The sequence below is a fragment of the Alloacidobacterium sp. genome (assembly GCF_035631355.1).
Taxonomy (GTDB): domain Bacteria; phylum Acidobacteriota; class Terriglobia; order Terriglobales; family Acidobacteriaceae; genus Alloacidobacterium.
Window position 1 is genome coordinate 1 of sequence record NZ_DASQIX010000008.1, and the last position, 57,671, is coordinate 57,671.

52 protein-coding genes (1 of these 52 running past the window's edge) are annotated in these 57,671 nt (G+C 57.3%); 26 read left to right on the forward strand and 26 right to left on the reverse strand.

From position 1 onward, the window contains the following. Positions 1-1,182, reverse strand: a 1,182-nt coding sequence (locus VEV40_RS02595; RefSeq protein ID WP_349255849.1) for an IscS subfamily cysteine desulfurase, incomplete at its 3' end; no start/stop codon positions are given. Between the two features lie 69 nt (positions 1,183-1,251). Continuing rightward, the gene (locus tag VEV40_RS02600; protein WP_324829942.1) at positions 1,252-1,728 is read right to left on the reverse strand and encodes an Rrf2 family transcriptional regulator; all 477 of its coding nucleotides are present in this window, start codon (positions 1,726-1,728) and stop codon (positions 1,252-1,254) included. 230 nt (positions 1,729-1,958) lie between these two features. On the opposite strand from VEV40_RS02600, the gene VEV40_RS02605 reads away from it, so the two are divergent. Beyond that, complete coding sequence (locus VEV40_RS02605) at positions 1,959-2,114, forward strand: hypothetical protein (RefSeq protein WP_324829944.1); 156 nt, start codon at positions 1,959-1,961, stop codon at positions 2,112-2,114. Positions 2,115-2,413: 299 nt separating this feature from the next. Then, entirely contained in the window at positions 2,414-3,247 is an 834-nt protein-coding gene (gene lepB, locus VEV40_RS02610) for a signal peptidase I (protein ID WP_324829946.1), read from the forward strand. Positions 3,248-3,641: 394 nt separating this feature from the next. Here the strand turns inward: lepB and VEV40_RS02615 are convergent, their stop codons facing one another. Further along, a complete protein-coding gene (locus tag VEV40_RS02615) occupies positions 3,642-4,211 on the reverse strand; it encodes a CDP-alcohol phosphatidyltransferase family protein (protein ID WP_324829948.1) in 570 nt (189 codons plus the stop codon). 150 nt (positions 4,212-4,361) lie between these two features. Here VEV40_RS02615 and VEV40_RS02620 point away from each other — a divergent pair, with 150 nt between their 5' ends. The 3 genes from VEV40_RS02620 to VEV40_RS02630 are packed head-to-tail and all read left to right on the forward strand — an operon-like array spanning position 4,362 to position 6,750. Further along, the gene (locus VEV40_RS02620; protein ID WP_324829949.1) at positions 4,362-5,321 is read left to right on the forward strand and encodes a VOC family protein; all 960 of its coding nucleotides are present in this window, start codon (positions 4,362-4,364) and stop codon (positions 5,319-5,321) included. 11 nt (positions 5,322-5,332) lie between these two features. After that, positions 5,333-5,773 carry a YdeI/OmpD-associated family protein gene (locus VEV40_RS02625; protein WP_324829950.1) on the forward strand — a complete coding sequence of 147 codons (441 nt, stop codon included), beginning with the start codon at positions 5,333-5,335 and terminating at the stop codon, positions 5,771-5,773. Between the two features lie 59 nt (positions 5,774-5,832). After that, positions 5,833-6,750 carry a TIM barrel protein gene (locus tag VEV40_RS02630; RefSeq protein WP_324829951.1) on the forward strand — a complete coding sequence of 306 codons (918 nt, stop codon included), beginning with the start codon at positions 5,833-5,835 and terminating at the stop codon, positions 6,748-6,750. A 17-nt stretch (positions 6,751-6,767) separates the two neighbouring features. Here VEV40_RS02630 and VEV40_RS02635 read toward each other — a convergent pair whose 3' ends face one another. The 3 genes from VEV40_RS02635 to VEV40_RS02645 are packed head-to-tail and all read right to left on the reverse strand — an operon-like array spanning position 6,768 to position 10,569. Continuing rightward, positions 6,768-8,495, reverse strand: a complete 1,728-nt coding sequence (locus VEV40_RS02635; protein WP_324829952.1) for a hypothetical protein — start codon at positions 8,493-8,495, stop codon at positions 6,768-6,770. 44 nt (positions 8,496-8,539) lie between these two features. Next, complete coding sequence (locus VEV40_RS02640; protein WP_324829953.1) at positions 8,540-9,964, reverse strand: hypothetical protein; 1,425 nt, start codon at positions 9,962-9,964, stop codon at positions 8,540-8,542. After that, positions 9,961-10,569, reverse strand: coding sequence for a polysaccharide biosynthesis/export family protein (locus VEV40_RS02645; protein WP_324829955.1), 609 nt, complete (start codon positions 10,567-10,569; stop codon positions 9,961-9,963). Before VEV40_RS02645 ends, VEV40_RS02640 begins: the two co-directional genes overlap by 4 nt. 393 nt (positions 10,570-10,962) lie before the next feature. Here VEV40_RS02645 and VEV40_RS02650 point away from each other — a divergent pair, with 393 nt between their 5' ends. The 10 genes from VEV40_RS02650 to cmk all read left to right on the forward strand — a co-directional run bounded on the left by VEV40_RS02650 (position 10,963) and on the right by cmk (position 25,504). Then, entirely contained in the window at positions 10,963-13,188 is a 2,226-nt protein-coding gene (locus VEV40_RS02650; RefSeq protein ID WP_324829956.1) for a tetratricopeptide repeat protein, read from the forward strand. Positions 13,189-13,236: 48 nt separating this feature from the next. Next, entirely contained in the window at positions 13,237-14,979 is a 1,743-nt protein-coding gene (locus tag VEV40_RS02655; RefSeq protein ID WP_324829957.1) for a tetratricopeptide repeat protein, read from the forward strand. Between the two features lie 8 nt (positions 14,980-14,987). Continuing rightward, positions 14,988-16,967 carry a tetratricopeptide repeat protein gene (locus tag VEV40_RS02660; RefSeq protein WP_324829958.1) on the forward strand — a complete coding sequence of 660 codons (1,980 nt, stop codon included), beginning with the start codon at positions 14,988-14,990 and terminating at the stop codon, positions 16,965-16,967. Between the two features lie 6 nt (positions 16,968-16,973). Further along, positions 16,974-17,681 (forward strand): hypothetical protein, encoded by a 708-nt coding sequence (locus VEV40_RS02665; RefSeq protein WP_324829960.1) that lies wholly within the window; start codon positions 16,974-16,976, stop codon positions 17,679-17,681. A gap of 71 nt (positions 17,682-17,752) precedes the next feature. Beyond that, positions 17,753-18,226, forward strand: a complete 474-nt coding sequence (locus VEV40_RS02670; protein WP_324829962.1) for a thioredoxin family protein — start codon at positions 17,753-17,755, stop codon at positions 18,224-18,226. A 48-nt stretch (positions 18,227-18,274) separates the two neighbouring features. Continuing rightward, complete coding sequence (locus VEV40_RS02675) at positions 18,275-19,204, forward strand: YihY/virulence factor BrkB family protein (protein WP_324829964.1); 930 nt, start codon at positions 18,275-18,277, stop codon at positions 19,202-19,204. Positions 19,205-19,236: 32 nt separating this feature from the next. Then, the gene (pyk, locus tag VEV40_RS02680) at positions 19,237-20,766 is read left to right on the forward strand and encodes a pyruvate kinase (RefSeq protein WP_324829965.1); all 1,530 of its coding nucleotides are present in this window, start codon (positions 19,237-19,239) and stop codon (positions 20,764-20,766) included. A gap of 173 nt (positions 20,767-20,939) precedes the next feature. Further along, positions 20,940-22,847 (forward strand): DNA mismatch repair endonuclease MutL, encoded by a 1,908-nt coding sequence (gene mutL, locus VEV40_RS02685; protein ID WP_324829966.1) that lies wholly within the window; start codon positions 20,940-20,942, stop codon positions 22,845-22,847. Between the two features lie 21 nt (positions 22,848-22,868). Then, positions 22,869-24,827 carry a hypothetical protein gene (locus VEV40_RS02690; protein WP_324829967.1) on the forward strand — a complete coding sequence of 653 codons (1,959 nt, stop codon included), beginning with the start codon at positions 22,869-22,871 and terminating at the stop codon, positions 24,825-24,827. Further along, positions 24,824-25,504, forward strand: coding sequence for a (d)CMP kinase (cmk, locus tag VEV40_RS02695; protein ID WP_324829968.1), 681 nt, complete (start codon positions 24,824-24,826; stop codon positions 25,502-25,504). Before VEV40_RS02690 ends, cmk begins: the two co-directional genes overlap by 4 nt. Here cmk and VEV40_RS02700 read toward each other — a convergent pair. The 5 genes from VEV40_RS02700 to VEV40_RS02720 are packed head-to-tail and all read right to left on the reverse strand — an operon-like array spanning position 25,473 to position 29,763. After that, positions 25,473-27,023: a DUF4097 family beta strand repeat-containing protein gene (locus VEV40_RS02700; RefSeq protein ID WP_324829969.1), complete on the reverse strand. Its 1,551-nt coding sequence runs from the start codon at positions 27,021-27,023 to the stop codon at positions 25,473-25,475. The genes cmk and VEV40_RS02700 overlap by 32 nt on opposite strands. 3 nt (positions 27,024-27,026) lie before the next feature. Then, on the reverse strand, positions 27,027-27,347 hold the full coding sequence (locus tag VEV40_RS02705; RefSeq protein WP_324829970.1) for a LiaI-LiaF-like domain-containing protein: 321 nt from the start codon (positions 27,345-27,347) through the stop codon (positions 27,027-27,029). Beyond that, positions 27,344-28,198: a B-box zinc finger protein gene (locus VEV40_RS02710; protein ID WP_324829972.1), complete on the reverse strand. Its 855-nt coding sequence runs from the start codon at positions 28,196-28,198 to the stop codon at positions 27,344-27,346. Before VEV40_RS02710 ends, VEV40_RS02705 begins: the two co-directional genes overlap by 4 nt. After that, positions 28,195-29,049, reverse strand: coding sequence for a hypothetical protein (locus VEV40_RS02715; RefSeq protein WP_324829973.1), 855 nt, complete (start codon positions 29,047-29,049; stop codon positions 28,195-28,197). The genes VEV40_RS02710 and VEV40_RS02715 overlap by 4 nt, the downstream gene beginning before the upstream one ends. Next, on the reverse strand, positions 29,050-29,763 hold the full coding sequence (locus VEV40_RS02720; RefSeq protein ID WP_324829976.1) for an RNA polymerase sigma factor: 714 nt from the start codon (positions 29,761-29,763) through the stop codon (positions 29,050-29,052). Between the two features lie 209 nt (positions 29,764-29,972). Between VEV40_RS02720 and VEV40_RS02725 the strand changes: the two genes are divergently transcribed. Continuing rightward, on the forward strand, positions 29,973-31,499 hold the full coding sequence (locus VEV40_RS02725; protein ID WP_324829977.1) for an ArnT family glycosyltransferase: 1,527 nt from the start codon (positions 29,973-29,975) through the stop codon (positions 31,497-31,499). Positions 31,500-31,503: 4 nt separating this feature from the next. Here VEV40_RS02725 and VEV40_RS02730 read toward each other — a convergent pair whose 3' ends face one another. The 3 genes from VEV40_RS02730 to VEV40_RS02740 all read right to left on the reverse strand — a co-directional run bounded on the left by VEV40_RS02730 (position 31,504) and on the right by VEV40_RS02740 (position 35,687). Beyond that, a complete protein-coding gene (locus VEV40_RS02730) occupies positions 31,504-31,989 on the reverse strand; it encodes a DUF192 domain-containing protein (protein WP_324829978.1) in 486 nt (161 codons plus the stop codon). 17 nt (positions 31,990-32,006) lie between these two features. Beyond that, entirely contained in the window at positions 32,007-34,592 is a 2,586-nt protein-coding gene (locus VEV40_RS02735; RefSeq protein WP_324829979.1) for a SpoIIE family protein phosphatase, read from the reverse strand. 186 nt (positions 34,593-34,778) lie between these two features. Next, positions 34,779-35,687 (reverse strand): 5'-3' exonuclease, encoded by a 909-nt coding sequence (locus tag VEV40_RS02740; RefSeq protein ID WP_324829980.1) that lies wholly within the window; start codon positions 35,685-35,687, stop codon positions 34,779-34,781. Between the two features lie 117 nt (positions 35,688-35,804). On the opposite strand from VEV40_RS02740, the gene VEV40_RS02745 reads away from it, so the two are divergent. Next, the gene (locus VEV40_RS02745; protein ID WP_324829982.1) at positions 35,805-36,593 is read left to right on the forward strand and encodes a DUF1080 domain-containing protein; all 789 of its coding nucleotides are present in this window, start codon (positions 35,805-35,807) and stop codon (positions 36,591-36,593) included. Positions 36,594-36,618: 25 nt separating this feature from the next. Here the strand turns inward: VEV40_RS02745 and VEV40_RS02750 are convergent, their stop codons facing one another. Continuing rightward, positions 36,619-37,680 (reverse strand): metal-dependent hydrolase, encoded by a 1,062-nt coding sequence (locus tag VEV40_RS02750; RefSeq protein ID WP_324830040.1) that lies wholly within the window; start codon positions 37,678-37,680, stop codon positions 36,619-36,621. Between the two features lie 40 nt (positions 37,681-37,720). On the opposite strand from VEV40_RS02750, the gene ligA reads away from it, so the two are divergent. The 3 genes from ligA (at position 37,721) to VEV40_RS02765 (ending at position 40,395) form a co-directional block, all read left to right on the forward strand. Then, positions 37,721-39,760: an NAD-dependent DNA ligase LigA gene (gene ligA / locus VEV40_RS02755; protein ID WP_324829983.1), complete on the forward strand. Its 2,040-nt coding sequence runs from the start codon at positions 37,721-37,723 to the stop codon at positions 39,758-39,760. Between the two features lie 72 nt (positions 39,761-39,832). Beyond that, on the forward strand, positions 39,833-40,030 hold the full coding sequence (locus VEV40_RS02760; protein ID WP_324829984.1) for a type II toxin-antitoxin system VapB family antitoxin: 198 nt from the start codon (positions 39,833-39,835) through the stop codon (positions 40,028-40,030). After that, positions 40,027-40,395, forward strand: coding sequence for a PIN domain-containing protein (locus VEV40_RS02765; RefSeq protein WP_324829986.1), 369 nt, complete (start codon positions 40,027-40,029; stop codon positions 40,393-40,395). The genes VEV40_RS02760 and VEV40_RS02765 overlap by 4 nt, the downstream gene beginning before the upstream one ends. 49 nt (positions 40,396-40,444) lie before the next feature. Here the strand turns inward: VEV40_RS02765 and VEV40_RS02770 are convergent, their stop codons facing one another. Continuing rightward, complete coding sequence (locus VEV40_RS02770) at positions 40,445-41,467, reverse strand: VWA domain-containing protein (RefSeq protein ID WP_324829988.1); 1,023 nt, start codon at positions 41,465-41,467, stop codon at positions 40,445-40,447. Positions 41,468-41,559: 92 nt separating this feature from the next. Between VEV40_RS02770 and VEV40_RS02775 the strand changes: the two genes are divergently transcribed. From VEV40_RS02775 to VEV40_RS02785, 3 genes are read left to right on the forward strand one after another with little or no spacing between them, the layout of a single operon-like run. Next, on the forward strand, positions 41,560-42,564 hold the full coding sequence (locus VEV40_RS02775; RefSeq protein WP_324829989.1) for an alpha/beta hydrolase: 1,005 nt from the start codon (positions 41,560-41,562) through the stop codon (positions 42,562-42,564). Between the two features lie 9 nt (positions 42,565-42,573). Then, entirely contained in the window at positions 42,574-43,566 is a 993-nt protein-coding gene (locus tag VEV40_RS02780; RefSeq protein WP_324829990.1) for an RluA family pseudouridine synthase, read from the forward strand. A 27-nt stretch (positions 43,567-43,593) separates the two neighbouring features. Further along, positions 43,594-43,932 carry a VOC family protein gene (locus tag VEV40_RS02785; RefSeq protein ID WP_324829991.1) on the forward strand — a complete coding sequence of 113 codons (339 nt, stop codon included), beginning with the start codon at positions 43,594-43,596 and terminating at the stop codon, positions 43,930-43,932. Positions 43,933-43,938: 6 nt separating this feature from the next. On the opposite strand, the gene VEV40_RS02790 is transcribed toward VEV40_RS02785, so the two are convergent. Both VEV40_RS02790 and VEV40_RS02795 read right to left on the reverse strand, forming a co-directional pair. Further along, positions 43,939-44,382 (reverse strand): hypothetical protein, encoded by a 444-nt coding sequence (locus VEV40_RS02790; RefSeq protein ID WP_324829992.1) that lies wholly within the window; start codon positions 44,380-44,382, stop codon positions 43,939-43,941. 83 nt (positions 44,383-44,465) lie between these two features. Then, the gene (locus tag VEV40_RS02795; protein ID WP_324829993.1) at positions 44,466-45,191 is read right to left on the reverse strand and encodes a Crp/Fnr family transcriptional regulator; all 726 of its coding nucleotides are present in this window, start codon (positions 45,189-45,191) and stop codon (positions 44,466-44,468) included. 154 nt (positions 45,192-45,345) lie between these two features. Between VEV40_RS02795 and VEV40_RS02800 the strand changes: the two genes are divergently transcribed. Continuing rightward, positions 45,346-46,263 (forward strand): universal stress protein, encoded by a 918-nt coding sequence (locus VEV40_RS02800; protein WP_324829994.1) that lies wholly within the window; start codon positions 45,346-45,348, stop codon positions 46,261-46,263. A 1-nt stretch (position 46,264) separates the two neighbouring features. Here the strand turns inward: VEV40_RS02800 and VEV40_RS02805 are convergent, their stop codons facing one another. The 4 genes from VEV40_RS02805 to VEV40_RS02820 all read right to left on the reverse strand — a co-directional run bounded on the left by VEV40_RS02805 (position 46,265) and on the right by VEV40_RS02820 (position 50,251). Beyond that, positions 46,265-47,056 (reverse strand): hypothetical protein, encoded by a 792-nt coding sequence (locus tag VEV40_RS02805; RefSeq protein ID WP_324829995.1) that lies wholly within the window; start codon positions 47,054-47,056, stop codon positions 46,265-46,267. A 174-nt stretch (positions 47,057-47,230) separates the two neighbouring features. After that, entirely contained in the window at positions 47,231-48,229 is a 999-nt protein-coding gene (locus VEV40_RS02810; RefSeq protein WP_324829996.1) for a sugar phosphate isomerase/epimerase, read from the reverse strand. Between the two features lie 12 nt (positions 48,230-48,241). Continuing rightward, entirely contained in the window at positions 48,242-49,459 is a 1,218-nt protein-coding gene (locus VEV40_RS02815) for an MFS transporter (protein WP_324829997.1), read from the reverse strand. After that, positions 49,460-50,251 carry an SDR family NAD(P)-dependent oxidoreductase gene (locus VEV40_RS02820; RefSeq protein ID WP_324829999.1) on the reverse strand — a complete coding sequence of 264 codons (792 nt, stop codon included), beginning with the start codon at positions 50,249-50,251 and terminating at the stop codon, positions 49,460-49,462. A gap of 36 nt (positions 50,252-50,287) precedes the next feature. On the opposite strand from VEV40_RS02820, the gene VEV40_RS02825 reads away from it, so the two are divergent. After that, a complete protein-coding gene (locus VEV40_RS02825; RefSeq protein ID WP_324830000.1) occupies positions 50,288-52,444 on the forward strand; it encodes a glycosyltransferase 87 family protein in 2,157 nt (718 codons plus the stop codon). A 324-nt stretch (positions 52,445-52,768) separates the two neighbouring features. On the opposite strand, the gene VEV40_RS02830 is transcribed toward VEV40_RS02825, so the two are convergent. The 4 genes from VEV40_RS02830 to VEV40_RS02845 form a co-directional block, all read right to left on the reverse strand. Then, on the reverse strand, positions 52,769-53,440 hold the full coding sequence (locus VEV40_RS02830; RefSeq protein ID WP_324830001.1) for a Crp/Fnr family transcriptional regulator: 672 nt from the start codon (positions 53,438-53,440) through the stop codon (positions 52,769-52,771). 93 nt (positions 53,441-53,533) lie between these two features. After that, complete coding sequence (locus VEV40_RS02835; RefSeq protein ID WP_324830002.1) at positions 53,534-54,949, reverse strand: MBL fold metallo-hydrolase; 1,416 nt, start codon at positions 54,947-54,949, stop codon at positions 53,534-53,536. A gap of 38 nt (positions 54,950-54,987) precedes the next feature. Next, positions 54,988-55,467 (reverse strand): hypothetical protein, encoded by a 480-nt coding sequence (locus tag VEV40_RS02840; RefSeq protein WP_324830004.1) that lies wholly within the window; start codon positions 55,465-55,467, stop codon positions 54,988-54,990. A 171-nt stretch (positions 55,468-55,638) separates the two neighbouring features. Then, positions 55,639-56,244: a Crp/Fnr family transcriptional regulator gene (locus tag VEV40_RS02845; protein WP_324830005.1), complete on the reverse strand. Its 606-nt coding sequence runs from the start codon at positions 56,242-56,244 to the stop codon at positions 55,639-55,641. Positions 56,245-56,808: 564 nt separating this feature from the next. Here VEV40_RS02845 and VEV40_RS02850 point away from each other — a divergent pair. Then, positions 56,809-57,671: the 5' portion of a TonB-dependent receptor gene (locus VEV40_RS02850; protein ID WP_324830006.1), read on the forward strand. The gene runs 2,911 nt beyond the window's last position; 863 of the gene's 3,774 nt are visible here — the first part of the coding sequence; the start codon lies at positions 56,809-56,811; its stop codon lies beyond the right edge, outside the window.

Below are 57,671 nucleotides of genomic sequence, written 5' to 3' on the forward strand. Positions count from 1 at the left end.
AATGCCTTCTTTCACCATCTCGTACAGCGGTGAAAGTTCACGCAGCTTCTGCACAATATCAATCACCTTGTCGGCCACATAATCGACCTCAGCCTCGGTGTTAAAACGACCCAGCCCAAACCGGATTGAGCTATGCGCCACATCGTCGCCCAAACCAAGAGCCTTCAATACATATGATGGCTCAAGTGTCGCGGAGGTGCATGCAGATCCGCTGGAAACTGCAACATCGTTGATGCCCATCAGCAGCGACTCGCCCTCAACATACACAAAACTCATGTTCAGGTTGCCCGGCAGCCGGCGCTCCATCGAGCCATTCACATGGATGTAGTCGAGGCTTGATTCCAGCTTTTTCTTTAGCTTATCGCGCAACGCTGTAAGTCGCTTCGACTCGTTCACCATCTCCGCGCCGGAAATCTCGCAGGCCTTGCCCAGGCCCACAATGCCGGGAACGTTCAGTGTTCCCGACCTCATGCCGCGCTCGTGGCCTCCGCCGTTGATCTGCTCGGAAATCTGCACACGCGGATTCCTGCGCCGTACATAGAGCGCGCCCACACCCTTCGGACCGTAAATTTTATGCCCTGAAAGGGACAGCACGTCGATGTTCATCGCGTTCACATCGACCGGAACCTTGCCCACAGCCTGCACTGCATCGGTATGAAAGATCACGCCCTTTTCGCGGCAAATTTTTCCAATCTCAGCGATGGGCTGCAGCACGCCGATCTCGTTATTGGCATACATGATCGTGACCAGAATCGTCTTGTCATCAATCGCCCGCTTCAGATCATCCAGATCGATCAACCCGTCAGCCTTCACCGGCAGATAGGTCACGCGGAAACCGGCCTTCTCCATGCGCTTACAGGTGTCAAGCACCGCCTTGTGCTCCGTCACCTGCGTAATGATGTGGTTGCCGCGCTCGCGGTACATTTCGCCCACACCCTTGATGGCGAGATTGTTTGACTCAGTCGCGCCCGAGGTAAAAATAATTTCCTTGGCCGTTGCGCCAATCAGTTTCGCAATCTGCTCGCGCGCTGCTTCCACCGCTTTCTCGGCTTCCCATCCAAAGGAGTGGTTGCGGCTCGCCGCGTTGCCGAAAGTGGTCGTAAAGTACGGCATCATGGCGTCCAGCACGCGCGGATCGAGCGGCGTCGTCGCGTGGTTGTCCATGTAAATCGGCAGCTTCACGCCCGCCGGCACGCTGATGTTTGTTTCCACTACGCTGCTCATGTTTCTCTTCTCCTCAAATCCCGCCGGTTACATTGCCTGCAAAATCTTTTCGCCTGAAGTGCTGCGGATCGTCACCAGTTCGCGTACCGTCCGGCTGCGGCCTTCTTCCACCAGGTCTGAAATATGGATGTTCTTCAGCACACTTGAAATCGTCTCGTTCACGCGCGCCAAAGGTTCTTTGATGGTGCAGCTGTCCGTAAGGTCGCAGTTTCCCTCTTGCGTGAAGCACGAAGTGATAAAAAGCGGCCCGTCAATCGCGAATATCACCTCAAATGCCGAAATCCGTCGCGGATCCTTCAGCAGCGAATAACCCCCATTCATCCCGGCATGGGACTTCAGCAATCCCACCTTGGCCAGCCGCTGTAGAATCTTGGCCAGCAGTTGCGCCGGAATGTGATACGCCTCGGCTATGTCCTTGGCGCTCAACGCGGTCGCCTCCGGATGCTCCGCCAGGAACTTCAGCGCCATCAGGCCGTAATCCGCTTTTTTGGTGAGCCTCAGCATCGATTTGTCGTTACATTACCCCACGCACTAATGGCATGTAACTAAAGTATACGACCGCTGGAGTCCGAATTTCAATGCGTACGCACGAATATTGAAATTGGGTGGGAACCGGCGGACGTATTCCCGCGTAAAGTTTTCTACGCAGAATTCATCCGATTCCGTTTGACATCGGGCGCGTCCTATATACAATCTTGCCGATATCACCTGAATTTCACTTGTCGATACCCCTCATGAACACGCCCTGCAAACACCCTAAAGTCCGCGTCGTAGCGCGGGACGAGGACGTTGAATACGTCGAGTGCCAGGACTGCGGCGAGGTCTTCGACTCGAACGAGTTCCAGGACATGGCTATCGAAGAAACCGTTCTTGAGGACGAGGAAGAGTAGCCGCCCACCTTAAAGTGTCATCCTGAGCGGAGCGCCACAGGCGCGGAGTCGAAAGCCTGCCCTGAGCTTGCCGAAGGTGACCTGCTTTTTCTAGGTAGCAGCACATACTGGTGCCCCATTTATCGAATGCAAATAAATCATTCCGAATGAAAAAGATGAAAAAGCACCCTTGAGCTTTTGTGCTAGTTTTGTGCTACACCATCAACGGTAGCTACTTTTAACACGAAGTAATTGCTGAATAAGAGACAAACCACTCAGAGCGGTAGTCCGGCGGACATTTGCTAGTCTTGTCATGCGCCATGAACAAGACAATTAACGAGAAAAGATGCGCGGAGGAGCGCCCAGCTTCTACCGATATTGAAAGGAAAGAGACACCATTTGAGGCAGTCGCCAGCATCTGCTCAGTTCTGGTGGTGGGATTATTCATCCTGACATTCTTAGCTCAGAACTATGTGATTCCGTCAGGCTCGATGAAGAATACGCTGCTTGTGGGCGATCACCTGGTCGTCGATCGGATCACGCTGATGTCGCCCGCTTCGTGGATGCCGCTGATAAGATACCGCGAGCCGAGGCGCGGCGATATAGTGGTGTTCTACAAGCCCGTTTATCAGCCTGGTATTGATGCGACTGACGCCGATGGAACTCCGCAGTACACTCCCCTGGTGAAGAGATTAATTGGCGTACCGGGCGATCATATTCATCTACGCAACGGCTTTGTGTTTGTGAATGGCGTCGCACAACCTGTGGGATTTGCGCAGCCGACCACGACAGATAACTTCAACGAGTTTCTCGATGATTTCCCCGCAGTACCCCCAGCAGAGGTATCTGGGTCAACAGAGTCGTGGACTGTGAACTTCTCAAGTTATATCCATGACGGCGACCTGGTGGTTCCACCCGGCATGTACTTCATGATGGGCGACAACCGGCACAACAGTCTGGACTCGCGCTTTTGGGGATTCGTGCCCAGGGCGAATATCATTGGACGGCCGCTAATTAATTACTGGTCGTTTGAGGCTACTGAAGGGGAGTACGAAAAGATGGGTGTCGGCCAGAAGTTTGCGTGGATGGGCCACGTTGCGCTGCATTTCTTCTCGGATACGCGGTGGAAACGCACATTGAAAGTTATGCGTTAGACCAATTCGAGATTCACTCGGGAAATAGGCCGATTTCCATTTCTTGTCGTATCACCGCCTATCCGGACATTAGGGGTTGGTAAGCACCCGCACCTCTTCAATTGGACTAGGTTGGAATAGGCCGATGGAGAGGCCCGCAGACTGAGAAACTAGCCGAAGACGCAGCACGAGGATTTTGCGCTAATTTGTGCTACGCCCAGCACTTTCTTGGCCATTTAGACCATTCTGAACATCTTAGAATCTTTAACTTACGTATTTTCAATATACCCGATTGTCGGTGCACCATGTCCCGATTTTGGGACGTAGGATAGCACGGACTCTCGATTCTCCAATCCAGCGCAAACATGGGTGCCCCATCCTTTCGCGCTTTTTGCGAAAGGGTGGGAAGGGTAAATTACCCATTCGCCGCAGCCGCGCTCGGCATGCTCAACCTTCTTGCCACTTGCCACGCATATTGCAGCCCTGAAATAATCGTGAGCGCAATCGTCGCATTCAACGACCAGTGCCGGACAAACAGCACCCATGCCGGCGCATAAAACCGGCTCAACAGCACTGTCACCAGCGCAATAATCTGCGCCAGTGTATTGGCCTTCCCGAAAATGCTTGGACGGAAATCCTTCAGGCCCATCGCCGCATACAGAAGCGCCGCCACCACTATAATTCCCAGATCGCGTCCGAAGACCAGCACCGTCACCCTTCGCGAGATAAAGCCTTCATGGTGCAGCACCAGAAACAGCGTACTCAGCAGCAGTTTGTCCGCGACCGGATCGAGATACTCCCCCAGCCGCGTCCGCTGATGCAGCACGCGCGCCAGCAACCCATCCAGCCCATCGGTCACGCCGGCAATCACAAAGAGCGTGAAAGCCGTGCGGAAGCGCCCATCCAGCACCGCCAGCACCAGAAATGGAATGATGCAGAGCCGCAGAAACGTCAACTGGTTCGGAGTGGCACGAAAGGCGTTCATTTAAACAGCGTACAGCGTGCAGCGTACAGGGCGCAGGGCCTAAAGCACAAGACGCAGACAGCGTACAGGGTACGGGGCACAGGGCCTAAGTTATGAGATCTTTCCCCGCACGCTGTACCCTGCGCGCTGTCCGCTGTATCTTGGTAGGCGATGAAAACTGCCCTCGGATTTCTCCTCCTTGCCGGCTCAATCGCTTTAGCTCAATCTGCTCCATCGCGTCCGCCGATCACCGGCATTTCGCACATCGCCGTCTATGCCGCGGATACTGCCGCAGCCCGTCACTATTACGTGGACCTTGTTGGGTGCGCAGAGGGCGCAGACCCAGAAACTCCAGCCGGTGTTCGCTATTACGTAAACCCTACTCAGTTCATTGAGGTCTTACCGCTTCCAGATAAGAATTCTCCCAATCGCCTCGATCATCTGGCCTATAAAACGGCAGACGCAGAAAAATTACGCGTGTACCTCAAAGTAAAGGGCGTTTCGGTCCCGTCCAAAGTCGAACAGAGCAATGATGGCGGTCTTTGGTTCAATGTAAAAGACCCTGAAGGCAACACGGTGCAATTCGTAACTCCTCCAGATGAAAACCCATATCGCCACCATTCCACTGTCTTGCCGTCATCCAAGACCCTGAACGCACCGAACCTCGTCGGCCACCACATCATCCACGTCGGCATGCTTGTCCACAGCCGCGAAAAAGAGGACACGTTCTATCGCGCTATCCTCGACTTCCGCCCGTACTGGTATGGAGGCATGAAGCCGGACAAAATCGACTGGGTCTCGCAGCAAATGCCCGAAAGCCACGACTGGCTCGAATACATGCTCACCAGCGGGCCTTCCGGCGGCGGCATTCAGGACATGTCGCAGAAGCAGCTCGGCGTGCTCAACCACTTCTCCATCGGCGTCATCAGCGTGCCCAAGACCTTCGACACGCTGAAGGCCGCCAACCGCCTCTCCAGCCCAAGCGACCACACCCAGATCGGGCGCGACGGCAAGTGGCAGCTCAACCTCTTCGACCCCGACGGCACGCGCCTCGAATTCATGGAATTCTCCAACGTGCAAAAACCCTGCTGCTCCGACTTCACCGCGCCTAACCCGTCGCCTATAGAGTGAGCAAAGCAACGATGACCGCCGATAAGAGCTTCAAGACTAAGTACGAAACGGGCATGATCGAGCTCCCCTTCGACGTGAGGAAGCACTTCGGCAAAGCCCGTCCTCCGGTTCGCGTCACCATCAACGGCTATACATATCGCTCAACCCCAAGCGTGTACGGTGGCAAGTACTTCATTCCCGTCCGCATGTCGAACGAGAAGGCCGCGGGCATCAAGCCAGACGAAATAATCTTGGTAACTATCGCCGCCGATACTGAAGTCCGCGAAATCGAGCCGCCGCCCGAACTGCTGGCTGCGTTCAAGAAAGACGCGACGGCGAAAGCTCGCTGGGAAAAACTCAGCTACACGACCAAAAAGGAACATGCATTGGCTATCAACGAAGCAAAGAAACCAGAAACACGCGAACGCCGTCTGCAGAAGATCCTTAATGACCTGAAGACGAAGACAAAATAACAACATCATCTGGCCCGCGAAAAATAGAGGATCGAACTCTAAAAACTGGCGATTCATAAATGAAATCGGGTACATTAACCCTCGAAGCCATGCCAAACCGCCGAACCTTCCTGAAGTCAAGCCTCGCAGCCACCATCGCAACCGGCGCCGCATCATTCGCCAACGCGCAAACCCAGGAGACAGGAAACGCGCCTGAAACTAAAGCGCCGACGCCGCGCAAAGGCCGCATCCGCCAGTCTGTCTCGCGCTGGTGCTACAAAGACATTCCGCTCGACCAGCTCTGCCAGGCCTCGGCGGAGATGGGACTCAAAGGCGTCGATCTACTCGAAGTCAGCGAATGGGATACACCGCGCAAGTACGGCCTCATCTGCACCATGGGCTACGGCGGCGGAGGCACCATCCCTGACGCTCTCAACCGCCTTGAGAACCATGACGCCATCGAAGCCGCGTTCCGCAAGAACATCCCCCTCGCCGCCAAGGCAGGCGTGCCCAACGTCATCACCTTCTCCGGCAACCGCCGCGGCACGTCCGACGAGGAAGGCGCGAAAAACTGCGTCATTGGCCTTAACCGCCTGAAGAAGATCGCCGAAGACAATGGCGTCAACATCTGCATGGAGCTGCTGAACAGCAAGCACGACCACCACGACTACATGTGCGACCACACCGCCTGGGGGGTGGGCGTGGTCAGCCAAGTCAACTCGCCGCGCATCAAGCTGCTCTACGACATCTACCACATGCAGATTATGGAGGGTGACCTCATCGACACCATCCGCGCGAACATCCAGTGGCTCGGCCACTTCCATACCGGAGGCGTTCCCGGCCGCCACGAGCTAGACAACACGCAGGAAGTGCAGTGGGACGGCGTCATGCGCGCCATCGCCGATCTCAACTTCCCCGGCTACGTCGCCCATGAGTTTGTCCCGTCGCGCGACCCTCTGACTTCGCTCAGACAGGCCGTCGACCTGTGCGATGTATAGCAACCCTCAGGATTACCTTATAAAGAAGCGCGCTCCATCATGCTCACACTCTTATGGAGATGGGCCGCATTCTTATTAAGCTGGACCGCAATCTTATCAAGCCGAGGCTTCATTTTCTCAGGTGCAACGGTGGTCGCCATACTTATTTCTTTGATCGCTGTATCGTAATCACCCCCTGCCAGAGCCTCGCGCGCGTGCTCGGTGTGCGCCATCCAGCCATCCGGCTCTCTCCTGGCCTTCTCGCGGATAGCTTCCGAGACTTCATCGAAGCAAAGCTGCCCATTCACTTCTGGCCCGCATACCATGACCTCCGTAGGTCCAGCCATCACTGCCTCATGTGCAATCAAGGCTTGCTGGCGTTGCAACAGCGGTTCTTCGCGGCCAATATCCGTCATGGCCAGAGCCATTTTGATTTCGCTCTCCCAACTTGCAAAGTCCCTGGAATCGTCCGCGGCTTTTGCATTCCCCGCACCCAGGTCATTATTGAATGCCACGGCCTCGCTCTTCGGTAGAGCACCTGCATTGGGAAGGTAGCCCCATACGGCACTGGTCAGATAAAGAAATCCGCACAGGATTCCTGCCAGCACTCCGTGCCAGGGTGAGCTCGGCTCGCTGTACCCCGCCAGCCGCACCAGAGTAAACGGACTTTGCGGGATCGGCGCGGCCGCCGGATTCACAGATTGATGAACGGGTGCTGGTTGTAATCGCGGCGTCGAAGATACCGCTTGCCTGGGCCTGGACGAATTTTCATCCGGCGCCGCTTGATTCCCGTGCGTTACCGGCCGCCGTTTCTCCTCCGCAATCGCCTGCACCAGCCGGGCACGCTCCTCGCGCAGCTGGCTTACTTCGCTCGAATTGTCTTCCTGCTTCACTGGAGCCGGCGGCTGCTCCGTCTCATGACTTCCAGTTGGTAAGGCGGCCAGTTGCTGCTGAATCTCAGCAATCTTTTCTTTCGCTGTTTCTACATCCGGATAGTCATCTGTGTACCGCACGCGCAGGTCATCCAGCCTCTTCTCCGCTGCACTAAGTTGCGTCTCCAGCGAACGTCGTTGCTCGCTCTCCGGATTCACTACGTGCGTCGTGACATCGGCCTTCGCAGGAGCGGTTGTCTGCAAAGGTGCTGGAGTCAAAGCTGAGAGCTTCTGATCTAACGAGGTCAATTGCCTCTCCAAGTCATTTGTCTCGCTGGAGCGAACTTCGACAGATTGCCCGGGACGATGGGATACCGCAGGCGAAGGCGCCGTTAAAGTTGCCGTCGCCTGTGCCGCCGGAACAAGTGCCACTGGAGCAGGTACGGCCGGAGCTGGATTGGCCCCAGTGGTTGAGGGTTTCCATGTCACCAGCAGATTCGCAACGGCGTTCGCCGTTGTCGCCGAAACCTCTTTATCGCCATCGCGATAATTCACCTCCAGCAGGTTGGCGGAATGCTGTGCCATCTCCAGCCGCGAGCGAAATACTGCGACATCACTCGTCGCACCCGTCCGCTTCGCCAATGCCTTTACTGCTTCATCGTTCAGAATCGAAAACGCCACCGCTACGGCAGGCTCTTTCGCCTGCACAGCAGCGGGCTCAACCTGCCGCGCTTCATCCACATCGAACAGCACTTCCGCCGTCGTCGGTCGTGCGGCGCCGTGTCGCGACCAAACAATAAACCCGCTCGCAATCGCGACTGCAATGCCCGCAGCCACAAGCTTATGTCGCAGCGGCAAAGCAAGAAAGCACAGGAGAATATTCTTCTCTTGCATAGCTCCCTCGATACACGTCGAAGATGAAATGGGCAGATTGAGATCTAGCGAAGTGAAGCACGCGTCGCCGTGGCTTCCGCGATCTTGCCCGGAGTCCACCACAACGTGAAAACAGCGATTGCCCGGTCGTTTGTTGGCGTGCCCGCGACCTTGTAGCTACGAACTTCAATTTCCTGCGAAAAACCAAGCCCCATCCGCAAATGCAAGCTGCCCTCTACGAACGTTCCGTGATAGGACTGCCTGGTCGTCGGATTTACTCCCTGAATTCCGTTCAAACTGGCACGCATATCCACCACACCATGGAAAGAGTGGCGAATACCCGCCGCACCCGTACCCAGAAACACCGTGTGCTCCAAAATACCATCGCTCAGATCGCGTCCGCCGGAAAGATACAGATCGGTTGATTGCGTAAGCTTCGCATAAATAGCTGCTGTCCCGATAAACTGCACGCTCTTTCCGCATGCCGCGTCGGCCGCGCTCACCCCGCCGGAAATATTCACGCTGGCATGCGTTCCCCACGCATCCAACCACCGCAAACCAGCCCCGCCCAGGCTGCACTCCAGCGGTCCTGTCTGATGTTCTCCATTCCCGTAGATGCCGATTCCCATTGCCGGGGTCAGCGCATGCAGATACTCCACGCGTGCACGCACTGCCTGAACCAGAAAGTCATCAGCGTTGTATTGCGTATAGGTGTAAGTGCCGCTGAAGTCCCAGTACGTCCGCCGCGATTCCTCATAGCGCATCTTGCCGCCCTCTTCACCCGTTGCGACTCTTCCCGAATGCATGCCATACACAACCGTTTCCGCCGCCGGCGCGCCTGCCTCGCCGACCTGCCGAAAATCGAGCGGAGCCACTACCCTGGCCGCGTCGGTTCCGTAGGTGCTGGTCGCAGTGCCTTGCCAGGTCCATCGCGGATCGATCTCTCCTGTTGCCCGAACTGCCGCGCGATTCAGGCCGACAAAGTAGTCCTCGCCTCCCGCCTTGAAATCGGCAAGACCTCCGCCGTCTTCCGCCATGAACTGCCAGCGCCGTTCCTCGATCACGCCCGCTGCAGCCGCCAGTCCTCCATAAGCGTTGCCTGGACCGGCATTGGGAAAGCTTAACCCGCTCAATCCCCCCAGGGTGAAGTTAAATGTCGAAGGCTCATACTTCGGAAGATTGACAGGCGCGTCGCTTCCCGGCTGAAGTCCAGAAATAATGGCAGCCGTGTTCCATCGCTCCACCGTGCGTATATTCGCCCAGCAGGGAAACTCAGGCGTTCCCTGCTGCAGCGCAACTGAGAGCGAGTCTCCGCAACTATTCAAGGGCTCCGTGCTGGTTGTTCGCGGATTGTCGCTGTTCGCTCTGCGGACCGCATAATTGCCGCGGGTGTCTCCGCTGTCATCGGAACGTTGCGCAGATGCCTCTATCACAACGCCGCCTATCAGAATAAAGGGCCACAGAAGCAGGCCCGTCGCCTGGATTCTCACGGCACCACCACAGTGTCTCCGGGTGCCAGCTCCACGTTCTGTTGTGGGGCTTGTCCCTTCAGAACTTTCTCGTAGTTCACGTTTACCCGCGCGCTCGTGCTCCCACGCAGAACGTACACTTTCTTCTGCTTTGCGAAATCCGTCAGCCCGCCTGCCCGTGCCACCAGCTGCACCACATTCATCGAGTCCATCAGTGGATAAGCGCCCGGGCGTTGCACTTCGCCGGTGATATAGACCATCCGGCTGTGAATCTCCTGCACCGTCACCGTGACGCGCGGCTTATGAACAAACTTCACCAGCCGATCCGTCAATACTTGCTGCGCCGCTTCCGGAGTCAATCCCGCGACATCCACTTCTGTCACCAGCGGCATCGAAACCTTGCCGTCCGGCCTCACTACTGCGGTCTCGGTAAGCTGAGGTTCTTCCCACACCGTGATGTGCAGCACATCGCCCACTCCGATCTTGTAAGTCGTGGGCACAACTTCGGGCGTTTTTGCATCGCCACTTTTTGCAGCATCTGGTGTGGCTTTGGGCGCCTGCGCATAACAAAGCTGCCCTCCTGCCATGAGCAAAATCATGAGCCCGCGGAGCACAGCGCCAGGCACAAAATACTGCATGCACAACGTTGTAAGCCATGTCGTGTGAATTTGGGTGGGGGTATTACCACAAACCTGTAAGCCGCCAGACAAGCGTTACGTCTGCCAAGAATCTGCGATTACCAAGGAGACGTTACCCACGGCTGCTTTTTGCAGAGAAGCGCGACGCGCTGACTTCCCTCAGACAGGCTGTCGATCTATGCGACGTGTAAGCTCTCAATCCCAGGAAATTCATCTTCGCGAATATCCCGGGCCCCCGAAACACGCACCATTCGCGCTCACGGATGGTAGCGAAACGCTGCCTGCCACCCCTGCACCAAATGACTGATGCGCAATTTTCTCTTTCCGAGAGAACCATCAAGCGCTATCGTCATGCCATTCACCGGACGCGAAAAACCCGTCGTGAAACTGAGAGCCCTCCAGCTCGCGCTCGCACTTGCAGCCATCCCCTGCCTCGCTGAAAGCGGCTACGTCAACATACTCGTCGAAGACGCGCATCAACATCCCATTCCTCTCGTAGAAATCGGTATCGAAAAAGGAGCCAGCAAGCTTACCAAAGACGACGGCAGAGCCCAGCTTCCACTCGCCTCGAACATCACTGCCGATGACTGGATCAGCTTCCAGCTTGTCCACTCGCCGCCGGGTAAAGATCTCGCCATCGTCTCCCCCTGGGACAACCGCATCCCCGTCCCGTCCTTCGCTGACAACCCGCAAAATCTCATCAAAATCGTCGTCGTCCAGCGCGGGGACCGGGCTGCTCTCGAAAGCGGAACCATCCTTGCTTCGCTGACTGCCAAGATCAACAAAGCCAACGCGCCGAAAGCCGCGAATGCTCCGCCGCCCGACCCCAAAGAAGCCCTGCTCGCAGTGGCTAGACAATACGGCCTCACTGCCGACGACATCGATACAGCGATCCGCGCATGGGGCGAGAAGACCACCGATCCCTATGAAGCCGGTCTCGCTGCCCTCTACGAGCGCAACTATCCCAAAGCAACATCAGCACTGCAAGACTCACTCCAGCAGCGTGAACAGAAATTCGATGCTGATCAGAAATTAGTGACTCAGGATCAAAAGGCTGTCGCCGACGCCGCATTCTTTTTAGGACAATCGCTCTTCGCGCAGGGCCGCTACCGCGAATCGGTTCAGGCATATCAAAAGTGCCTCAACCAGCGTCCCGACGACTCGATGACCTTGAACAATCTGGCGGTGAGCCTCTACGCTGCCGCCGATTATGCAGCCGCCGAGCCGCTCTACCGCCATGCGCTCGCCCTTGACGAAAAAGCCCCCAATCCGAACGATTCCACCGTAGCCACAGACCTCCGCAATCTGGCAACGCTGCTGCAAGCCAAAGGCGATACCGCTGCTGCCGAGCCGCTCTTTCGCCGTGCCCTCGCCATGGACGAAAAGGCCAGGGACCCTGACGATACCGAAGTGGCCCTGGACCTGAGTAGTATGGCATCGCTGTATCGCGACAAGGGCGACCTCGCAGCCGCCGAGCCGCTCTACCGCCGTGCGCTCGCCATGGACGAAAAAGCCAGAGGCCCCGACTCTTCCGATGTCGCCAGAGACTACAACAACCTCGCCATGCTGCTGCAGGACAAGGGCGACTTCGCCGACGCCGCATCTCTCCTCCGCCACGCCCTCGCCATCGAGGAAAAGGCTCTCGGTCCCGACCATCCCTTCATAGCCGCGGAACTGAACAATCTGGCGGAGGTCCTGAAGCTGAGTGGCGATTATGCCGCCGCCGAGCCGCTCTACCGGCGCGCGCTCGCCATCCATGAAAAAGCACTTGGGCCGGACCATCCTGACGTTGCCACGAATCTCAATAATCTGGCGTCGCTGTTGCAAATGAAAGGCGATTACGCTGCCGCTGAGCCGCTTTACCGCCGTGCGCTTGCCATCGACGAAAAGACCCTTGGCCCCGACCATCCCACTGTAGCCATGGATCTCAACAATCTGGCATTGCTCCTCAAGGATGAGGGCAAGTTCGCCGATGCCGCGCCACTCTTTGTCCGTGCGCTCACGATCCACCAAAAAGCCTTGGGCCCCGATCATCCCTTGGTCGCCTCAGACCTCAATAACATTGCATCGTTTCTGCAGGATGCCGGCGATCTTGCCGAAGCCGAGCCGCTTTTCCGTCGCGCCCTCGCCATCGACGAAAAGGCCCTCGGCCCCGACCATCTCTCTATAGCAAGAGACCTCAATAATCTGGCCATGCTGCTTCGCGACAAAGGCGATCTCGCCGGCGCCGAACTGTTGCTTCGCCGCGCCCTCTCTATGGACGAAAAAATCCTCGGCCCCGATCACTCAACGGTGGCCGCAAACCTCAATAATCTGGGGCTGCTGTTGCAGCAGCAAAGCGATCCCGCCGCCGCTGAACCTCTATTCCGCCGTGCCCTCGCCATTGACGAAAAGGCCGTAGGCCCCGACCACCCCTCCGTAGCCACAGACCTCAACAATCTGGCTGCCCTGTTACGCGACAAGGGCGATCTCGCTGCCGCCCAGCCTCTCTTCCAGCGTGCCCTTGCTATCGATGAGAAGGCGTTAGGCCCGGACCATCCCTCAACCATAGCAATCCGCGGAAACGTGGACGACTTGCAACATCGCCTCGCTACGGCGCACCAATAGGACAGCTATGCTTCACTTTCATTCATCCGGCTTAGAAAGATAGGTGTCGTGAAGCCGCGTATATTCATCGCCGTCCTTGCCATGCTGGTCGCAGTCGCCCGGAGCCGCGCAGAAAGCGGCTATGTCAACGTGCGCGTCGAAGACGTCCAGGGCCATCCCGTGCGCAACCTGCAGATTGGAATCGAAAACGGTGCCAGCGTTCTCACCAAGGAAGGAGGTCTCGGCCAGATCGCTCTTGTTGCCAACGCCGCGCCCAATGACTGGATCACCCTCCAACTTCTCCATTCGCCTCCGGGCAAGGACTTCGCCATCGTCTCCCCCTGGGATTACCGCGCGCAAATCCCCTCCTTCGCCAACAAGCCGGAAAATTTCCTCAGAATTGTCGTCGTGCAACGAGGCGACCGCGCTGCCCTCGAAAGTGGAACCGTCCTTGTCTCCCTCGTCGCAAAGATCAATAAAGCAAATGCGCCAAGGGCTGTGAATCCGCAGGCTCCGCCGTCCGATCCGAAAGAAACCCTTCTCGCAGTTGCCAAACAATACGGCCTGAGCGCAGACGACATTGATACAGCCATCCGCGCATGGGGTGCAAAAACGACCGACCCCTATGAGGCCGGACTGGCGGCACTCTACGAACGCAATTACATGAAAGCGACTGCGGCACTCGAAGACTCGCTCAAGCAGCGCAAACAGAAACTCGAGGCTGATCAAAAAGCAGCCCAGGCGATCCCTCAGGACCGCAAGAGCGTGGCAGACGCGGCATTCTTTTTGGGCCAGTCGCGTTATGAGCAAGGCAAATACAGCGAATCCGCTCTGGCATTCCAGGAATGTCTCTTGTATCGCCCCAACGATCCTATCGTGCTCAACAACCTGGCTCTCAGCCTCGATGAATCCGGCGACTACGCTGCTGCCGAGCCTCTTTTTCGCCGCGCTCTCGCCATCGACGAGAAAGCACTCGGTCCGGATCACCCGGAGGTCGCCACCGTCCTCAACAATCTGGCCGAACTGTTGCACGACAGAGATGATTATGACGCCGCTGAGCCGCTCTACCGCCGAGCCCTCGCCATCAACGAAAGGACTCTCGGTCCGGACAACCCTACTACCGCCAAAGCTATCAACAATCTGGCCTTGCTATTACAGGACAAGGGCGATCTCGCCGACGCTGAGCCGCTCTATCGCCGAGGCCTGGCCATTGATGAAAAGGCTCTCGGTCCGGACAACCCTATCACCGCCAGCCACCTTAATAATCTGGCATCGCTGCTGGAAGCTAAGGGCGATCTCAATGCTGCCGAGCCACTCTATCGTCGCGCTCTCGACATCGACGAAAAAGCTCTCGGACCAGACCATCCAGAGGTCGCGACAGTCCTGAGTAATCTGGCATCGCTGCTGGAAGCTAAGGGCGATCTCAATGCTGCCGAGCCGCTCTATCGTCGCGCTCTCGACATCGACGAAAAAGCTCTCGGACCGGATCACCCTAAAGTGGGCACAGACCTCAATAGTCTGTCATTACTTCTGAAGAAGGAAGGTAATCTCGCCGCCGCTGAACCACTTTATCACCGCGCCCTTGCTATCGCTGAAAAGACACTTGGCCCAGACAATCCTGAGGTTGCCATAGTCCTCAGCAATCTGGCATCGCTCCTGCGCGCCAAAGGCGATCTTGCTGGCGCTGAGACTCTGTATCGCCGCGCCCTTGCTATCGATCAAAAAGCTCTTGGCCCAGACAATCCGTCGACCATAGCAGTGCAGAAGCACCTGTCCGACTTGCAAAATCAGACCTCAACGGCGCCTAAGTAAAGGCACCCATGCTTAACCGGAGAAATGCTCCCGGCCACCCATCACAAATAAACATCAGCCATGAATTTTCTCTTTCCGAGAGAACCATCAAGCGCTATCGTCATGCCATTCGCCAGACACGAACGATTGTCGTGAATCTGAAAGCCCTCAAGCCGCTGCTCGCCCTCGCACTCGCGCCCATCCCCTGCCTCGCCGAAAGCGGCTACGTCAACATACTCGTCGAAGACGCGCATCAACATCCCATTCCTCTCGTAGAAATCGGCATTGAGAAGGGAGCCAGCAAACTCACTAAAGATGACGGCAGAGCCCAGCTTCCACTCGCCTCGAACATCACTGCCGATGACTGGATCAGCTTCCAGCTTGTCCACTCGCCGCCCGGTAAGGACCTGGCCATCGTCTCGCCCTGGGACAACCGCATCCCCGTCCCCTCTTTCGCTGACAACCCGCAGAACCTCATCAAAATCGTCGTCGTCCAACGGGGGGACCGGGCTGCTCTCGAAAGCGGAACCATCCTTGCTTCGCTGACTGCCAAGATCAACAAAGCCAACGCGCCGAAAGCCGCGAATGCTCCGCCGCCCGACCCCAAAGAAGCACTCCTGACAGTTGCCAGACAATACGGCCTCACTGCCGACGACATCGATACAGCGATCCGCGCATGGGGCGAGAAGACCACCGATCCCTACGAAGCCGGTCTCGCTGCCCTCTACGAGCGCAACTATCCCAAAGCAACATCAGCACTGCAGGATTCTCTCAGGCAACGAGAAGAACGGCTCAAAGCGGATCAGCAGCGAGTAATACAAGATCAAAAAGATGTCGCCGACGCGGCATGTTTCCTGGGTCAATCTCAGTATGGTCAGCTCAACTATCAGGGATCAGTCCTCTCCTATAAAAGGTGCCTGGAATTTCGGCCCGACAACCCCACCAGCCTCAACAATCTCGCGCTCAGCCTCGAACAGCTCGGCGATTATGCAGCCGCCGAGCCGCTCTTTCGCCGTGCCCTCGACCTGAACGAAAAGGTGCTCGGCAATGAAAACCCCGAGATTTTGACAATCCTTATTAACCTTGCCGCGGTTCTTACCGACAAAAAGGACTACGTGCAGGCCGCGCGATTGCTCATTCGCGCCCGCGAACTGGCGGAAAAAACCTCCAATCAACCCCAACTTGCAAGAAGCCTCGACGGTCTCGCCGTCCTGCTGGCCAAAGCAGGCGAATTTGCACGCGCCGAACAGTTGCTCCATGAAGCTCTTGCTATAGATCAGAAGGTATTTGGTCCAGATCACCCTGAAGTTGCAACAGACCTCTCGAATCTGGCGCAGGTGATGGTTGATAAAGGCGACTATGCTTCCGCCGAGCCGCTCTTTCGCCGCGCGCTCGCCATCGATGAGAAGGCCCTCGGCCCCGATCATCCTGAGGTTGCCGACTGCCTCGTCAGCCTTGGCGCCATGCTGGAAGACAAGGGTAAATACACCGAAGCTGAGCCGCTGCTTCGCCGGGCCCTCGCTATCTATGAAAAAATTCTGGGGCCTGACCATCCGGCTGTCGCAAGGGCTCTGCTGAATCAGGCACTGCTTTTAAGCGATCAAGGTAATTTTTCAGGCGCTGTGCCGCTCATCCGCAGGGCGATCGCTATCGATGAAAAAACATTCGGCCCTGACGATCTCACGGTTGCCGCAGATTTAAATAATCTGGCGGCAGCGTTTGAAAACAGCCGTGACTACGCTGCCGCCGAACCGCTCTTTCGCCGGACCCTTGCCATCCGCGAAAAAAATCTTGGTCCCAATGATCCTGGCGTTGCCATCGATCTCGCCAACTTAGCGTCGGCATTGGAAGGCCAAAACAATTACGCTGCCGCCGAACCCTTACTGCGCCGCGCTCTTGTTATAGATGAAAAAGCGCTCGGGCCTCATCACCCGAAAACGACTCAAATCCGCAAACAATTGCTCGAAGTTGAGAACCATCGCATATCTGCAAAACAGAACAGAGAATAAATACCTATGCTCACCAAAGCCCTCCAGCTCGCCGCCCAGATCACCCACCCGATTACCGCCGCCATCTTCGCCGCGGTTCTCGCCCTCATTGCGCTCCTCGCCCTGACTAAAGGCAAAAAGAAGCCCCCGCAGACTGCCTGGCTCCTCGCCATCGTCATTTTCCTGCTCGGGCTCTCACCTCTCCTTGCCAGCACTTACTTGGACAGTCAGGGCATCTATCGCGTCCGCATCGAGGTCTTCAACCCCTCCAAAGAGCCCGTCCACAATGCCGAAATCACCTCTTCCGCGGGTGGCGAACTTAAGGAAACCGACGCTGGATGGGAGTTCACCATCCCTCGCGAAGAAAGACCCTCAAACGGAGAAGTGATCTTCAGGGCAGCGCTTAAAGACGCTTTTCTGGCAGGAAACAGCACCTTAAAGCTCGAAAAAGACTACTTTCCTGAGGTCATAATCCAGCTTGCATCTCTGCCCTCGGTCGATGTCCGAGGAATGGTCGAGGATGAATACGAACGCCCCATCGAAGGCGTGCGTGTCTGGGTGCTCGGCTACGATGAAGCCATTACCACCGGCCCTACCGGAAGCTTTTCCTTGCCCACCCACGCCGCCAACGGTCAGCAGATCACCCTCGTCGCCCGAAAAGGAGACAGGACAGCTCAAGCCACAGCCTTTGGTGGCGAGAGAAACGCCGAAATCATCCTGCGCAAGTCTCCATGAAATCTTGCCAAGCTCGGGGGCGTTTGTGGCATCCTATGCAGCAGGTTATGTTCACCCGGAATCGATCACTCATGAATGCAGCGCGCGCTTTTATCGTCTCCGCGCTTTTTGCTATTGGCGGTCTTGCCGCGACGGCGCAAACCCGCACCATTTACTCCGATACGGCGGACGCGCACCACGACATCGCGCAGGCGCTGGTGACGGCGCAGCATGAGCACAAGCGGGTGATTCTCGACTTTGGCGGGAACTGGTGCGGCGACTGCCAGGTGCTGGACATTTACCTGCACCAGGAACCAAATCTCGACCTGCTGAACAATAACTTCGTCCTCGTCCATGTCAACATCGGGCGCTACGACAAGAACACCGACATCGCCCAGAAGTACCAGGTGCCGCTTCAGAAGGGCGTTCCCGGACTTGCCGTTCTCGATGCGCGCGGCAGGCTGCTCTACAGCCAGAAGAACGGCGAGTTCGAAGCTATGCGGAAGATGGACCCGGAGTCGGTGACGGAATTTCTGAACAAGTGGAAGTCGTCGCCGAAGGCTTAAGAATCTTTCGTTTCCCCACGCGCGTGCGTTGATTTACTCTCGACACGTATGCTGCTGTCCCTATGGACGAATCTCCGGCGCGCCGCGTGGAATGCTTTTCTCCACAACGTTTTTACCAACTCCAAGGCAGCTGCATATTCCGCCATTCTGAGCCTGTTTCCGGCGGTGCTAGTGGGCACAACGCTGCTGGCCATGAGTCCCGAGACGGATACATTAAGCGACATTCGCAGCGCCTTTTACGACGTGCTTCCGCCGGACACGATGGCCCTGGTGCAGAGCTACTTTCAGATGGACCGCGCGCGTTCCGTGCATCTGATCTGGTCGGCAACGGCGGTCGCCATCTTCGCCGCATCGGGCTTCATGCTCTCGATTATGGAAGGCTTTCGCCGCGCCTACAGGCTGCCGCGAGGCACATGGAACTTCTGGCGTGAGCGCGTGGTCGCCTTTGGGCTTATCCCAATTACGCTTGTGCCGATGCTCTTCGCTACGCTGCTCATTATTTTCGGACACCAGATCGAGCGGTGGATGATCGACAATGCTGGGCATGAATTTCGCCTGTACGTACTTTTTTTGTGGCGCATGGTGCGCTGGGTGATCGCCATGTTCACCAGCGTCGCGCTGCTGGCGGTGATCTACCACTTTGGCACGCCCAAGACACAGAACTGGCGGCGCGTTGTTCCTGGTGCGCTGCTGGCCACTGCGACGTGGTTCTTGATTACCCTGCTCTACGGACTGTACGTCACGCGCTTTGCCGACTACTCGGTCGTTTACGGATCGCTGGGCGCGGCGGTCGCTACTCTGGTGTGGCTCTACATGGTTTCAATCAGCATTCTGGTCGGAGCGGAATTCAACGCGCAGATATTTCCCCTTGCCGGTAGTCAGGCCCTATCTAGTGCGAACGATGAAGAAAATGCGTTTACATCAGGCAAAAACGCAGACCGTGTGACAGCCGAACAGCAATCGTTGCGGGTAAAATAGCCAGAGCCACATAAAATTAATTTGGGGGATGGATGAACCTTACGGCTGCCGGCCACGGCAATGACCGCCGCGCCAAGATTGTAGGCACACTCGGGCCTTCATCGAACACTGAAGAGACTTTTCGCGAGCTGGTGCGCGCCGGCCTCGACGTTGCAAGACTGAACTTTTCCCATGGGACCCAAGCGGAGAAGCTCAAGCTCATCAAAATGATCCGCAAAATTGCGGTGGAAGAGGGCAAACCAATCTGTATCCTGGGTGACCTGCAGGGACCGAAAATCCGCACGGGACACCTGAAAAGCCGCATTCCGGTACAGCTCACGACCGGCCAGCGCCTCACCATTACACCCCGTAACATTCCTGGAACCGCCAGCCTTATCAGCACTACATTTCCCACACTTGCTGAAAATGTTGCGCCGGGCGCGCGCATTCTGCTCTCTGACGGACTCATCGAGCTGCGCGTGATTGATGTTCCCGGCGAAGACGTGGATTGCGAAGTCATCAACGGCGGAATACTTGGCGAGCATAAGGGAATCAATCTTCCTGGGCTTGCAGTGCGCGTGCCTTCGCTTACGGAAAAGGACGAAAAGGACCTTGAGTTCGCGGTGAAGAACGGCGTTGACGCGATTGCCGTCTCCTTTATTCGTACGGCAGATGATGTGCGTCTGGTGAAACAACGCATTGCGGCGCTGAAGGCCGACACCTGGGTCGTGGCCAAACTGGAGAAACCGCAAGCCATCGACAATCTCGAAGAGATTCTGGAAGTGACAGACGGCGTGATGGTGGCGCGCGGCGATCTGGGCGTGGAGATGCCGCCGGAACAAGTCCCTGCAATACAAAAACGTGTGATTCGCCGCGCCGCTTTGCACCGCAAGCCAGTAATAACGGCAACGCAGATGCTTGAATCGATGATTGAGAACCCACGGCCTACGCGCGCGGAAGCAAGCGACGTTGCCAACGCGGTTTATGACGGCACCGACGCGGTGATGCTTTCAGCGGAGAGCGCTGCGGGCAAGTATCCCATTGAAGCCGTCAAGATGATGGCCAAGATTGTCATCGAGACGGAGTCGCACAAGCCCGAAACCCCAGTGCATCACGACCAGCCGGCTGAAATGAACCTCACGGTTGCTGAAACCATCTGCGAATCGATGGCGCATGCCGCCGAAGACCTTAATATTGCCGCGATCGCCGTCTTTACCGAGACCGGAGCGACGGCCCGGCAGCTTTCCAAGTACCATCCGAAGCCGCCCATCTTTGCGTTGTCGAGCATCGAGCCTGTGATTCACCGCATGAACCTGCTGTGGGGCGTGCACCCGATCAGGTGCGACAAGGCGCACACCACCGAACAGATGGTGGACATGGCGGAACAGCTTCTTGAAGAGGGCGGCCATGCCAAACCGCAGGACATTCTGGGCATCGTTGCCGGAACGCGCACCAAGACCGGCTCGACGAACTTTCTGCGGCTGCATGTTCTGGGCGACCGCCTGACGGCGCCGCCTGCGAAGAAGAAGAGCAAAGCCAAAGCAAAGAAATCGCCTGCCAAGAGCAAGGGGAAGAAACGCTAAAGCTTTCTGGATGACGCGGCGAATCCGCTGGCAAAAAAGCAGATTCTTTGTCGCTTCGCTCCTCAGAATGACAGATCAGGTGGCGGCCTGATTCCGGTTTCGGGCCGCCGTTCTCTTTTTGCACACACAGCCTGTATTTCGCACGCGGAGCAACCTGCTAAGGTGAATCTGGAATGGGCCGCATCCGGATTCTTTCCGACCAGGTTGCCAACCAGATCGCCGCGGGCGAGGTGGTGGACCGTCCTGCGTCGGTGGTGAAAGAGCTGCTGGAAAATGCGCTCGATGCGGGAGCGACACGCATCCGCGTGGAGGTAGAGGCGGGCGGACGCAAGCTGATACGCATGACCGACAATGGCCACGGCATGATGCGCGACGACGCCCTGCTGGCCTTCGAGCGTCATGCCACTTCAAAAATCCGGTCGAGCGACGACCTGCTCTCGATTGCGACTCTCGGTTTTCGCGGCGAGGCGCTGCCGTCGATTGCGTCGATCTCGCGGCTGGAGATGGAGACGCGCGTCGAAGACGAACCCTCGGGCACACGCATCGAGATTGTCGGCGGCAAGGTGATGCGGGTTGACGACGCGGGCGCGCCCCTGGGCACGACGTTTATCATCCGCGACCTCTTCTTCAACACGCCGGCACGGCGCAAGTTCCTGAAGTCGGAGACGACCGAGCTGTCACATGTAACCGCTCTGGTTACACATTATGCGCTGGCCCATCCCGACAAGCATTTTGAGCTGCATTCGGCGACGCATGCGCTGCTGGTTGCGCCTCCGGTCAGGAAGCCGGAGGAGCGCATCTTTCAGATTTTCGGTAGCGAAACGCTGGACCAACTGCTTTCAATGGCGGCGGAACGGCCCTTTGACCGCGCTGGGCTCCCGGAGCCTCCGCCGTGGAAGCGCGAGGAGGACTATGCGCCTCCTGATCCTGGCTTTCTGCGGATCAGCGGGTTTATTTCGAAGCCGGAGCTGCAGAAGCTCAATCGTAACTCCATTTACATTTTTGTGAACCGCAGGCTGATTCGCGACCGGCTGATTCTTCATGCCGTCAGCGAGGCGTATCGCAACATTCTGCCGCCGACTTCGTTCCCGGTCGTCCTCATGTTCATGGAGATGCCTCCGCACGAAGTAGATGTGAATGTGCACCCGGCAAAGACCGAGGTGCGCTTCCGTCAGCAATCGCTGGTGCACGACTTTGTCCGCGACAGCATCCGCAACACGCTGATCCAGACGCGCCCGGCAGCAGGATTTCTGGCTGCGCTGACGGCAAATCCACATGCAACGCCGTCGCTGCTGCCAGCGGCGTCGCCCATGCCGGGCGAACCGGAATCCGAGCCTTTAGCGCGTGCTGAACAAGCTGCGGAATTTGCACTGACGCCGCCCATTCCTCCGCCGCAGGAAGTGAAGCTGCCGTTTGCCTCGGAGCTACCAACACATGGCGATGGCGCAGCTCCTGCACCGCCCGTAGCTGTTCCGGAAGAGCAGGCCCCCAGCCTCAATTCACTGGCCTCGCTCAAACCTCTGGGGCAACTGCGCGAATCATTCATCCTTGCCGTGAACGACGAGGGCCTGTGGATCATCGACCAGCATGTGGCACACGAGCGCGTGCTTTTTGAAAAGCTTTTGCGCGAGCGGGAAGTGGAGCGCGTGCAGCATCAGCGGCTGTTAATGCCGCTGCTGGTCGAACTGCTACCGCAGCAGATGGTGCTCTTCACAAACATTGCCAAGGAACTTGAACGCAACGGTTTTGAGGTCGAGCCGTTTGGCCCGCGGACGATTGCGGTGAAGGCCGCTCCGGTTGGACTTGAAGGCAAGGAACTCGAGCGCACACTAATGGAAGTGTTGGAACACTCCGAGCGCGAAGCTCAGGCGCAGAACCTCGACACGCTGCGCACCAGAATTGCCGCGTCCATCGCCTGCCATTCCGCAATCAAAGTCAATTTCCCGCTCGATCCGGTCCGCATGGAATGGCTACTCGCCGAGCTGGCGAAGACCGACCATCCAACTAGCTGCCCGCACGGGCGCCCCATCGTATTGCGGTATTCTTGGAAAGACATCCAGCGGGCATTTCAACGCATTTAACCCCGCCAGAAGAAGGATTCTTTGACAACAGAGCAGCTCCAGGCAGCGCGCGCCGAAAAGTGGCGGCAGAAGGCAAATCCTCTCCTTACGATTGAGGATGCAGAAGCGTGGATCGAATCCACCGGCGTGGCCTTGTTTCTGCCGCGCAAGACGCAGTTGCATATGCCTGCGCCGTCATTCGTCGAAGCTGTGCTGGGCGAAACGAACGCCACGCCTGCGCCTGCCGCGATTCAGCAGGCTTTCGAGATGGCCGCGCGTCTCTTCGCCGCGAGAAAGGCGACACCGCTGAATCTGCTGGGAGCGGCATCCGAGCAGCCTGATTTTCTCGTCTCACCCGAGGCCATGCCTTACGTTTTTGCGTTACGGGGCGACCGCGACTGGAAACGTGGCCCACGCGAGAAGTCTTCGCCGCTGGTGGTTGAATCCTGGAAGCTGCTGAAGCGCGAGGGCGCTCTAACCACGGCCGAGTTGCAGGAATTGCTGGGCCGCGAAGTGACAGAGGCGGCGGTGCTTCGCGCGTTGTGCGAGTTGTGGACGGCACTCCGCGTGCTGCCGGTTTACGCCGCCGGCGAGCCGACAACCTGGGAACTCTTTGAGTCGCGCCATCAGAAAGCCATGCAGATGGGCGGCGGCATGGCGCAGGCTACGGCACTGTCGGCGCTGATCTCGCTTTATCTAGACTCAGCAATTGCAGCCACTTCTGACGAGATTGAGATATTTCTGTCGTCCCTGGCCCCGCGTTCGCGAATCCGCGAAGTTGTGCGCGGGCTTGAGGCTACACGCCAACTGTTGACGATTCCGCTGGGGGCGCAGAGCCTCCTGCATATCGCCGGCGGACTACCTGTGTTTCCAGAAATTGAAGCGCCGGCGGAGGTGGAAGCCGAGCCGAGGCAGGAAGCCATTCCACCACAGCGCGAGCGCAGGCCGTTTGCTCCACGCGATAAAGGCGGATTTGAGCGCAAGCGCTTTGACCAGACACGCAGACCATTTACTCCGCGCGATCGCGAAGACCGGCCACGCCGCGAGCGTCCGGCATTTGGAGACCGCCCCGCCGCCCGGGATGCGCGCAAATCTGCGTCTGGCTTTGGAGGTCCGCGCAAAGAATGGAAGCCACGCGGCGAACAAGAGGGATTTCATCCACGCCGCGAGCAGGAAGGTAGCTATGGTAGGCCATTTCGCGGCGGCGATCGGCCATCGGGTGAGAAATTCCCTCGCCGTGAGTGGAAGCCACGCGAAGAGAAACGGCCCTTCGAGAAGAAAGAATGGAAACCGCGACGCGAAGGAGCACAGGAAGAACGCGGCGAATTTCGCCCGCGCCGTGATTCTGACAAAGGCGGATACAACAGGCCATTTCGTGGTGGCAGACCATCTTCGAGCGAAAAATCCCCGCGCCGTGAGTGGAAACCACGACGCGAAGGCGCGCAGGAAGGCCGCGGTGAATTTCGCCCGCGCCGCACCGAAGGCAAGGGCGGTTTCGCCAGACCTTACCGCAGCGGCGGCAATGACCAGCGCAGCGGAGAGAAGCGTCCTTACAAAAAATTTCCACCTCGCGACCGCGATCAGGACCGTCCGCCACGCAAGGAATGGAAGCCGCGCCGCGAAGATGGAGAGCGCCGTGAATTCAAGCCACGCCCTTCCTCAGGACGAGGGTTCAAACCACCGCGCGAAGGAAGCAGCTTTGGCGATAAGCAAAAATTCAGGAAAAAGCCATTCGGAGCAAAGCGTCCTTTTGAAAGCCGCGAAGGTTTTGACCGCAAGAAGCCGCCCCAAAGAGAGCACCATGCCGAAGGCGGAGAACCAGAACGCCAAAGAAAGTCTTTCTCTCGGCCAGGCTTCAAGGGGGGCAAGAAATTCGGTCCGCCTAAAAAGAGCGGAGGCAGAAAGCCTTCTTTCGGCGGACCGCGCTCGGGCCGTCCGGGCGGGAAACCATCTTTCGGGAAACGCCCGAATAACAGAAAAGGGAAGAAATCCGGCGAATGAGTGGCCGTCGATTGATTGTGGCCATTGATGGCCCAGCAGGCGCAGGCAAAAGCACGGTCGCGGCACGGCTGGCCGCGAAGTTTGGCCTGTTGAATCTTGAGACCGGCGCGATGTACCGCGCTTTCGCGCTGAAGGCCATTGAGGGCGGGGTACCGTTCTCTGATCCCGATATGCTGGAGCAGCTCGCCGCAGTCACGTCCATCGCGCTGGAGCCAACCCCTTCCGGCAATCGCGTCCTCCTCGACGGAAAGGACGTTACGGGGCGCATCCGCGATGCCGCGGTGACAAAGGCGGCCTCACAGGTCAGCGTGCATCCGGCAATCCGCCGCTGGATGGTCGATCTGCAGCGCACTCTGGGTGAAAAAGGCGGCATTGTGATGGAAGGCCGCGACATCGGCACGGTCGTCTTTCCTCACGCCGACCTCAAGATATTTCTCGATGCTTCACCGGAAGCAAGAGGCGAGCGCCGCTATGAGCAATCAGGCAAGGCCGCTTCGCCGGAAGCGATCCTGAGAGACATCCGTGAGCGCGATGAGCGGGACAGGACCCGGGAGCAGTCTCCTTTGAAGCCTGCTCCTGATGCTGTGGTGATTGACTCGACCAACCTCACGCTTGACGAGGTGGTGGGCCGAGTCGCCGACCTGGTTACTGCTCGGTTGGCGCAGGCGGCGGATTAGGTCCCTTTGGCGCGTGCAGATGCTTTGCGCCTGCCGGCGGAGCGGGAGGAGGAGATGGCGGCGCCACCATCGAGCCGGGACCGCCTTTCCGCAGTTGCAGATCACCGTGGCCAGTCGAGAGTTCAAGATGTGGGCCACCAGTTCCAATCTGCCCCTGCGCGGATTTGCGGTCGTCCGAATTCGTCATCGTCAACGGAAAGTCAGTACGCAGGTCGCCGTCAGCGTTCGAGGCGGTTACAGAAAAACCTGCATTCTCGGGCACGGTTATCGAGAGGTCTCCCGTCCGCGTGCTGACCTGAAGATTGCCCAGAGGCGCCGCAGTTGTGATGTTCACATCGCCATTGTTGTTCTCGATGTGGGCGTCGCCGGTCAACTGCGAGATGTCCATGTCCTTGGAGCGGGTCACCACGCGCAACGGCCCCACCGGCTGTGTGATATTCAGGTCGCTCGAATCCATGGTCATGTCGCCCTGGAGCTTCTGAATCGCGAGATCAGTGCGGCTGGAATGGAAATGAACAGCGGATCCTACCTGTTCGAGGTGCGTGTCGCCAAAGAATTCGCCATCGAGCGTGACATTGCCCTTTACGTCGGACAGAGTCACATCGCCGACATGGCCGTCCACGGCCACATCACCCGTTATCTGGTGGGCGGAGAAGTCGCCGTGGTCCATGCGAGCATGGACGTTTCCGCCCATGCTGTCGAATTTCACGTCGCCGTGGCTGGCGTTCACGTCGGAGTTGGTCTTCAGGCCCTCAATGGTCACATCGCCGCGTCCGGCATTGACCACGGTGTTCGCCGTAGGCGGCAACTCCACGGTCAGATCAACGCGCGCGTTGTTTCTACCCTCAACAGTCAAAGTGACATTTGCGCCCGAGTTGATAACCTTCGGCGTTACCGCATCGAATGTCTTGCGGGCATCGTTGTCAGAGGAGGTATGGACGACCTGGTGCGCCTTCAGGTGCATTTTGTCGTCAGATGATGCGGTGATGGTCACGTCGCCGCGCGGGTTCTGGATCTGCACGGCTGCGTTCGGCGAAATGGCTTCATCCTGCTGCACGTCGTTGTCGTGCTCTTCGCCCATCAGCGACCAGAAGTCGTCGCCGTTGTCAGAGAACTGGTCGTGCAATGGGCCCCAGACATGCGCCGCGTGCGTGCCCAATCCTCCCAGGATGAGGAGCAAAATCAGGATCCCGAAGCCGCCCATCGACCGGCGCCCGGCATAAGGATTGTTGCGATCAATGAAGTATTCAAGCAGGAGAACCAGGCCGATGCCGATGAGCAGCATGGGCCACCACTGCGCATACCATCCCCAGAAGCGAGGAGCGCTCAGACGGCCTGTCTCCATCAGCAGTGCAATGATGCCGACGGCCAGCAGAATGACTGGCCCGGCGATGGAAGGTCGGTGATAGTAGCGCCAATAGAAACGCTGGCTGCGGGCGGCGTCTTTCTGGGCGCGCGCCCAGCTTTTCCATTGCTGCTTGTAATCGCGCGGGTTGTAGGGCGGAGGTGCGGCTGCCATGACTTACCTCCCGTCCCCGGAGTCGTTGGTTTGGATAGAACTGTCAGTGGGGACCAGCGCCGTCGAAGTTGCCGCAGGCGACGCCGGAGCGGCGGCCGGCTGATAACCCCCATACCCGGGATAGCCTTGCGGATAGCCAGGAGGCGGCGCGGCCGTTGCCAGCGCGGCCCTCTGCGCCAGCTTAATGACGCCCAACACGATCAGATATAAAGGCCAGCTGCGGCCGAAGTTCAGGATGTCCCACTGGTCGAGCAGCGCGCACACGCCAAATGTGAGCAGCATGGCTGGGCCCTGAATGCGTTGCAGAAAAATGTACTGGTTCATTGTCCGCCTCCCGCCGGTGGAGCTGGTGGAGGAGGCACTTCACGCGTCCGCCGCACCAGCAGCCAGACGCCGATTGCGATCACCAGAATGGGCCAGCCATGGCTGATCCAGCCGAAGCTGAGGACATGCAGGGTGCTGAAGAGGAAGAGCATGCCTACGATGATGAGCACAATCGCCCCAACCGGCTCAGGCCGTCTTCCGGGAATGTCCGGCGGCATGGGCGGGACGGGTGGAACCGGTGGAACGGCAGCATATGGGTCGGCGTACGCCGAGGGTGGTGGCACTGGCGGCACAGGCGGAGCTTGGTATGGCCCTTGCGGAGGAATTCCGGTATATGTCCGGTTGGGAACGCCCAGGCGCTGGCCCAGATCGTTCAGTCCGAACGGATCGGGCAGAGGCAACCCTTCGCGGCGCGCTTTGGCCGTCTGGTGCGCATCGAAGACCTGGTAGAAAACCCAGGCAGCAATGAAGATGCCGAACAGACCGTGATCGGTCGTGATGCCAATCAGCACCACAAAGACCAGCACATGAATCAAGGCCTTGATGAACTGCCCGTTGTACATGGCGCCAACGCCGGGAATGAACCCCAGCAGGGCGGCGAGTCCGGGATTGGGCAGGTCGGCATCCGTCTGCAGCCCAATGCCGCTTACGTTGTAGTTCACACCGCCGGGCGTTGTTCCGGGAACATTGTATGCGGTACCGGAAGCGCCGCCGATGCCAAGTCTGGCTGCAAGGCAGTTTTCACAATAGATGACGTCCGAAATGGAACGCACACACTGAGAGCAAAGCGGCTTGCCGCAGTTCTGGCAATAAGCCGCAACGGGTACATCAGGATGGTTCGCGCAGTTCATACCAAGCTCCTTTCTGCCTGGTCTGCTTCTTTTCTCACAACGATCAATTCACTTACCTCTACTTCTTTTTCTTCGCGCAGTTGCTGGGCTGCGCCGATCTCATCCTGGTCGAGGCAGGCCCGCACGGGTTCGCCCCATATCACGGGTGATGCCGGATTGGCAGGCGCATGCAGCCTGCCGCCGGTCTTGTGGCCATCGCCTTGCGGGTTGGCCGGCTGCTTGTCGTCTTTGCGGGGCTGCGTGTTCTGCTCCGTCTCGGCGTCTCGCCGCAGCTCGCGCATCTTCGATTCCACTTCGTACACCAGCCGGATGTTTTCGTAGTAGCTCACCATCTGCTTCTTATAGCCATAGAACGTGCGGGCAACGGTGGTCTGTAGCGCCGAAGGCTTCAAGTCGGCCATCCGTACCGTATCCAGCCGAATGCCCATCATGTTGAGTGACATGACAAGCGTCAATGCCAGCGAGAAGAAAGCCATCGTGGCAGTCATCAGCGAGCGCGCATCGCGGAAGGTGCGGCGGGCCGCGAAGTGGGCCACCGGCAGCGGGACTGTCTGGGACGCTCCGGCCACGGCCAACTGCGGCAGCGAGGCGCCGCTGGTTCGACCGAGGATCTTTGAAACCAGATCTGCGGGCACCGGCGGCTCCTCATGCAGAAACTTCATCCACTCCTGCCCCTGCTGTGCCGCGGCCAGCATCTCGGCGCACATAGGACAGTCTTTTCCGTGGGCGGCGAAGACCGCTGAATCCTCGGTCTTCAGAGTTCCGTCGAGAGCATCAGCCAGCAGGGCTTCCCACTCTTCACACTGCAGTGGGCCCTTCTGGTTCTGTTGAAATGGATTGCGCTCTGACATCTAAACCACCTGCCTTCCATTACGCTGGAGAAGCCTCGCCAGTTCCGCGCGACCGCGGCTGATGCGCGACTTCACCGTCCCTTCAGGAATTCGTAAAACCTGCGCGATCTCCTTGTAATCCATGTCTTGTAAGTCGCGCAGAATCACTGCTTCGCGCAGTTCAGGCGAGACTTTCGTCAATGCCTGCTGCACCATTTTTTCTAGTTCTTTTTGTACTGCATGTTCATGCGGGCTGGGCCCACGGTCTGAGAGCCGGTCCGCAATCTTTTGTTCTTCGCTTTCATCCCACCCGGCGTCCATGGAGTCGGTCACGCGCTGCTGCTTGGAGCGGCGGAAGTGATCGACCAGCAGGTTACGGGTTAGAGTCGTAATCCAGGTCTGGAAGCTGCCTTTGGCGAGATCGAAGGTCGCCAGATTGCCGTAGATCTTCAGGAAGACTTCCTGCGCCAGGTCTTCGGCGTCGTGTGAGGAGCCGGTAAAGCGGTAGCAGAGGCCATAAACGCGGCGATGATGGGTCTTGACCAGCTCTGCCCATGCCGTGGAATCGCCGTCAAGGCACCGCGTTACAATCAGTTGCCAGTCTGCTTCCAAATGTCTTTCCCCTGGTCTGTCCGCCGACCGGCGCGCGCCGACCGCGGTTCCGGCATGAGGGCGCTGCCATGGCTCCGGTCCCGGCGACCGCTTGGCAATACTCGGCGACGCGGTCCTGGCCATGCCCCATCCATTCCACGTTATGGTGCCGGCTGCGCTCATGCAAGCGAATACGCAGGAAATGCGGATTCGGTTCCCGGTTCGAAGGCGGTTCGGCTGCGGCTGTCACCTATTTCGTTCAGAATGGCAATTCAGGCATATAAACTTGGGGAAAATGCGCTGTTTTTGCGCAAATTTGCTCCCCAAAAAGGCGAAAAAGTTCCACCAAATCGATGAAATGGACACGCGCATGGACGGCTCTATGGATTACAGGCATTTGCCTGCTTTATGGCGTCCATTTGCTCCACTTGCGGGCTGATTTCCCTAATTTCTCTCCCTGGATGGACTACTCGAAATACACCGACGAGGGATGGTACGGCAGCGCCGCTGTCCGTCACTTCCTGAGCGGATCATGGCGTGTTCCCGGCGACTTCAATCCAGGGGCAGCGCTGCCCGTATGGCCGGTTCTTGAGGGCATTACATTTAGCTTTACCGGCGTAAGCCTTGCCGCTGCGCGTGTGCTGGCGCTGGCCGTGTTCGGCGGGAATCTGCTGCTTCTCTATGCTCTGACTCGCACACAACAAGAGCAGCCCATCGCGTTTATCGGCGTGAGTATCGCAGCGTCCAGCGCTTTTCTTTATGCCTTCAGCCGCCTGGCAATTCTGGAGCCGCTGCTGATCTTCTGGATGCTGCTTTCGTGGGTGCTTGTCCTTTATCTGGCCAAAAATTCTTCGCCGAAACTGCAATGCGCGCTGCCGGCGGCTATTGGGTTTCTGATCTGCCTGCAAGTCCTCACTAAAACGACTGCAATTTTTCTGATCCCTTCAACTGCTTACTTGCTCTGGCATGCGGCGCGGTTCAAGCTGAAGGGATTTTCAAAATATGCAGCGATAGCGGCCATGGCTGCGATTATTCCATGGTCGGCCTACTATTTTCTTGCGGTGCGTCCGCACTTTCTTGCTGATTATCATTACCTTTTCGACGCGAACAAGTGGGAGCAGCCAACAACAATGAGCGGGTGGATTGCCACTTTCTGGTACTCGATTCATGGCGTGCTGTGGATAGACAAAGCGCTTGGCCTGCTGGCTTTGGTGCTCCTTGTGCTTTCAGTGGCATCGCTGCGAAGACTGTGGTCGAATCCGCTTTTCGTTGCGTCATTCCTAGCCGCCGCTGGATACATTTTCTTCATCGGCTGGCACAACAACATGCAGCCCCGCTACTACGAGGTCGTAGCTTTCCCGCTCATCATCATCGTGTGCATTGGAACAGCGACCCTGCTGGAACAGCGTCGCTGGATGGGCATTGCCGCTCTCGCCGCCATTGCCATCAGCATCGGCCTCAACCTTCGCTTGACGGCACATTTCATACGGCATACCGATCACACTTTTGTCGTGGCGGCGAAACGCCTGACGCGGTATATCGACCGGCACCCGAATGGAAACCGGCTGCTGCTTTCCGTAAGTGGCGCAAATATTACCCTGATTACGCATCTGCCTTCGATATGTGATGACTTCGGCACGTATGATTTGCCTTACCGCATCCATACGTATCGACCGGGATGGTATGCGGCGTGGAATGAGATCGATCCAGAGACGCTTGAAGACCTGCACACGCAATACCATCTGCAAAGAGTCACCAGCTTTCATGCCTTTGATGACGAAGACCGTGACGTGCTGGTGCTTTACAAGCTGATTCCGCTGCCGTCGGAGAGGCAACGCTACAACACGGCCCTCGAAGAAGAAGAGAACGCCGGAAAATGACTCTTCAGCTCAGATTGAAGTTCACAGTCTGGCCTACCTGCAAATCGTGCGCCTTGATGGACCCAACAGGCAGCTCAAGCACATACGTGGAAGTGGCATGTCCGCCATATGATGGGCAGGTGCTCGCTTTACCTTTGCAGGGCGGCGTGTTGGGCGACATCTCGACGATGCGGTGGTCTTCGTCCATCCAGACGATGTCGAGGCCAATCTTGCAGTGATACATCCAATATCCATACTGACCGGGACGGTCGTGGATAAAGAGCATTCCATGCCCTTGCGGAAGGCTGGTGCGGCCCATCAATCCATATTCGCGCTCGGCTTCGGTCTTTGCCAGCTCCACATGGACGGTCGAGCCGTCGGGCAGCATAACCAGAGTGTCAGCAGCGCGAGGGGCAACAGGACGGATCACAGGTTCACTCTCTTGCGCCATCAAACCAAAGCTCATTCCAGAAAACAGCACCAGACTCAACAACAAAGGCAACCATTTCATTCGCATGGTTTTTGATTTTACGACTCCAGTTTGAGGATCAGCAGGGTCATGTCGTCGTGCTGCGGAGCACCGGCGGTAAAGGCATCCGCCGCGGCAAACAGGTTGTCCAGCACTTCGTTTGCCGGTTTGTTCAATGATGCGCGCGCAGCCGTAATCATGCGTTCGTCGCCCCATTCTTCGTCGTCCTTGGTCATGGCCTCGCTGATGCCGTCGGTGTAGAGAACAAGCAGATCGCCAGGCTGAAGCATCAGACTCTGCTCCGAATACGGAGCGGAAGGCAGCAGCCCAACTACGGGACCGTCGGCTTCAAGGCGAATCGTCTCCTGTCCGCGCAACAGCACTGGCGGATTGTGCCCTGCGTTTACGCATTCAAGCTTACGCGTTGCCGGATCGTAGGAAGCAAAGAAGAATGTCGCGTAACGGTTCGACGCTGAAGCCTCATACACGAGCCGATTGACTTTGTGCATGAGCTTGGCAAAATCGCGCGGGCCGTCCAAGGTGACCCCACGTAATGAAGCCCGAAGGCTCGCCATCAGCAGAGCAGCCGAAATGCCCTTGCCGGAGACGTCCCCCACGGCAAGCCCTACGCGGCCGTCGCCGAGATCGATCACGTCGTAGTAATCTCCCCCCACGCCGAGCGCTGGACGGCAGAAGCCCGCGATTTTCGCGCCCGGCAGCTCTGGTATTTCCTGCGGGAAAAGCCTCTCCTGCACCTCGCGCGCGATTTCCATCTCTCGATTGGCTCGCTCCCGCTGAGCTGCTTCCGCCGCCAGCGACCGCGCAAGCTCGCTCACCTCGAGCGCGAGCCCGGTCTGCGAAGCAAGCGCCTGCAGCAGTTTCAGATCAGCGGAAGAATACGCCGCTTCGGACCGTTTCGGCCCTAAGGCCATCACGCCCATCATGCGGTTTCTGCCTGGAAGTGACAGCAGCAGCTCGGCATTCATCTTATCGAGCGCGTACCGCTCCGCAGTGCCCGCCATCAGGTACCATGCGTCAGGATCTTCCCGATACAAGCGCGCTGGCTCATTGGAGTTCGTCAAATAACGCACGGCGGAGGAGTGCAACGGCAGGGTGAGCGTCCCGCTTGCGGAGATGCCGATCGATTGCTGCAGCGCAAAGTATTCGCCACGGCGCAGCAGCATGGCGATCTGGTCGACGTGCAGCGTCTCAGCCACACAGCGGGCAACGGTCTCGAGAAGCGGCTCAGTCTCCGTATAGCGGCGGACCTCTTCTGCGAGTTCGTTGAGCACCCGCTCCGCGTCATAGGCTTCGCGGAAAAACCTGCGGTCAAGCCAATGCTGAATGCGCTTGTGCAGGCCTAAACGCAACAAGATTACAAGCCCGAAAAAGATGAGAGGCCCAACTAAATCGGAAAGCTGAGTCTGTTTTTTGCCCAGTACCGGCAACAGAAGCTCGATGGCGACAATTCCGAGCAGCACATACTGGACGACCCACAGTGTGGCCTTGGCCAGGGCATAGCGCGCGCCCATGCGGAGCAGTATGCGCACGTCCATAGCGCGCTGCACCAGCACGACATAGACGAGCGCGAAGGGCGCGGCGAGAAAGAGGAAGATGCCCGTATAGATGATCCAGAGTTGGCTCTTTTTCATCCCGGTAATGCCGAAATGCGGCAACAGCACGAAGACCAGCAGCAGTGAGCCTACGCCGATCGCCATACCGGCAGTCAGAACGCGCAGTCTTCGGCGGGCGTCTTCCGTGGAGGCGGAGCGCAGCTTATCAAGGGTCAGCACCAGGTAGAGCAGCACACACAGCAGGTCAAGGAAGTTTGTTGCCTTTTCAGCCCAATTGCCTGCACGCACCAGTGACGCGCCATTACCCGCGCCATAGTATTCGCCATAGATTATCGGCCCGAGAATGACCGCGGATGCGAGCAGCGGCAGCAGGATTGCCCACTTGAGCCAGGCAAGCTTTACGTCCCATCGCGAGCGCTCAGGGAAATAGATTCCGAAAAGCAGCAGCGCAGGCGCAGCAATGAATTGCATCGTCTGGAACCAGAACTCCAGCACGAAGGCGCTGAACCCGGTCGCAAATCCGTGGTGAAAGGTAAACAACACGCTGGGGAAAGTCAGCAGGACCAGCAGGAGCCAGGCGTTCCCATCCGCCGGTTTGGCAAGAACCACCCAGAAACCCATCAGCAGGCAGCCCAGCACAACGCCGGAAAGAAGGACCTCCTGCAGGCCAAGGATGAAAACAGGTATGCCGATAAAGAATGGCTTGCGCGCAACAAATGTGATGGTGGCTGTTCCCTGACTTCCGTCGCTGTGGCGGAAGCCCATATCCATCATGTCGTCGGCGTGGGCGGTGTTGATGATTTCGTCCCAGATCCTCGCCGAGTAGGGAACTCCGTTCAGTGATTCCAGCGTGGCTCCTTCAGGAATGTGGGCGGCCTTCGCCTCCGGCTGCAGGGAGTTGATGATACGCGTGTCATTGTCGTACGCAAACGGCGCCTGGACATGCCGGTCCGGATGCAGCACGGCAGTCCAGTTGTCGAGAACCATTGACAGACAATAGCCCAAGCTGGCCAGCACATAGAGTCCCAGGAGAAAGCGCAGCAGGTTCGGAGAGGCCTTCTTGTTCTTCATTCTTCTGGCACCATAGTATCCGGCTTCCAGTGCTTTCTACGCAGGGAATCCGTGTAAGGTTCAGTTTGAAACTGAATCAAAAGAAGGAGGAAAAGAAATCAGACGAGAACTCAGGCATCATTTTATCCGGGATATATGCACATGCCTGAACTGTCTTAACGCAAGGATGGAGTACCTGGCTGCTTATCACGGATCTGGAGAACCAAGGCTTGGTGGAGTAAGTGTTCGACGTCTCGCCGGCTTTTTCCCCGTTTTCGCCCCAACGGCGTCCATCTGTTCCGCGATGGCGGTGAAGGCAGGCGTGGGACCTGTCCATCGTAACTCGTCTACGTTGTTGAAAAGCGGTATGTCGGTGCGAATCGTCGCGAGCGTTCGGAAGAGGAGCGCGCGATCGCGCTCACGAACCAGCGTAGCGGCAAGTGCGCTCGCATTCGCGGCGTTGACCTTCCATTCGCCGCTGTCGGCAGGAACGGATTCAAGGTGAACAAACTTCGCGAGCACAGCAGCAGAAGACTTCGCGCCCCATCCTTGCAGGCCGGGATAACCGTCGGCGGAGTCACCTACCAGCGCCAGGTAGTCGGGAATGGATGCCGGAGAGACGCCGAATTTCTGGATGACTCCGGCTTCGTCGCAGATTGCGCCCGTTCGCCGGTTCAACTGGACAATGCGTGTGCCGCTGACTACCTGGGCGAGGTCTTTGTCCGGAGTGCAGATAATAACCTGCTCGACGCGCTTATCCGCGGCGGCGAGAACCGCACCGGCTGCCAGCGCATCGTCGGCCTCGAACTCGACCATTGGCCAGACCACGATGCCCGCAGCGATAAGGACTTCTTCAAGCAGCGGAAATTGTGAAAGCAGGTCGGCAGGCACACCCTCGCTGGTTTTGTAGTCGGGCCATAGTGCATTGCGAAATGATTCGACAACATGATCGGTGGCAACGGCAATGTGCGTGGCCCCTTCGCCGATCATGCCCAACACAGATGCGACAACACCACGAACGGCGGCGACTTCGAGGCCCTCTTTATCACGCGCCGAAGGCAGAGCGTAATAGTGCCGGAATAATTCGTATGTGCCGTCGATGAGGTGGACAATCAAGAGACAACAGTAGCGGAGGACATTTATTCGCGCAACAGCGAGATCGTCGCAATTATTTCCGACGACGCTCTGGTGATCAAACTTGCGCGCCGCGACAGTGTATTCTCGTAAACAATTATGCGCGCACAATTTTCGGTGTTACTTGCATTGTCCTCTCTGGTCTTCGTGGTTGCTCCTCTCGCCGCGCAACAGACCCAGCCCAAACCTGAAGACACAGAAATATGGGAACCTGTGCCCGCCGTGGTAACGCCCGGCGCCACCTGTGGAGCGCCTCCCTCTGACGCCATCGTTTTATTCGACGGCAAGAACCTCGACGAGTGGGTGTCGGCACAAGACCACACGCCGGCACAGTGGATCGTGCATGACGGCATTGTGACCGTCAGCAAGGCAAAAGGAGTCGGCAACATCGAAACTAAGAAAAAGTTCAAGGACTATCAGCTCCACATTGAATGGAGGATTCCGGAGAACATTACCGGCTCCGGCCAGGCGCGCGGCAACAGCGGCGTGTTTCTCGCCTCCACCGGCCCCGGCGATGACGGGTACGAGTTGCAGGTGCTGGATTCGTACAACAACAAGACTTATGTCAATGGGCAGGCGGGCAGTATTTACAAGCAGAGCCCTCCGCTGGTGAATCCGAACCGCAAGCCGGGTGAATGGCAGACCTATGACATAGCGTGGACCGCACCCACATTCAACGATGACGGATCGCTGAAAACGCCTGCCTACGTTACCGTCTTCTTCAACGGCGTGCTGGTGCAAAACCATTTTGAGTTGAAGGGCCAGACGCTGTATATTGGCAAGCCGTTTTATAAGAAGTACGACAGCGCGCCCATCAAGCTGCAGGCGCATGGCGATAAGAGCGAGCCTATCAGCTTCCGTAACATCTGGGTCAGAGAGCTTCCATAGCAGAAATTCATGGCGGCTTCAGGCGTTACGGCTTCTGCTCGGAGCCGCCCATAAACATTCCTTCAATTTCCATCTGCGGGCCAACGTAGACCCATCCTGACAACACCGTGTCGCTCCCTCTGTGCGAGAGAACTGGATAGTCGAAGCGCAAGTCGCGGAATTCAACGGTATGCCAGTTGGGCCCGGGCGGATCGACGTTATAACCCGGCGGCGGCATCGCGCCCTTATCTTCAACTACCGGCCAGGTTGACCAATCGAGATAAACCTTGCCCAGCCACGACTGCTTGGCGGCCTCCGTTGCCGGGGTGACAGTCGGCTTGTAGAAGACATTCTCAGCCGAGTCAGTTTCGATCTGGTCGGAGCGCGTGTGCACTGTGGCTGTCTGGTAAAAGTTGGGTGTTTCGACAATGACGTGCCATAGGAATGGATTGATCGGCTCAGGCTCGGCAGCCACGCGCACAATGGGCGCACCGATCACGCTTGAGTTGCGGACGAGATTGACGGCGTGCGCGTGCTCTCCGTTGCGCACGGCATAGAGCAGCACGATGAAGATGAGCGCGGCAATGGCCCAGTTACGTCCCCGAAACTTGACCCGCTTTGCGCCGATTTCGCGGTCAGCGAGTCCGAAGAGCCACGGCAGCACGAGTGCAAGCACAAGCGCCGCGAAGATAAGCGGCTCGAAGATGAAGACGATGTCCCACGAATACCATCGAGGATTAAACGGGAAGAACGGCCGCAGCCCGTAGTTGTTAGTGAAATCGAGCAGCAAATGGCTTAAATCCGCAATGAGAGCGAAACACCAGAGCAGGAACCATCGCGGCGGCGCGTTGGCCGGCTTCTTTCGTAGCTTGTGAATCATCCAGACAACGGCGACCGTGACAAGCGCGATAAATGGGGCGGCAATGAAAGTGTGCGTGATGCCACGGTGATGCTGGAAGGCGGCAACTGGCCCGTGAAATCCCCAGAACACGTCGAGGTCTGGGGATTCTGCAGCCAGCGTCATGGCAAGCGTGGCGTAGGCTGCCTTGCGGTTGAATCCGGCGCGGGCAAGGCACGCTCCGGTAAGGAAATGTGTGACTGGTTCCATCGAAGACAAGCTAACACAGCTCCTCCATATAATTTCCCTCATGGCCAAGAACACACCTGCCGAGCGCATCGAAGCACTGCGCGATGAGATTCGCCATCACGAGCACTTGTATTACGTCATGGACGCACCCGAAATTTCGGACGCGGAGTATGACGCGCTGGTGCGCGAGCTGCAGACACTCGAGAAAGAGCATCCCGAGCTGATTACACCCGACTCGCCGACGCAGCGCGTAGGCGGCAAGCCGAAAGAGGGCTTTGCCAAGGTGGCGCACTCGCGGCCCATGCTCTCGCTCGACAACGTGACCAGCGAGGAAGAACTGCGTGACTGGGAGCGGCGCGTGCGCGAGCGCGTGGGCGAAGGCGCTGAGATCAGCTACGTCTGCGAATACAAGCTGGACGGGCTTTCGATGGCCCTGCATTATGCCGAGGCCAAAGACGGCTCGGCTCATCTGGCGCGCGGGCTTACACGCGGCGATGGAACGATTGGCGAGGATGTGACGACGAATGTGCGGACGATCCGGTCCGTTTCGCTGTCCATCTCTGCCGCGAAGCTGCGCAAGGCGAAGCTGCCTGCGACGTTTGAGGTGCGTGGCGAAGTCGTGATGCCGCTGAAGGCTTTTCAGAAGGCGAATGAAGAGCGCGAGGCGCAGGGGCTGACAGCCGCAGCGAATCCACGTAACTATGCCGCAGGCACGATTCGCACGCTGGAGCCAAATATCGTGGCGCAACGCAGGCTTGATTTCTATGCGTACTTTGCGCTGACAGCAGCAGGCGAGAGCATCTTCACTGAGCAGAGCGATGCGCTGGATGCGCTGACGGCGGCGGGCTTCAGGGTGAATCTTCATCGTGAGGCGATTCACACCTTCGACAAGCTGATGGACTTTGTCGATCGCGCGGAGAAACATCGCGCCGACCTCGGATACGAAATTGACGGCGTGGTCATCAAAGTCAGCTCGACGGAATTGCAGGCTAGGCTGGGCTATACGGGCCGCGCGCCGCGCTGGGCTGTCGCATATAAATTCACGGCCCGCGCAGGCACCACTCAGGTTGAGGACATTCGCGTGCAGGTTGGGCGTACGGGCAAGCTGACTCCGGTGGCCTGGCTTAAGCCGGTAGTGATCGGCGGAACAACGGTCAGCCGGGCAACGCTGCATAATGCTGACTTTATTGAAGAGTTGGGGCTGAAGATCGGCGATTGGGTGAAGGTCGAGCGAGGCGGTGACGTGATTCCGAAAGTCGTCGAAGTGGTCGAGGACAAGGAGCATCCGCGAGGACATTCAAAGTTTCATTTCCCGAAACATTGTCCGGAGTGCAAAAGCGAGATTGTGCGCGCCGAAGGCGAGGCTGATCACCGCTGCGTGAATATCGACTGCCCGGCGCGGCTGCGCGAGAGTCTTCTGCACTATGCTTCGCGTCATGTGATGAACATCGAAGGCTTGGGCGAGGCGGTGGTGAATCAACTGCTCGATCGCAAGATGGTGCGGAGCATCGCCGATCTCTACAAGCTCGACGAAGAGAAGCTGCTTTCTCTCGAGCGCATTGGCGAGAAGACGGCATGGACGCTGCTGAAAGAGATTGAGCAATCGAAGAAGGCCCCGCTGAACCGGGTATTGTTCGGGCTGGGGATTCGTTTTATCGGCGAGCGCACGGCGCAGTTGCTTGCCGAGGAGTTTGGCTCGATGGATGCGCTGATGATTGCCTCTCGGGAAGAGCTGGAGCGCGTGAACGAAGTGGGGCCGCGCGTTTCGCAGGCCATCCGCGAGTTCTTCGAGGAGGAGACAAATCGTCGGCTGGTTAAGCATCTGCGCGAGGCTGGTCTGACACTTACTGCGGAGAAGCGGAAGAAATCTTCTGAGTTGGACGGGCTGATATTTGTGCTGACAGGTACTCTGCCGACTCTCTCGCGCGAGGACGCTAAGGCAAGGATTGAGGCTGCGGGCGGGCGCGTCTCCGGCTCCGTGAGCAAGAAGACCAGCTATGTTGTGGCTGGTGAAGAGGCTGGCTCGAAACTGGATAAGGCTCAGGAGCTAAAGATCTCAGTTATTGATGAAGAGAAGCTGATGGAGATGCTTGGCGGGTAGTTGGAGAAGATAATGCACCATAATTTGCACCTCTTCGGTGATATAATTGGTTCAGGGTAGAGGTGAAGTCCAATGAGAGCAACTGTTTCGCTTGATGACGACCTGTTGCGTCGGGCACAGGAATATAGCGGCGTGACAGAGCGTACGGCATTGATTCGAGAGGCCCTGAAAGCTCTGATCGAGCGAGAGGCGGCTCGCAGCCTTGCGGCATTGGAGGGGACAATGCCCGATTTGGAATATGTACGCCGGTTACGAGTGGATGACTTGTGATTCTTGCCGACGCGAACATCTGGATCGATTTCTTCAGGGGGCGTAAGCATGAATTGCGGAAGCTGCTCGAAAATAATCAGATCGTCATGCACCCGCATCTGACAGCGGAGCTGGCACTTGGCTCCCTTCATGACAGATCGTTGACACTGGCAAAGCTTGACAGTATGCCGCAGGCGCGGGTGATTGATTTGAGAGATGTAAGGCGAATGGTTGAAGCTCTTGCGCTGTACTCAAAAGGGATTGGACTCACAGATGCGCATCTCATTGCATCGTGTCGCGTGATGCCCTGCACTCTGCTTTGGACCTCGGATGCGCGTCTCGGCAAAATAGCAGAATCACTCGGCATACGCGCCAACCTGCCTTAGATTTCCAGCCTACTTGCGGCGTGAAGCGCGCTGGCTTGCCGTCTTATTGCTACTTGGTTGCGAAGTATCCTTTGCTGGCGCGGACAGTATATCTGCGGTCGAGACAAAAAAGATAAATTGTCCGGAATGCGCCATTAGCCACGAAATCGGCTGGCTTATAGACGAGAGCATACTGGCTGCGCAACTCGTCCTCAATGTCCGCGAAGTTGAGCGATATGTCTTCAAGGCGCTTTGGGAAAAATGCGCGTCCTCCAGTGGCTTCGGCAATTTTCTGCAGCGTATCATCGCCACGGTCGCGACTCGGGCTTACGTTCGTGCTGATAGCGTAAACGATGGTCTCGGCGCGCTGGCATTCCTTGATGGCATCATCCAGATAGGCATGGCTCTGGTTGTCGTCGCCATCTGAGACAAGAACGATGGCCCTGCGAACAGGTTCACGCTCGCGCGAGAAATTGAGCATTTTGTCGCGGCATGCCGAGTAGACAGCATCAAAGAGGGCGGTGCCGCCTCCTGAACGCAGCGCGTTGACGCCGGTATTCAGCAGGTCCAAATTGTTGGTCCAGTCCTGCCTGTAGTCCGGAGTCACATCGAAGCCCATTACGAAGGCCTTGTCGCTTTTGGGCTGAATGATCTTGTACAAGAACTCCGCTGCCGCCTGTTGTTCAAACTGGAAGCGCTGGCGGATGGAGGTGCTCGTGTCAATCATAATGCCGACGCGCAAGGGCAAATTGGTCTGCTGGGTAAAGCTGATGACCTGCGCCGGGGCCTTCTGGTCGTCGAGCAGGGCGAAATCGCGCTGCTGCAGGTCCTTAATGAAGCGGCCATGCCTGTCGGTGACGGTAAAGACGAGATCGACTTCGTTGACGTTTGCCTGGATGGTGTACTGCTTGTCGTCCGGCGTCTGGCCATTCGGTTGCGCGGGAATGGCGGGCTGTGTCTGCGCGAGCGGCGGCGTGGGTGAAGGCGCCGTTTGAGTCTGCGCTGATTGCGCCAGCGAAATCGTGGCGGAAAAAGAAAAAACAGCAGCAAGCGCGCAAGGCAGGAGAAACTTTGGGACGAAAACCATCTTCATTGTGACTGCTGTCATTCTACATGGGCACAGAAACTGAAGGACAGGCATACACCCTCAGACGCATGCGCCTTCGGAAGGTACGTATACTGCTGATGATGAAGAATCTCTGGTCTTTCATGGTTTTTTCTTCCCTTCTTGCCGCCTTCGTTCCCGCTGTTTCACAAACACAGCCCCCGGCTTCGGCAGAGATTCTCAAGAACCTGCCGCAGCCCGTTTTTCTATGGCCGAATGGTGCGCCTGGATCGCTGGGCGACTCGGAAGTGGACAAACCGCGGCTCTACCCTTTTATTCCACAGACGAAATCGACCAGCGCGGCAGTTCTGGTGATTCCGGGTGGGGGATACGCGCATGTTTCGATGGGGCATGAGGGCATTCAGTATGCGCGCTGGCTGAACGCGCAGGGAATGACGGCGTTCGTGCTCGATTACCGCATCGCGCCATATAAATATCCGGTTGAAATACAGGACGGAATGCGTGCGATGCGCTATGTACGGGCGCATGCGACAGAATACGGGATCGACCCGAACCGGATTGGCGTATGGGGATCGTCGGCAGGCGGGCATCTTGCTTCGACGCTGGGCGTTCACGGCAATGACGCCGCGCCGCTGCCGGATAAAACAGACTCAATCGACCAGGCGGACGCGCGGCCGAATTTTATGGTGCTGTCTTATCCGGTGATCAGCATGCAGCCACCTATTGCGCATGTAGGCTCGATGAATAACCTGCTCGGCGAGACGCCGGACCCCCAGATGCAGGAGAAATTTTCCAATCAGCTTCAGGTAAACGCGCAGACGCCGATGACGTTCCTGTTTGCGACGACGGGCGACCCGACAGTCCCGATTGAAAACAGTCTCGATTTTTATCGGGCGCTGGAACGCGCGCATATTCCGGTTGAGTTGCACATCTATGACTATGCCAACCACGGCTGCGGACTGTGCGGAGAGATTCCTGAGCTGGCGACCTGGCCGCTGCTGCTGCGCAGCTGGCTGATCCATGAGAACTGGCTACCGAAGGATGCGCCAGCGATGCCTCCTGCGGCCCCCAACTATCCATTCTGGCCGCCCGGGCTCGATGGGCCTGGCAAACCGCAGCCCTAGTGGCAGATCATGCCGGAGATCGCCAAATATCCTGTTTCACCGGAAGCCGCCGGCCAGCGTCTGGATGCGTGGCTGGCGGCGCAGCTCGACGGCGTGAGCCGGTCGCGTGTACAGCTGCTGCTGTCTCAAGGCAGCGTCGTTGTAAACGGAAAGCCTGCGAAGTCTTCTCTGAAACTGCGTGGCGGCGAAGTGGTTGAGGTGCACCGCGAGCCAGCTCCGGAGCCGCTGCGGGCTATGGCGGAAGACATTCCGCTCGACATCATTTATGAGGATGACGATCTTTCCGTCGTGAACAAGCCTGCGGGCATGATGGTGCATGCTGGCTCGGGAGCGACCGACGATGCGCGCAATCGGGGCACGCTGGTGAATGCTCTGCTGCATCACTACCGTCAGCTTTCGTCTACTGGTGGAGAACTGCGTCCGGGCATCGTTCACCGGCTCGACAAACAGACCAGCGGCCTAATCATCATTGCGCGCAACGACGCCACACACTTGAAGCTGGCAGAGATGTTTTCCCGCAGGCAGATGCGCAAGACCTACATCGCGCTCGTGCATGGCCAATTGAAGCAGGACACAGGAATAATCAACGCAGCCATCAGCCGCGATACGATCCGGCGTACGCGTATGACCACGCGCCGCGCAACCGGCGGACGTACTGCTGTTTCGCACTTCGAAGTTGTGCGACGCATCGACTCTCGATTCGGAAATTTCACGCTAGTGCTCGTACGCATCGAAACCGGACGTACGCACCAGATTCGCGTGCACATGGCTTCAATTGGGCATCCTGTGGTTGGGGACACGCTATACGGTGCGCCTGCCCGGATTGCAGCTTCGCAAAAAGATAGACAGGCCAGATCAATCTCTCTCGATCGCAATTTTCTCCATGCGGCTGAACTGGCGTTCGCGCATCCGCGAACGGGAAAGATGCTGAAGCTGTCCGCGCCGCTGCCGGGAGAGCTTGAGGAGTTTCTGGCTAGGCTGGAAATACCGAAATATGCTTGAGGAATAAAGAAGAGGAGCTCCATAGAGATGCCTTCAATGAAAATGGCGCGCGTGATCCTGTTTACCGGACAGATCGATGCGATGAGCAAGTTTTACGGACAAATCCTCGGCTTGAAACAAGTCACAAATGAGAAAGGCTGGAAGGAATTTGACGCAGGCGGGACACGGATTGCACTGCACTCCGGCCCATCATCGCCGGGGCGCAAGGGACCAAAGATCGTGTTCTATACCAGGGATGTTGCTGCCTTGCGCCAAACGCTGGTGGCTCGGGGCGCCAGTTTTGGGCAGGTCCGGCAGGGAGACATATTTTGTCTTTGCGATGGCAAGGATCCGGACGGAAATCCTATTCAGTTGTCGGACCGCTGAATCCAATTATTTTCCAGCAGAAGAATTGACGGTAATGATCTTCACTGCGCCGTCCTGCATTTCGCTGAACCACACTTCTCCATTGCCGATCATTTCGCCCTGGTAGTTTCCGAAGAGGCATTGGGACGACTGCTTCAGAATGGTCGCGCGAACATGCTCGCTGAAGATCGCGTCATAGCGACCGAGGAAATTCTGCTTGTCGCGAATGCGGCTGCGCTTGCCATCGTGGATAAAGTTCAGCGGGTAAGAAACCATGCCGGCGATTTTGTCTTTGTCGTTCCCCTGCACTGCGGCCTGAAGATCGGCAAGAAAGGCGCGCGCGGCCTTTGCGGTTTTTTCGCCTTGGGTATCAACAGTTGAGCCCTCGCATTTTTCATCGGCCTGCGACTGCGCGCGGAGCGGCTGTAGTGCCACAAAGCCGCAAGTCAGCATGACAAGAAATAGACTCACTCTGAAAAAAGATTGCTTCCGCCACATCTGAGTTCCCTGGCCCATTTTCATGAGCGTGATTATCTTAGCCGGAAAACAGGATTTCAGCCTTCAGTGAGGCTGTTGAAGTGATCCAGATCGGCAATTGTGACAGATGATCCTTTGATCCTGAGCAAACCTTCACGTCGAAATTTTCCCAGCAGACGTGTCACCGTCTCGCGCGAAAGCCCAGCTAGATTACCAAGCTCTTCATGCGTAAGCGCCATGGTAAAGCGCATCTCAGGTTTGCCGCACGCTGCATTGCGGGCCAGGTCAAGCAATACATTCGCGAGGCGGGAGGCCGCCGAGGTTGCAAGTGACAATCGGCGAGCATCGCGAAAGGCGGACCTATACTCGCTGGCCATACTTTCGAGGGAATGCCGCCCGGCTTCGCTGAACTGGTCAATGAAGGCAAGAAATTCATCGCGTCTGAGCGTCTTAAGCTGGCAGGGTTCAAGCGTTTCCGCAGTCACTTCGTAATCTGCCTGACTCAGCACTGCACTCAAGCCAAGCACGTCACCTGGCCACGCGATTTTAAGGATCATGGTTCTGCCTTCACGCGAGGTAGTGAAGAGTTTTACCTGTCCGGAACAGAGAACATGGAGCGCCCGCGCTCTTTCACCTTGCTGGAAAATACACATCCGCGCAGGATAGCGCACCTGAACGCCGATCTGATCCAGATGTTGGAGAGCATCATCACGCAGATTGCAAAACATGCGCAGGCCGCGGAGAGTGCAGTCCTTGCAGGAATCTGTCAGTGGTATCGGCGGCGCTGGCATGGCGATACGCATAGTATGCGCCTCCTTCGTAAGAGACAGGAGAACAAACCTTTTTATCAACGGCAATGCAGGTTTGTATGTGACCTGGATCACACTCAGCCGTAACTAAAATCACAGACTCTTCAGGCGAATGGCGCGATGCTCAATTCGAGAAAAGGAGGATGATATGCCAGTCATCGATCAACCTACTGTATTGACAGTTGAAAAAATACTCTTTGCCACGGATTTTTCGGAGAGCTCGGAAAAGGCCTTCGCATATGTGAAAAAGCTGGCCCACCATTTTGGTTCAGCAGTGACGGCAGCGCACGTTGTCGATCTTTCTATAGCGACACGCTCGCCAGAAGCTACAATGGGTGTCTCTTTGTACGATCTGAGAGAGGTCGGCGAGGAAGGCATACGCAGAGTAAGGCATGAGCTTCGCTGCAGCGGCATCGTCGAAAAAGGCATCGTTCTTACAGGAGGAAGCCCTGCGGCTTCCATCATCGATTTTGCGAAGGAATTCAAGCCTGACCTGATCGTGATGGGCACTAGAGGCAAAGGCTACCTGGAGCGTTTCGTCCTGGGCTCGACCGCCGAAGACGTGTTGCGGCATGTCTCCTGCCCGGTGCTGACCGTTGGACCACACTGCGTTATTCCTGAGGGTGAGGACATCTCCTGGAAGCAAATTATTTATGCCACTGACTTCACGCCGGACACTTCGCATGCCGCTCTTTACGCGCTCTCGCTGGCACAGGAGAACAATGCGCGGATAACTCTATGCCATATCATCCCAGAGCGCATCGGCGACTGCGCCGACTCGCTGCGCGACGCCTTTCTGGATGAACTGAACTGCATGGTTCCGGAAGAGGTCCGTGACTGGTGCTCACCGGAATGCGTGGTAAAGCAGGGCGAGGCGCCACTCACGATCTTGAAACTTGCGAATGACAGCAAGGCCGATCTGGTTGTCATGGGTGTCCGGCCGGCAATCCATCTGCGGACCCACGCTCCCGCAGGCGTAACGTACAAAGTGCTGGCAGGAGCGCGATGCCCGGTGCTCACGATCTGCGGCCACTCTGAATTTCCGTGGAACGGCTTCTTCGGCTGATTTATTTCATGGAAGCAGCCACTTCGACCGTGCTCTTGTCAGGAGCACGGCGCGGGGTGGCTGCCTTTCGCAAACCACAGGAGGCCGGCGGGTTCGTCATCTGTTTCTCAAACACCCTGAAGCTGATGGTGCCGGGCTGCAACGTCGACCAATATGAAGTAGACGACACGATTGGTTTGTGGTGATTGATGATCTGATTACTCAGAATGTTGATTCCGCACTTCAGATTATTTTCCGGATTGAGAATGGTCTTCTGCGCATCGTGCGGAGGAAGATGACGGTCGGCCTTCCAGTCGAAGTCGCAGCCGTAGCGCTGCTGGTCTTCATAAGTAAGCTGCAGAAGGCCCTCGCTGTGCACCATCTGATGCGTGACGCTGTCGACCACTGCAACTTCCGGTTCGGTGTGGCGAACATTGGTTCGCGGATTCAGCCCTGCTTCCGCGCCCGCGAGCGCCTGGAAGAAATAAGCCCAGAACGCCCGCTTGTCGGTTTCACTCATTTTGTAAAAGCGCGGGCAAAAACGGCGTACGTCGCCTGGGACCTTTTTTGAAAGCATTTCTGGTGGAAGAGCTTTCTCCACAACCTCGTCCCATTCCGGCTTCCAGTTCGTGTCATCGCCCAACTCCGCCTTCTTTACTGCAAGCGGCGTTGGCGGAGCTGGTTTGGTTGCGGGCGCCGGTGTTACGGTCGCTGACGCAACCTGACTGTGCCCGTGTTTACATGCCAACGGCGAAATAAGAGCGCCGACGCAAAAGACCAGCAAGTATATGTTTGACTGCGCTGTACCGCGCATGAAAGTGCATCTCCGGGGAACAAATCGAACACCCTTTTTGAGAAGCAGCCATCAGCGATCGCGTTGCCGAATATGTATGTGAAATAGCTACATTCAGGGCCGAAATTATTCCGATTTCAGGCAACCCGAAAACATATGCCTAAATCGCGTGTCGCCCCCCTTTACAAGGGTTGACTAAATCCACCAAGCCGCAGCGGGTTGCTCGCGAATAATCAATGAATTAAGAAAATTCGCAGCCTTCGTAAGCCCTTCTTCGGGAGACATCAAACTGTCTTCATGTTCGATGGAGAGCACGTTGTCATAACCGAAGAGTCGCAGCGTCGAGACAAATTCGCGCCACCATGATCCGCCATGTCCATAGCCGCAGGTGCGGAAGATCCAGCTGCGGTGTCGTTCGTCGGTGTAGGACTTGGTGTCGAGCACGCCGGTTGTGTCGAGGTTCGCGCTGAAAATCTGCGTGTCCTTCGCGTGGACATGGAAGATGGCATCGCCAAGTATGCGGACAGCCGCGATGGGATCAATCTGCTGCCAGAAGAGATGGCTGGGGTCGAAGTTGCAGCCTACGTTAGGGCCTGCAATCGAGCGCAGCTTCAACATTGTCTCTGGGCTGTAGGCCACGAAGCCGGGGTGCATTTCAATGGCGACCTTAACCCCATGATCGGCGGCGAACTTCGCGTGCTCCGTCCAGTATGGTGTCACAACTTCGTCCCATTGCCACTTGAGCAGGTCGCTGAAATCAGGGGGCCATGGACAGGTGACCCAGTTGGGCTGCTTCGCGTCGGGAGAATCACCAGGACAACCCGAGAAATCGACCACGACAGACACGCCAAGTTTTTCTGCGAGCAGGATGGTTTTCCGGCTGGTCTCCTGCATCTGGCGCGCGATGTCCTTGCTCGGATGCAGCGGGTTGCCGTGGCAGCTTAGTGCGCTGATGGAGAAGCCGTGATCCGCGATGGTTTGCTTGAACGTCGCGAGCGTCGCTTTGTCATCCAGCATGGAGAGCTTGCAATGCGCGTCGCCCGGATAGTTGCCGGTTCCGAGTTCGACCGTGTCAATGCCGAGGGCCTTGAGCTTAGTCAGGACCTGCGGCAGCGGGAGTTGTGAGAGCAGTGGGGTAAAGACGCCAACTTTCATGCCAACCAGCATATATCGAGGTGCAAATCTTTGCCGCATGTTGCAGGTTGATTAACCAGCAGTCGCTTGAATAGATTTCTGCACAAGCCACAGATAAGCCATTGCCCCCAGAAACGTGACGCCCGCGCAAATCAGAAGCGCAATGCGAAATGAATGCGTACGGTCGAGGAACCATCCCGTGAGCACAGGCGCGACTGAGGCGAAGAGGAAGCTGCAGAAGTTTTGCAAAGCACCCGCCGAACCGACCAGATGCGCGGGAGCAGCCACCTGCACCAGTCCCCAGCAGGATGTTCCCGCGAAATGGATGAAAAACAGCGCCAAGCCAATGACGGCAACTGCGGCCGAGCTGCTTGATGCGCGCGTAACGGCGAAGGTGCAGGCGGCGGAGCAGATCATTCCGGCAACGATGAGCAGCTTGCGGCTTTTGAGCGCGTCCCATCCGCGTCGCACAAGCGCGTCCGCGACAAAGCCGCTGATGAGCATTCCGGCGGATCCCATCAGGAACGGAATCGCCGCGAGCCAGCCCGTTCTTCGCAGACTAAGATGGTGCGCGGCTTCGAGATATCCGGGAAGCCACGCGAGATAGAGCCATGCCGTATAGTTCACGCCGCTGAACCCGAGCATCATGCCCCAGATAGTGCGATGGCGAAAAAGATCGCGCCATGCAGCGAGTGAAATACTTTGCGACTGGCTAGGTTGGATCGCGTGTTTATCGGGATTGCGATAAACCGGATACCACGCCACCGCAACGATAACGCCGAGCAGCCCGATAGAAATGAACATGCTGCGCCAACCCCAGCCGAGAAGAAGCAGCGTCAGCAGCGGCGGCGCGAAAGCTTGGCCCAAAGTAGTTGACGCGTTGAGAATTCCCGTCGGCACGCCGCGCTCGCGCGTTTCATACCAGTCGTGGATGACCTTGAAGCCTCCGGGAAGAAACGGCGCCTCGCCTGCGCCCAGGCCGATGCGGGTAGCAACGAGTGCGGCGAAGCCCGAAACCACGCCGGTTGCCATCTGCGCCAGCGACCAGAGAAACATGCCCACGCTCAGAATCAGCTTGGGGCCAGCGCGGTCGAGCAGCCAGCCGGCCGGGACCTGCGCCAGTCCATAGGCAAGCGAAAAAATCGAGAGCAGGGCGCCGATCTGAGTTGCCGAAAGATGCAGGTCAGCGCGCATAGTCGTGTTGGCGATGGACAACGCGCTTCGGTCAAGAAAATTGACAATGCCGCCAAGAACGAGCAGCGTGAGAATGATTGCGCGGAGTATACGCATTCAGCGCGCGGTCCAGCCGCCATCGATGAGCAGCGTGTGTCCAGTGATAAGCGACGCTGCTTGCGAAGCCAGAAAGACGACTGCGCCCGCGACCTCGATTGGCTCCCCGATGCGATGCAGCGCAGCGACGCGCTCAACCGTGTCAGCATAAAATTCGGGGTCGGAGAGCACAGGCCGCGTTCCATCGGTTCTTATAAATGTAGGCGCGACAGCGTTGACGTTGATGTTGTGCTTGCCCCATTCCACGGCGAGGCATTTGGTCAGGTGTGCGATGCCTGCTTTCGTCATGCAGTAGACCGATTCGGTCGGCAGCGCAGCGAACCCGGCTTGCGAACTCATATTGATGATGCGCCCATATTTCTGCTCGATCATCACGCGACCCGCCGCCTGGCAGGCAAAGAATGTCCCCTTTAGATTGACGGCTAACGTGTAGTCAAAATCTTTTTCAACGACACTCTCCGCAAGGTTTTCGGGAGCCACGCCCGCGTTATTCACCAGAATGTCGATCCGCCCAAAATGCTTTCGAGTCTCTTTAATGGCGCTCGTGATTTGCGCGAGGTTGGTCATCTCCATCTGGAGAGGCAGCACGCCGCGGCCGCGCGCTTCGATTTCCGCCGCGAGTCCGGAGTCGGCGTTAATGTCACGCAAGCCGACAGCCATGTCCGCGCCTGCTTCAGCGAGGGCAAGCGAGATGGCGCGGCCCAGCCCGCGCGCTGCGCCGGTGACAAGCGCGATCTGTCCGTGGAGGTCGAATGAAGGCAGTGCTTTCATGAGGTGAAGAATAGCAGGCATCGCGCTGCCTGCAGTGCTGTAGAGTCGGAACTGCGTATGAAGAGCGTCCCAGATCGTTTCCAGGCGATCATCGCGACCAAAGCATGGCTCGGCTTCGAGTGGGGGTGCCTTGTTCTGCTGGCGCTCCTTCTACTGGGCCGGGGAATACTCCCCGGTTGGCACAGGCTCAACTTCGACTTTCCTAATGATTATGTCGTTGCCCGACTTCTGCGTGGGGGCTACAGCCTCGATCATGTTTATGACTGGGTATGGCTGCAGCGCATTAAAGACCATTGGGGACTCGATGTTCCGCTGGTGGATTACGCCGGACAGCCTCCACTTTCTGCGCTGCCGCTTCTACCCGTTGCCGGCTTCGGCGCGCTCACAGCCAAGCGCATCTGGATTGTTGCGAATTTCTTCTTCCTTTTTGGTGCTGCCGAAGCGATGCATCGGGCAACACAGCTTGGTCGCCGCCGAGTCTGGCTTCTCATTCTGCTCGCTGTCATTCCCCTGCGGGCCAGTTTTCTTCTTGGACAGTTCCACATACTGGTGCTATTCCTGCTGGCGCTCGCGTACTTGTTTCGCTCGCGCAGCCGCAGCGTTGCCTGCGGAATCTGCATAGCCCTTGCAGGCGGATTGAAGGTCTATCCGCTGACCTTTGCGGTTTATTTCGCATGGAAGAAGCAGTGGCGCGAACTTATCTCCATCGTCGTTGCTACGGCGGCGCTGGTGGGCATCAGCTACGCATGGGTCGGTGGCCATGTCATGCACATGTACCTTACTCAGGTGCTGCCGCGTAGCATGCAGGGTGAAGTCATTGACCCGTACAACGTTCGCTCTTCATCGGCGGTTGCATTTCTGCATCGCCTTTTTCTCTTCGAGCCGGGCCTCAATCCTGTTCCGGTGTGGAACCGCCCGCTGCTTTATTCCATTATTTTCCCGCTATGGCAGGCGGCGGTTCTGTTCCCGCTCTTCTTAAGCATTCGGCCTTCGCTGTGCGATCGCGATGCGGAGAAGCTGGAGTGGGCAGTCTTTCTGTTTGCCTTGCTCCTGCTGTCCCCTCAGCCTTCGAGCTACCACTTTGCCGTAATGATTCTGCCCATTGTGCTTGCGGCAGACGTGCTGTTGAAGAAACAGCAGTGTAGCCAAATCGCGCTGATGATATTGCTCTATGCCTTCATGTTCCGTGTTGCAGTTTCGCCAGACAAAGCTAGCAACGGATTCAGCTTTCTTACCGTATTGGCATTCTCCCGTCTATGGATAGGGTTGCTGCTCTGGGTATTTTTCGTGATTTGTCTGTGGCGCGAAAATACATTACACGAGGACAGCGGAAACATGCGCCTCCGCGCAGGTCTGCTTTTTGCTGCCGTCTGCATTTTCTGGATTTTGGGTTTTGCCGGTTATCAGCGGCATTTCGCTCACCGTGAAGACGATCTACGCGCTCGTCTTCCGCTTCCCATCCATCCACTGCTCACTACAGGCATCCATCCCAGGGCCGGCGGCTTTGTGGCCACCGCAATGCTGCTGACGAACTACCAGATCATCAACCAGAACGGAAAGGCTCCCTGGCCCGGAAATCCAGACCAACTCTCCTCCGCTGTGACCGACGACGGCTCTAAGGTCTTCATAGAATTAGCAGACAAGAATGGCTCGCGCATCGTCCTTCAAGACTCATCCGATTTCGAAATTCCGAATGCAGAGTCCCCGGCAATTTCCGCCGACGGCTCATCGCTCGTGTATATCCGGGAAACCAAAGGCAGAGGCAGTCTCCGCATGGCAAGCCTCATGTCCTCATCGGGCGTCATCACGGTAGCAAGAGATACCGAGCTGGTAGACCCGCCGTATGATGTCCGCGATGCCGCGTTTGCTCCTTCCGGCTACATCGCCTTCGCCGCGCGCATCAACAGCAAAACGAACATCTATCGGCTCACGCCTGGGGGTCAACCCACTATCCTGATCTCCGGGCAAGATGAGGTAGATTCGCCCGCCGCAGCGCCGGATGGGCAGCGGCTCGTCTTTCGCAAATTAGTGCGCAACCGCTGGCAGTTGATGATGATGGATCTCACCAGCCACCAGGAACGCCAGCTTACCTTCGGCGATTGCAATGCATTCGCGCCGGCCTGGATAAACGATTCAACCATTGCCTACGCTACTGATTGCGAACGCGCTATGTGGCTTCCAGCGCTGGCTGGTACGAATGTGGGTGCCCGCTAAAGATCATGGGGAACCAGGCACCCCTTCCAGGTTTTTATGGCTGGATAAATTTGGGTGCTTCATACTTCGTTGAAATGCTGTGCGTTCCGCAACATCTCAAAGAACTGCTATACGAAGCACCCGGCATGCCGAAATGGTGCAGCAGGATACTTCGTGTCTGCCTCATTTGGCTACCATCGTTGCAGTAGTTATTATCGTTTCGCTTATATTCCCACCGGCTTGCCATTCCCGTCGTTGCTCCAGAGCAACTAACGGCCACTTTGATAGAGAAAGGCGATCCTCTCCAAAAAGCAGGCCAGGCACAGAACGAAAACAGAGGATTTCTTAATCGGGGACCAGTAGGAATGGTTTCCGCAGTAGGATTTTGCCCCGGCCCTTCGAGAGGATGCCGGCGCGCTGCCACTCATTTAGAGAGCGGCTGACGGTAAACTGTGTCACGTTTGCTCCGGCAGCCAGATCCTCGTTTTTGATCCTTATTTCGATCCCATCGACTCTGATTTTGCCAATACCCGATGCGAGACTTGCCAGCAGGTGAGCCACGCGCCCCCGCGCGTCGTCGGCACTGAGCGAGACCTGTGCAGCTACCGACCATTCGATGTGTTCTGTCACTGCAATTGACAAGAGATTATCCAATAAAGCTGGATACCGGGAAAGCAATTCACGAATGGTCTGCCTGTCCCACATCAACGCACAGCTGTCCGTCAGAAGTTCCGTGCCGGCAAGGTGTTGGTATGGCGTGGAGAGAACCGCGGCGCCGCCGAATATCTGTCCGGCAGTCAACCAGTAGAGGAGTACCTTTCGCCCTTCGTTCGTCACCACGAAGTGCCGGCCCTGACCACTCGTGAGCAGGAAGAGTTGTTCCGCAGGCTCTCCCTGGCGGAGAACCACAGACCGCGCACGGAACTGCCGGTGCTTAGTGACGGATAGAATTGAGCTGAGCTCGGCTTTCGGCAACCCCGATAGAAATCGAGAGTCGAGGTAGTCGGGAAGCCCCACGATCTGATTGCCTGACAATTTGCAGGTGCAACTCACAGATTTCTTTTTTATCAGGACATATTAAAAAAAATGACTGGCAGAAATGCCAGTGGCTTATGCTGTGGGGATTCGCTGAGAGATTAAGTTTGTACCTTCCACTTCCTTTTTCTGCGCCAGCCATGCGTCATAGCCGCCTGTGAGGTTTGCAATGTCACGAAACCCGGCGTGGCGCAGAATACTGGTGGCAATCGAGCTGCGATAGCCGCCCTTGCAATGGACCACCATCAGCTTCTCGCGGTCCAGCTCTCCCGTACGCGCTGACAACTGACCTAAAGGGATGCGAATGGAATTCTCGATAGCGCCATCTTCGACTTCAGTCGCTTCGCGAACATCCAGCACCGTGACCGGCTCCTGCTCCCGCATTTCCGCCAATTCTGCAGCCGATATCTGCGGAATGTAATCAAGCTCATAGCCGCTTTTCACCCAGCCCGAAATGCCGTCTTCGAGATACGCATCCGCCTTGTCAATGCCCACGCGGGCCAGCCGCAGCTGAGACTCGCGCAGATGCTCCGCGTCCTCGCCCACCAGAATGATCCGCTTGTCCAGCCCCAGAATACGCGCCGCCCACGAAGCGTATTGCCCGGAGAGCGCGATATGCACCGACCCCGGCACATGCGCCACCGCGAAGTCCATTGCCGGGCGCGTATCGAGCACAACTGCTCCCTCCGCCTGCATTTGGACCACTTCAGCGGCCTGCAACGGCTTAAGCGGTGGAAGATGATCGAGAGCGTCAGCGCCTCTCCGGTTCAGTTCCACATCGCGGCCAAAGTATTCCGGCCGTGGTGGAAGACTCTCTGTGAGCAGGCTGACAAACTCGTCTGCGCTTTTGGCCTGAAGCGCATAATTCGTGCGGCGCTCTTTGCCGATGGTCGAAGACCGCTCCGAGCTCATCTGCCGCCCGCATAGTGAGCCTGCGCCATGCGCGGGAAAAATCTCCGTCTCGTCAGGAAGCTTCAGCAGCTTTTCGTGCAGGCTCTTGTAGAGCATTGCGGCAAGCTCCTGCGGCGTGTGGTCTCCGGAAAGATCGGGCCGGCCCACATCGCCGACGAAAAGCGTATCGCCGGTAAAGATCGCCCTCGGATGCCCCGGCTCGGCAACGTCAGTCAGCACGGCGCAGACGCTTTCGATCGTATGGCCGGGGGTCTGCATGAAATCGAAGCGCGCTTTTCCGAACTGGATCGAACCTCCTTCTTTCACAGTCGTATGCGGAAACGTCGCGCCTGATCCTTCGCCCAGATAGATGCGCGCCCCGGTGCGCGCCGCAAGCTCATGGTGGCCGGAGACAAAATCGGCGTGCAGGTGCGTTTCGATGATGTGCTCGATCCGCAGGCCCGCTTCCCCAGCGGCATCCAAATAGATGTCTACGTCGCGTTGAGGATCGATGACGGCAGCAACACCCCCCGATCCAACCATGTAGGAAGCGTGAGCCAGACATCCGAGGAAGAACTGGTCGATTCGTAATGATTCCATCGTTCCGTCCGGAGATATGGTACTTGCAAGCCTCGAATTTAAGCCAGCCGCAATGCGTTGAGACTCGCTAGACTCTGGCCGCGCCCTCGATCCGGATCGATCAGGAGCTCAAGTTTCGTTACTGATTCCAGATCGACAGTGTAGTCCTCGACCTCCTGGGATGATCCGGCTGGGCTGAAGTTCCATTGCTGGCGCACGATTTCGCGGTCCGTCTCCTTTGCGGAAGAATAACGTAGCGCAAACTCTTGAGAGCGTTCCGTTTCGTGCTCGATAAAATGGGCAAATATCCGCCGCAGGTGCGTCGGCACGGTGAAGACCAGCGCGATGCTCTGCGGCCCGGCGCTGGCGGCGCGCCACCCATGCTCATTGCGCTCCGGATTCGTGCTCAGCGCATTTTCAATTGGGAAAGCCGGATCTTCTGAGGTGAGCTCGACGCGAGCTATCGACTCCAGATCGAGCCATTGAGGATTATTGTGACTCTTTCTCATCGTGCCGTGGCTGACAATTTCCTTGAGCATCTGGCCCCCCCACGAGGAAGATACGCCTGTTGCTGGCAAATTTATAGGCGGTTAGAGCCATTGCATGCAAGCCGACGGAACCATTAAGGAGGGGCAGCCCTGCACAAGACTGAAGGGGCACACCTTCTTTGGTTTTGCCGCAGAAGCACAGAATGGAATGCAGATGAATTTTCAGCTGGCCGCAGCCAGGAGTTCCGGCTTTCGCAGCAGAATCGTGCCACGGCGCTTCGTCAGAATGCCGGCCCGTTCCCAATCGTTCAAAGAGCGGCTGACCGTGAATGGCGTCACATTCGCGCCATCAGCTACATCTTCATTCGTGACCTTCATTTCAACACCATCAGTAGTGACTGTGCCGATTCCGTTTGCGAGGCTCACCAATAAGTGGGCGATGCGGCCACTCGCATCATCGGAGCTGAGAGAGACATGTGCGGCGATCCACCATGCGGTATGCTCTGTCACTGAGATCGACAAAGTGTTATCCAGCAATTTCGGATTGCTGGTCACCAAACCCCGCATAGTCTGTCTGTCCCAAACTACTGCACAGCAGTCCGTCAGCACTTCTGTGGAGAGAAGATATCGCACCGGAGTAGCGATCATCGCGGCACCGCCGAATATCTGCCCGGGAGTCAGCCAGTGCATAGTTATCTTTCGGCCCTCATCCGTGATCAGGAAGTGCCTGCCGCGACCGCTGGTGAGCATGAAAAGTCGTTCGGCGGGGTCGTCCTGGTTGATGATCACAGAGGATGCACGGAAATGCCGGTGTTTCGCGGCGGACAAGACGGAGCTGACTTCCGCCTCCGTCAGTCCCGATAGAAATCGAGGCCTGAGATGGGGAGGAAGACCGAGAATCTGATTTCCAAGCGACAATTTGCAGGCGCAAGTCACAGTATTTTCTTCTCAGCACACGCCGCAACATCAACTGGAGAACGCCGGTACCTTAATACTTCCGGGCTCAAACCGGCAAATAAAGAGTTTTGATTCTTTTTAAACGTACAGCCTTTCTGGCACTAACATACACCCAAACGACTAGTTACGGGCATATATATCGTCATAAACGAAAACCGTATAAAATTTGCTACCGTCTCAAAGAAACGGCTGACGGCAAATGGCCTTACATGTTCTTGCTGCCATATTCCTATGGTTCTCCGCAGCTTCCTAAAGAAGAGTATTGCTTGCATCGTGGCACAAGCCGCATACTGTTGTACAAAATTTCCCAGAGCCACATTTTAATTCCCTGTAAACGGACCGATTAAGGCGGTGGTTGATCTTTATTTCCTGGAAAGAAAAAGAAAGGCATTGCCGGATTTAAACGTTTTGGCAAACAAAACTTTTGGAGGCGTTATGAAGCATCAGGTTCTCGCAGCCGCCATTGCCGCGGCTGTGATGCTCTTTTTTGTCACCCCGCCAGTCCACTCACAACAGGCGACAACATCCTTACGAGGAGTCATCACAGATCCGAGCGGTGATCTCGTCCCCGGGGCCTCGATCACCATCACCCGCAGCGCAACCGGTCAGGTGCTTCAGACTACCTCAAACGCATCGGGCGAATATCAGTTCCAGCAATTGGCTCCCGGCACCTGGACGGTCAAGGTTAGCGCGGCAGGTTTTGGAGACCAGAGCAAGATCGGCACCTTGCTTGTCAGCAAGCCGGCCACCATCGACTTCCTGATGACTGTGCAATCCGTTTCGCAAACCGTAAATGTGTCGGCGGAAACAGAAACGCTGAACACTTCTGACGCGACGCTGGGCAATGCCGTCAATAATCAAACGATCCAGTCGCTGCCGATGATCGACCGCAACGTGCCTGACCTGCTCAGTCTGCAGCCCGGTGTGTTGTACCTGGGGCATAACGTCGACACCAACAGTGACAGCCGCACCGGCGCAGTCAACGGCGTCCGCTCCGACCAGGGCAACATTACCATGGATGGCCTGGACGATAACGATCAGAAAAACGGATACGCCTTCACCGGGGTCTTGCGCGAAACGCTGGACTCGGTCGATGAGTTCCGCGTCACTACCGGCATGGCCAATTCCGACCAGGGGCGCGCCGCAGGAGCGCAGGTCAACCTCCTCACCAAGCGCGGGACCGATCAATTCCATGGCGCGGCTTACGAGTACAACCGCAATACATTTACTGCCGCCAATGACTGGTTCAACAAGCAGGCGGAATTGGCAAGCGGTCTGCCAAATGTTCCCGGAAAATA

Bases quoted from the DNA above. Each gene is read 5' to 3' on its own strand.
- VEV40_RS02600 (WP_324829942.1), bottom strand. From the start codon at position 1,728: ATGCTGAGGCTCACCAAAAAAGCGGATTACGGCCTGATGGCGCTGAAG.
- VEV40_RS02605 (WP_324829944.1), top strand. From the start codon at position 1,959: ATGAACACGCCCTGCAAACACCCTAAAGTCCGCGTCGTAGCGCGGGAC.
- lepB (WP_324829946.1), top strand. From the start codon at position 2,414: ATGAACAAGACAATTAACGAGAAAAGATGCGCGGAGGAGCGCCCAGCT.
- VEV40_RS02615 (WP_324829948.1), bottom strand. From the start codon at position 4,211: ATGAACGCCTTTCGTGCCACTCCGAACCAGTTGACGTTTCTGCGGCTC.
- VEV40_RS02620 (WP_324829949.1), top strand. From the start codon at position 4,362: ATGAAAACTGCCCTCGGATTTCTCCTCCTTGCCGGCTCAATCGCTTTA.
- VEV40_RS02625 (WP_324829950.1), top strand. From the start codon at position 5,333: ATGACCGCCGATAAGAGCTTCAAGACTAAGTACGAAACGGGCATGATC.
- VEV40_RS02630 (WP_324829951.1), top strand. From the start codon at position 5,833: ATGAAATCGGGTACATTAACCCTCGAAGCCATGCCAAACCGCCGAACC.
- VEV40_RS02635 (WP_324829952.1), bottom strand. From the start codon at position 8,495: ATGCAAGAGAAGAATATTCTCCTGTGCTTTCTTGCTTTGCCGCTGCGA.
- VEV40_RS02660 (WP_324829958.1), top strand. From the start codon at position 14,988: ATGCTTAACCGGAGAAATGCTCCCGGCCACCCATCACAAATAAACATC.
- VEV40_RS02665 (WP_324829960.1), top strand. From the start codon at position 16,974: ATGCTCACCAAAGCCCTCCAGCTCGCCGCCCAGATCACCCACCCGATT.
- VEV40_RS02670 (WP_324829962.1), top strand. From the start codon at position 17,753: ATGAATGCAGCGCGCGCTTTTATCGTCTCCGCGCTTTTTGCTATTGGC.
- VEV40_RS02675 (WP_324829964.1), top strand. From the start codon at position 18,275: ATGCTGCTGTCCCTATGGACGAATCTCCGGCGCGCCGCGTGGAATGCT.
- pyk (WP_324829965.1), top strand. From the start codon at position 19,237: ATGAACCTTACGGCTGCCGGCCACGGCAATGACCGCCGCGCCAAGATT.
- mutL (WP_324829966.1), top strand. From the start codon at position 20,940: ATGGGCCGCATCCGGATTCTTTCCGACCAGGTTGCCAACCAGATCGCC.
- cmk (WP_324829968.1), top strand. From the start codon at position 24,824: ATGAGTGGCCGTCGATTGATTGTGGCCATTGATGGCCCAGCAGGCGCA.
- VEV40_RS02700 (WP_324829969.1), bottom strand. From the start codon at position 27,023: ATGGCAGCCGCACCTCCGCCCTACAACCCGCGCGATTACAAGCAGCAA.
- VEV40_RS02705 (WP_324829970.1), bottom strand. From the start codon at position 27,347: ATGAACCAGTACATTTTTCTGCAACGCATTCAGGGCCCAGCCATGCTG.
- VEV40_RS02710 (WP_324829972.1), bottom strand. From the start codon at position 28,198: ATGAACTGCGCGAACCATCCTGATGTACCCGTTGCGGCTTATTGCCAG.
- VEV40_RS02715 (WP_324829973.1), bottom strand. From the start codon at position 29,049: ATGTCAGAGCGCAATCCATTTCAACAGAACCAGAAGGGCCCACTGCAG.
- VEV40_RS02720 (WP_324829976.1), bottom strand. From the start codon at position 29,763: ATGGCCAGGACCGCGTCGCCGAGTATTGCCAAGCGGTCGCCGGGACCG.
- VEV40_RS02725 (WP_324829977.1), top strand. From the start codon at position 29,973: ATGAAATGGACACGCGCATGGACGGCTCTATGGATTACAGGCATTTGC.
- VEV40_RS02730 (WP_324829978.1), bottom strand. From the start codon at position 31,989: ATGAAATGGTTGCCTTTGTTGTTGAGTCTGGTGCTGTTTTCTGGAATG.
- VEV40_RS02735 (WP_324829979.1), bottom strand. From the start codon at position 34,592: ATGAAGAACAAGAAGGCCTCTCCGAACCTGCTGCGCTTTCTCCTGGGA.
- VEV40_RS02745 (WP_324829982.1), top strand. From the start codon at position 35,805: ATGCGCGCACAATTTTCGGTGTTACTTGCATTGTCCTCTCTGGTCTTC.
- VEV40_RS02750 (WP_324830040.1), bottom strand. From the start codon at position 37,680: ATGGAACCAGTCACACATTTCCTTACCGGAGCGTGCCTTGCCCGCGCC.
- ligA (WP_324829983.1), top strand. From the start codon at position 37,721: ATGGCCAAGAACACACCTGCCGAGCGCATCGAAGCACTGCGCGATGAG.
- VEV40_RS02760 (WP_324829984.1), top strand. From the start codon at position 39,833: ATGAGAGCAACTGTTTCGCTTGATGACGACCTGTTGCGTCGGGCACAG.
- VEV40_RS02770 (WP_324829988.1), bottom strand. From the start codon at position 41,467: ATGAAGATGGTTTTCGTCCCAAAGTTTCTCCTGCCTTGCGCGCTTGCT.
- VEV40_RS02775 (WP_324829989.1), top strand. From the start codon at position 41,560: ATGATGAAGAATCTCTGGTCTTTCATGGTTTTTTCTTCCCTTCTTGCC.
- VEV40_RS02780 (WP_324829990.1), top strand. From the start codon at position 42,574: ATGCCGGAGATCGCCAAATATCCTGTTTCACCGGAAGCCGCCGGCCAG.
- VEV40_RS02785 (WP_324829991.1), top strand. From the start codon at position 43,594: ATGCCTTCAATGAAAATGGCGCGCGTGATCCTGTTTACCGGACAGATC.
- VEV40_RS02795 (WP_324829993.1), bottom strand. From the start codon at position 45,191: ATGCGTATCGCCATGCCAGCGCCGCCGATACCACTGACAGATTCCTGC.
- VEV40_RS02800 (WP_324829994.1), top strand. From the start codon at position 45,346: ATGCCAGTCATCGATCAACCTACTGTATTGACAGTTGAAAAAATACTC.
- VEV40_RS02805 (WP_324829995.1), bottom strand. From the start codon at position 47,056: ATGCGCGGTACAGCGCAGTCAAACATATACTTGCTGGTCTTTTGCGTC.
- VEV40_RS02810 (WP_324829996.1), bottom strand. From the start codon at position 48,229: ATGCGGCAAAGATTTGCACCTCGATATATGCTGGTTGGCATGAAAGTT.
- VEV40_RS02815 (WP_324829997.1), bottom strand. From the start codon at position 49,459: ATGCGTATACTCCGCGCAATCATTCTCACGCTGCTCGTTCTTGGCGGC.
- VEV40_RS02820 (WP_324829999.1), bottom strand. From the start codon at position 50,251: ATGCCTGCTATTCTTCACCTCATGAAAGCACTGCCTTCATTCGACCTC.
- VEV40_RS02825 (WP_324830000.1), top strand. From the start codon at position 50,288: ATGAAGAGCGTCCCAGATCGTTTCCAGGCGATCATCGCGACCAAAGCA.
- VEV40_RS02835 (WP_324830002.1), bottom strand. From the start codon at position 54,949: ATGGAATCATTACGAATCGACCAGTTCTTCCTCGGATGTCTGGCTCAC.
- VEV40_RS02840 (WP_324830004.1), bottom strand. From the start codon at position 55,467: ATGCTCAAGGAAATTGTCAGCCACGGCACGATGAGAAAGAGTCACAAT.